This window comes from Pseudomonas sp. CGJS7 (assembly GCF_036961695.1).
In genome coordinates this window covers 1-56,459 of sequence record NZ_JBAMDI010000064.1, presented here as the reverse complement: position 1 = coordinate 56,459, position 56,459 = coordinate 1, and the positions used below count along the sequence as shown (strand labels likewise).

51 protein-coding genes (1 of these 51 running past the window's edge) are annotated in these 56,459 nt (G+C 67.0%); 31 read left to right on the top strand and 20 right to left on the bottom strand.

What is annotated here, in order from left to right; genetic code table 11:
* The 4 genes from V7787_RS30735 to V7787_RS30720 all read left to right on the top strand — a co-directional run.
* A protein-coding gene (locus V7787_RS30735) for a hypothetical protein (RefSeq protein ID WP_336091201.1) crosses the window boundary here: on the top strand, positions 1 to 886 show its 3' portion. It extends 224 nt beyond the left edge of the window; only the last 886 of its 1,110 coding nucleotides appear in the window; the start codon falls outside the window, past its left edge; its stop codon occupies positions 884 to 886.
* Between the two features lie 1,132 nt (positions 887 to 2,018).
* Positions 2,019 to 3,221, top strand: a complete 1,203-nt coding sequence (locus V7787_RS30730) for an MFS transporter (protein ID WP_336091199.1) — start codon at positions 2,019 to 2,021, stop codon at positions 3,219 to 3,221.
* 37 nt (positions 3,222 to 3,258) lie between these two features.
* Positions 3,259 to 4,062 (top strand): 2,5-didehydrogluconate reductase DkgB, encoded by an 804-nt coding sequence (gene dkgB, locus V7787_RS30725; protein ID WP_336091198.1) that lies wholly within the window; start codon positions 3,259 to 3,261, stop codon positions 4,060 to 4,062.
* A gap of 122 nt (positions 4,063 to 4,184) precedes the next feature.
* Entirely contained in the window at positions 4,185 to 5,285 is a 1,101-nt protein-coding gene (locus V7787_RS30720) for an alkene reductase (protein WP_336091196.1), read from the top strand.
* An 18-nt stretch (positions 5,286 to 5,303) separates the two neighbouring features.
* Here V7787_RS30720 and mnmE read toward each other — a convergent pair whose 3' ends face one another.
* The 4 genes from mnmE to rpmH all read right to left on the bottom strand — a co-directional run bounded on the left by mnmE (position 5,304) and on the right by rpmH (position 9,481).
* On the bottom strand, positions 5,304 to 6,671 hold the full coding sequence (mnmE, locus tag V7787_RS30715) for a tRNA uridine-5-carboxymethylaminomethyl(34) synthesis GTPase MnmE (RefSeq protein ID WP_336091194.1): 1,368 nt from the start codon (positions 6,669 to 6,671) through the stop codon (positions 5,304 to 5,306).
* 423 nt (positions 6,672 to 7,094) lie between these two features.
* A complete protein-coding gene (gene yidC, locus V7787_RS30710; RefSeq protein ID WP_336091192.1) occupies positions 7,095 to 8,822 on the bottom strand; it encodes a membrane protein insertase YidC in 1,728 nt (575 codons plus the stop codon).
* Between the two features lie 15 nt (positions 8,823 to 8,837).
* The gene (rnpA, locus tag V7787_RS30705) at positions 8,838 to 9,278 is read right to left on the bottom strand and encodes a ribonuclease P protein component (RefSeq protein ID WP_336091190.1); all 441 of its coding nucleotides are present in this window, start codon (positions 9,276 to 9,278) and stop codon (positions 8,838 to 8,840) included.
* A 62-nt stretch (positions 9,279 to 9,340) separates the two neighbouring features.
* Entirely contained in the window at positions 9,341 to 9,481 is a 141-nt protein-coding gene (gene rpmH, locus V7787_RS30700; RefSeq protein WP_027083663.1) for a 50S ribosomal protein L34, read from the bottom strand.
* Positions 9,482 to 9,804: 323 nt separating this feature from the next.
* Here rpmH and dnaA point away from each other — a divergent pair, with 323 nt between their 5' ends.
* From dnaA to V7787_RS30640, 12 genes are all read left to right on the top strand, one after another.
* Positions 9,805 to 11,142 (top strand): chromosomal replication initiator protein DnaA, encoded by a 1,338-nt coding sequence (gene dnaA / locus V7787_RS30695; protein WP_336091182.1) that lies wholly within the window; start codon positions 9,805 to 9,807, stop codon positions 11,140 to 11,142.
* 644 nt (positions 11,143 to 11,786) lie between these two features.
* Positions 11,787 to 12,887 carry a DNA polymerase III subunit beta gene (dnaN, locus tag V7787_RS30690; RefSeq protein WP_336091180.1) on the top strand — a complete coding sequence of 367 codons (1,101 nt, stop codon included), beginning with the start codon at positions 11,787 to 11,789 and terminating at the stop codon, positions 12,885 to 12,887.
* Between the two features lie 348 nt (positions 12,888 to 13,235).
* Positions 13,236 to 14,321, top strand: a complete 1,086-nt coding sequence (recF, locus tag V7787_RS30685) for a DNA replication/repair protein RecF (RefSeq protein WP_336091178.1) — start codon at positions 13,236 to 13,238, stop codon at positions 14,319 to 14,321.
* Positions 14,322 to 14,773: 452 nt separating this feature from the next.
* Positions 14,774 to 17,242 carry a DNA topoisomerase (ATP-hydrolyzing) subunit B gene (gyrB, locus tag V7787_RS30680; protein WP_336091177.1) on the top strand — a complete coding sequence of 823 codons (2,469 nt, stop codon included), beginning with the start codon at positions 14,774 to 14,776 and terminating at the stop codon, positions 17,240 to 17,242.
* A gap of 184 nt (positions 17,243 to 17,426) precedes the next feature.
* A complete protein-coding gene (locus V7787_RS30675; RefSeq protein ID WP_336091176.1) occupies positions 17,427 to 18,083 on the top strand; it encodes a CPBP family intramembrane glutamic endopeptidase in 657 nt (218 codons plus the stop codon).
* A gap of 76 nt (positions 18,084 to 18,159) precedes the next feature.
* Positions 18,160 to 18,963 (top strand): M48 family metallopeptidase, encoded by an 804-nt coding sequence (locus V7787_RS30670; protein WP_336091174.1) that lies wholly within the window; start codon positions 18,160 to 18,162, stop codon positions 18,961 to 18,963.
* A 136-nt stretch (positions 18,964 to 19,099) separates the two neighbouring features.
* Positions 19,100 to 20,323 (top strand): tetratricopeptide repeat protein, encoded by a 1,224-nt coding sequence (locus tag V7787_RS30665; protein ID WP_336091173.1) that lies wholly within the window; start codon positions 19,100 to 19,102, stop codon positions 20,321 to 20,323.
* Positions 20,324 to 20,469: 146 nt separating this feature from the next.
* The gene (locus tag V7787_RS30660) at positions 20,470 to 21,147 is read left to right on the top strand and encodes an energy transducer TonB (RefSeq protein ID WP_336091171.1); all 678 of its coding nucleotides are present in this window, start codon (positions 20,470 to 20,472) and stop codon (positions 21,145 to 21,147) included.
* 90 nt (positions 21,148 to 21,237) lie between these two features.
* Positions 21,238 to 21,987 (top strand): MotA/TolQ/ExbB proton channel family protein, encoded by a 750-nt coding sequence (locus V7787_RS30655; RefSeq protein ID WP_336091170.1) that lies wholly within the window; start codon positions 21,238 to 21,240, stop codon positions 21,985 to 21,987.
* A gap of 42 nt (positions 21,988 to 22,029) precedes the next feature.
* On the top strand, positions 22,030 to 22,446 hold the full coding sequence (locus tag V7787_RS30650; RefSeq protein ID WP_336091169.1) for an ExbD/TolR family protein: 417 nt from the start codon (positions 22,030 to 22,032) through the stop codon (positions 22,444 to 22,446).
* 15 nt (positions 22,447 to 22,461) lie between these two features.
* The gene (locus tag V7787_RS30645) at positions 22,462 to 22,875 is read left to right on the top strand and encodes an ExbD/TolR family protein (RefSeq protein ID WP_336091168.1); all 414 of its coding nucleotides are present in this window, start codon (positions 22,462 to 22,464) and stop codon (positions 22,873 to 22,875) included.
* Between the two features lie 252 nt (positions 22,876 to 23,127).
* Positions 23,128 to 23,541, top strand: coding sequence for an ExbD/TolR family protein (locus tag V7787_RS30640; RefSeq protein WP_442965340.1), 414 nt, complete (start codon positions 23,128 to 23,130; stop codon positions 23,539 to 23,541).
* A 530-nt stretch (positions 23,542 to 24,071) separates the two neighbouring features.
* Here V7787_RS30640 and V7787_RS30635 read toward each other — a convergent pair.
* The 3 genes from V7787_RS30635 to cls all read right to left on the bottom strand — a co-directional run bounded on the left by V7787_RS30635 (position 24,072) and on the right by cls (position 27,110).
* Positions 24,072 to 24,827, bottom strand: coding sequence for a pyridoxine 5'-phosphate synthase (locus V7787_RS30635; RefSeq protein WP_336091165.1), 756 nt, complete (start codon positions 24,825 to 24,827; stop codon positions 24,072 to 24,074).
* A 106-nt stretch (positions 24,828 to 24,933) separates the two neighbouring features.
* Complete coding sequence (locus V7787_RS30630; RefSeq protein ID WP_336091164.1) at positions 24,934 to 25,194, bottom strand: hypothetical protein; 261 nt, start codon at positions 25,192 to 25,194, stop codon at positions 24,934 to 24,936.
* A 479-nt stretch (positions 25,195 to 25,673) separates the two neighbouring features.
* Positions 25,674 to 27,110, bottom strand: a complete 1,437-nt coding sequence (gene cls / locus V7787_RS30625; protein ID WP_336091163.1) for a cardiolipin synthase — start codon at positions 27,108 to 27,110, stop codon at positions 25,674 to 25,676.
* A 160-nt stretch (positions 27,111 to 27,270) separates the two neighbouring features.
* Between cls and V7787_RS30620 the strand changes: the two genes are divergently transcribed.
* Both V7787_RS30620 and V7787_RS30615 read left to right on the top strand, forming a co-directional pair.
* Complete coding sequence (locus tag V7787_RS30620) at positions 27,271 to 27,813, top strand: cysteine hydrolase family protein (RefSeq protein ID WP_336091161.1); 543 nt, start codon at positions 27,271 to 27,273, stop codon at positions 27,811 to 27,813.
* Between the two features lie 84 nt (positions 27,814 to 27,897).
* Positions 27,898 to 28,671 carry an SIMPL domain-containing protein gene (locus V7787_RS30615; RefSeq protein WP_336091159.1) on the top strand — a complete coding sequence of 258 codons (774 nt, stop codon included), beginning with the start codon at positions 27,898 to 27,900 and terminating at the stop codon, positions 28,669 to 28,671.
* A 183-nt stretch (positions 28,672 to 28,854) separates the two neighbouring features.
* On the opposite strand, the gene V7787_RS30610 is transcribed toward V7787_RS30615, so the two are convergent.
* Positions 28,855 to 29,943: a PA0069 family radical SAM protein gene (locus tag V7787_RS30610; RefSeq protein WP_336091158.1), complete on the bottom strand. Its 1,089-nt coding sequence runs from the start codon at positions 29,941 to 29,943 to the stop codon at positions 28,855 to 28,857.
* 225 nt (positions 29,944 to 30,168) lie between these two features.
* Here V7787_RS30610 and bglX point away from each other — a divergent pair, with 225 nt between their 5' ends.
* A complete protein-coding gene (bglX, locus tag V7787_RS30605) occupies positions 30,169 to 32,358 on the top strand; it encodes a beta-glucosidase BglX (RefSeq protein ID WP_336091157.1) in 2,190 nt (729 codons plus the stop codon).
* Positions 32,359 to 32,409: 51 nt separating this feature from the next.
* Here the strand turns inward: bglX and V7787_RS30600 are convergent, their stop codons facing one another.
* Positions 32,410 to 33,996: an MFS transporter gene (locus tag V7787_RS30600; RefSeq protein WP_336091156.1), complete on the bottom strand. Its 1,587-nt coding sequence runs from the start codon at positions 33,994 to 33,996 to the stop codon at positions 32,410 to 32,412.
* 129 nt (positions 33,997 to 34,125) lie between these two features.
* Between V7787_RS30600 and V7787_RS30595 the strand changes: the two genes are divergently transcribed.
* On the top strand, positions 34,126 to 35,028 hold the full coding sequence (locus tag V7787_RS30595; RefSeq protein ID WP_336091154.1) for a LysR family transcriptional regulator: 903 nt from the start codon (positions 34,126 to 34,128) through the stop codon (positions 35,026 to 35,028).
* A gap of 13 nt (positions 35,029 to 35,041) precedes the next feature.
* Here the strand turns inward: V7787_RS30595 and V7787_RS30590 are convergent, their stop codons facing one another.
* The 7 genes from V7787_RS30590 to V7787_RS30560 form a co-directional block, all read right to left on the bottom strand.
* On the bottom strand, positions 35,042 to 35,353 hold the full coding sequence (locus tag V7787_RS30590; RefSeq protein ID WP_336091153.1) for a hypothetical protein: 312 nt from the start codon (positions 35,351 to 35,353) through the stop codon (positions 35,042 to 35,044).
* Positions 35,354 to 35,691: 338 nt separating this feature from the next.
* Entirely contained in the window at positions 35,692 to 37,599 is a 1,908-nt protein-coding gene (locus V7787_RS30585) for a M4 family metallopeptidase (RefSeq protein WP_336091151.1), read from the bottom strand.
* A gap of 254 nt (positions 37,600 to 37,853) precedes the next feature.
* A complete protein-coding gene (locus V7787_RS30580; protein ID WP_336091149.1) occupies positions 37,854 to 38,372 on the bottom strand; it encodes a hypothetical protein in 519 nt (172 codons plus the stop codon).
* Positions 38,373 to 38,512: 140 nt separating this feature from the next.
* Positions 38,513 to 39,046, bottom strand: coding sequence for a hypothetical protein (locus V7787_RS30575; RefSeq protein WP_336091148.1), 534 nt, complete (start codon positions 39,044 to 39,046; stop codon positions 38,513 to 38,515).
* 88 nt (positions 39,047 to 39,134) lie between these two features.
* Positions 39,135 to 39,677, bottom strand: a complete 543-nt coding sequence (locus V7787_RS30570; protein ID WP_336091147.1) for a hypothetical protein — start codon at positions 39,675 to 39,677, stop codon at positions 39,135 to 39,137.
* 296 nt (positions 39,678 to 39,973) lie between these two features.
* Positions 39,974 to 40,192: a hypothetical protein gene (locus V7787_RS30565; protein WP_336091145.1), complete on the bottom strand. Its 219-nt coding sequence runs from the start codon at positions 40,190 to 40,192 to the stop codon at positions 39,974 to 39,976.
* Between the two features lie 703 nt (positions 40,193 to 40,895).
* On the bottom strand, positions 40,896 to 42,692 hold the full coding sequence (locus V7787_RS30560) for an SLC13 family permease (protein ID WP_336091144.1): 1,797 nt from the start codon (positions 42,690 to 42,692) through the stop codon (positions 40,896 to 40,898).
* 145 nt (positions 42,693 to 42,837) lie between these two features.
* Between V7787_RS30560 and V7787_RS30555 the strand changes: the two genes are divergently transcribed.
* Positions 42,838 to 43,983, top strand: a complete 1,146-nt coding sequence (locus V7787_RS30555) for a sensor histidine kinase (protein WP_336091143.1) — start codon at positions 42,838 to 42,840, stop codon at positions 43,981 to 43,983.
* Positions 43,976 to 44,410, top strand: a complete 435-nt coding sequence (locus V7787_RS30550) for a response regulator (RefSeq protein ID WP_057941066.1) — start codon at positions 43,976 to 43,978, stop codon at positions 44,408 to 44,410. Before V7787_RS30555 ends, V7787_RS30550 begins: the two co-directional genes overlap by 8 nt.
* Positions 44,411 to 44,836: 426 nt before the next feature.
* On the opposite strand, the gene V7787_RS30545 is transcribed toward V7787_RS30550, so the two are convergent.
* Positions 44,837 to 45,571: a 2OG-Fe(II) oxygenase gene (locus tag V7787_RS30545; RefSeq protein ID WP_336091140.1), complete on the bottom strand. Its 735-nt coding sequence runs from the start codon at positions 45,569 to 45,571 to the stop codon at positions 44,837 to 44,839.
* A 395-nt stretch (positions 45,572 to 45,966) separates the two neighbouring features.
* Here V7787_RS30545 and V7787_RS30540 point away from each other — a divergent pair, with 395 nt between their 5' ends.
* The 8 genes from V7787_RS30540 to V7787_RS30505 all read left to right on the top strand — a co-directional run bounded on the left by V7787_RS30540 (position 45,967) and on the right by V7787_RS30505 (position 52,406).
* The gene (locus tag V7787_RS30540; protein ID WP_336091138.1) at positions 45,967 to 46,497 is read left to right on the top strand and encodes a hypothetical protein; all 531 of its coding nucleotides are present in this window, start codon (positions 45,967 to 45,969) and stop codon (positions 46,495 to 46,497) included.
* The gene (locus tag V7787_RS30535) at positions 46,494 to 47,126 is read left to right on the top strand and encodes a hypothetical protein (RefSeq protein WP_336091137.1); all 633 of its coding nucleotides are present in this window, start codon (positions 46,494 to 46,496) and stop codon (positions 47,124 to 47,126) included. Before V7787_RS30540 ends, V7787_RS30535 begins: the two co-directional genes overlap by 4 nt.
* A 56-nt stretch (positions 47,127 to 47,182) precedes the next feature.
* Positions 47,183 to 47,950, top strand: coding sequence for a hypothetical protein (locus V7787_RS30530; protein ID WP_336091136.1), 768 nt, complete (start codon positions 47,183 to 47,185; stop codon positions 47,948 to 47,950).
* 79 nt (positions 47,951 to 48,029) lie between these two features.
* Positions 48,030 to 48,845: a hypothetical protein gene (locus V7787_RS30525; protein WP_336091135.1), complete on the top strand. Its 816-nt coding sequence runs from the start codon at positions 48,030 to 48,032 to the stop codon at positions 48,843 to 48,845.
* An 81-nt stretch (positions 48,846 to 48,926) separates the two neighbouring features.
* Positions 48,927 to 49,667, top strand: a complete 741-nt coding sequence (locus V7787_RS30520) for a C39 family peptidase (protein WP_336091134.1) — start codon at positions 48,927 to 48,929, stop codon at positions 49,665 to 49,667.
* Positions 49,668 to 49,710: 43 nt separating this feature from the next.
* Positions 49,711 to 50,466 (top strand): hypothetical protein, encoded by a 756-nt coding sequence (locus tag V7787_RS30515; protein ID WP_336091132.1) that lies wholly within the window; start codon positions 49,711 to 49,713, stop codon positions 50,464 to 50,466.
* Positions 50,467 to 50,496: 30 nt separating this feature from the next.
* Positions 50,497 to 51,819, top strand: coding sequence for a transporter (locus tag V7787_RS30510; protein ID WP_336091131.1), 1,323 nt, complete (start codon positions 50,497 to 50,499; stop codon positions 51,817 to 51,819).
* Between the two features lie 47 nt (positions 51,820 to 51,866).
* Positions 51,867 to 52,406: a hypothetical protein gene (locus V7787_RS30505; protein ID WP_336091130.1), complete on the top strand. Its 540-nt coding sequence runs from the start codon at positions 51,867 to 51,869 to the stop codon at positions 52,404 to 52,406.
* 11 nt (positions 52,407 to 52,417) lie between these two features.
* Here the strand turns inward: V7787_RS30505 and V7787_RS30500 are convergent, their stop codons facing one another.
* The 3 genes from V7787_RS30500 to V7787_RS30490 form a co-directional block, all read right to left on the bottom strand.
* Positions 52,418 to 53,881, bottom strand: coding sequence for a sigma-54 dependent transcriptional regulator (locus V7787_RS30500; RefSeq protein WP_336091128.1), 1,464 nt, complete (start codon positions 53,879 to 53,881; stop codon positions 52,418 to 52,420).
* 283 nt (positions 53,882 to 54,164) lie between these two features.
* Positions 54,165 to 55,220 carry a class 1 fructose-bisphosphatase gene (locus tag V7787_RS30495; protein ID WP_336091127.1) on the bottom strand — a complete coding sequence of 352 codons (1,056 nt, stop codon included), beginning with the start codon at positions 55,218 to 55,220 and terminating at the stop codon, positions 54,165 to 54,167.
* Between the two features lie 178 nt (positions 55,221 to 55,398).
* The gene (locus V7787_RS30490; RefSeq protein ID WP_336091125.1) at positions 55,399 to 55,887 is read right to left on the bottom strand and encodes a hypothetical protein; all 489 of its coding nucleotides are present in this window, start codon (positions 55,885 to 55,887) and stop codon (positions 55,399 to 55,401) included.
* A gap of 166 nt (positions 55,888 to 56,053) precedes the next feature.
* On the opposite strand from V7787_RS30490, the gene V7787_RS30485 reads away from it, so the two are divergent.
* Positions 56,054 to 56,459, top strand: a 406-nt coding sequence (locus tag V7787_RS30485) for a hypothetical protein (protein WP_336091123.1), incomplete at its 3' end; no start/stop codon positions are given.

Sequence of the window (56,459 nt, the reverse complement as noted above, 5' to 3'; positions counted from 1 at the left end):
CGAAGTGCAATGCCAGAGCTGCAAGGCGATCTCGGTGTTCGTCGACGGCAAGGTCGCGCAGCGCTGCGAATTCTGCGGTTCGCCGTCGATCATCGATCACCAGTCGCTGGGCGATGCGATCACCCCGCAAAGCCTGCTGCCGTTCAAGATCAGCGACGGCCAGGTCCGCGACGCGATCCGCAAGTGGTACGGCACCCGCTGGTTCGCGCCCAACCGTCTCAAGAACGCGGCGCTGACCGACACGCTCAAGGGCGTGTACCTGCCGTACTGGACCTTCGACGCGCACGTTTCGGCCGAGTGGACGGCGCAGGCCGGTTACCACTATTACGAAACCGAGAGCTACACCGAGAACGGCCAACGCCGAACCCGGCAAGTGCAGCGCACGCGCTGGGAAGACGCGTCGGGTTCGTTGCGGCATTTCTTCGACGACGAACTGGTTCCCGGCACGGTCGGGGTGCACGCGCAGTTGTTGCAACAGATCGGCGCGTTTCCGACCACCACCGATTTGAAGGCGTACTCGCCCGAGTTCGTGCGCGGGTGGCTGGTGGAACGTTATCAAGTCGATCTGCGCCAGGCCGCGCAACGCGGCGAGGCGTCGATGCAGGAGCAGACGCGGGCGCTGTGTTCGGCGGAAGTGCCGGGCGATACCCAGCGCAATCTGCAGGTGCGGGCGAGCTTTCGCGGCCGCACGTTCAAGCACATTCTGGTGCCGGTGTGGTTGGTGAGCTACACCTATGGCTCGCGCAGTTTTCAGGTGTTGGCCAATGGGTACACCGGGCAGATCGCGGGCGAGCGGCCTTACAGCTGGGTGAAGATTTTCTTCGCGGTGTTGGCGGGGTTGATTGCGTTGCTGGTGGTGTTCGGGTTGTTCGGCGGTAGTCGCTGAGGCTGCGTTGGCGTCGTTGGGGTAACGGCGCGTCCCGACTTTCTTGTTGCTGTATTCGGATGGATGCGGCTTTCGAATTCGATATCACAACGGCAACCCACGTTGCCGTTGCGATCCTCGTTGCCGTCGCCATCGCCTGCCCTTCTCCCGCTTGCGGGAGAAGGTGCCCGAAGGGCGGATGAGGGCGCTGTTGCCGTTGCTGTTGTCGTTGCTGGTGCTTTGGCTAGGCGGCGCAACTGACTCGCGATAGCAAAAGGACACCCGGAGGGCGGCGCACAAGGACGTGCGCCGGGTTCCGTCGTGGGCAGGATGCCCACTACGGAACCTGCCTGCGCAAGCACCGCACTCGTGGCTCTTGACTCGAAACAGGGAGAGCATTTTTCTTTGGTGACTTTCTTTTGTTGCTCTGGACAAAAGAAAGTTACCCGCCGCTTTAGTGGCGGAAGCATTTGACCTTGCTTGTCATCACAAGCTTCAAAGCTTTTAAGAGCCTCAGAGCAAAGATCAAGATCAAGTGCTTCCGCCACTAAAGCGGCGGGTAACTTTCTTTTGTCCAAAGCGACAAAAGAAAGTCACCAAAGAAAACGCTTTTCCCTGTTTCGAGTCAAAAGCCACGAGTGCGTAGCTTGCGCAGGCAGGTTCCGTAGCGGGCATCCTGCCCGCGACGGAACCCGGCGCACGTCCTTGTGCGCCGCCCTCCGGGTGTCCTATCGCTATCGCGAGTCAGTTGCGCCGCCGGGCCAAAGCAACGGCAACAACAACGGCAACAGCAACAGCAACAGCGCCCTCATCCGCCCTTCGGGCACCTTCTCAGCCTTGCACTCCCTTCGGTCGCCGCAAGCGGGAGAAGGGAAGGCAACGGCAAGACCGGCAGTTGCGAGGCGTTGGGGCTCGCGTCAGCCTTGGACAACTTTCGGTGTTTGTTTCCGGAAAACGCAATCTGAAAGCGTTGTTTCATCGGGAGCCAAAACGCTTGTCCACAAGCCTTTCGGCGGCCAAACCCGTAAATCCAGAGCTGCAGCTTCCGCCAATCAACTATTGATCCAAAGTCAAAAGTAATTCACCAAAAACCCCATTTTTCGACAACAACCTCTGGCCGACACTGCGCATCCCCATCCACCGGATGCCCCCCATGCCCCTCGCCCTGTTGGCCCTGACCCTCGGCGCCTTCGCCATCGGCACCACCGAGTTCGTCATCGTCGGCCTGATCCCCACCATCGCCGCCGACCTCGGCGTCGACCTGCCCTCGGCCGGACTGCTGGTCAGCCTGTACGCCCTCGCCGTCGCCATCGGCGCCCCGCTGCTGACCGCACTGACCGCGCGCGTGCCGCGCAAAACCCTGCTGGTCGCGCTGATGGCGCTGTTCACCGCCGGCAACCTGCTGGCCTGGCTCGCGCCGGGTTACGCCACCCTGATCCTCGCTCGCATCCTCACCGGCCTGGCCCACGGCGTGTTCTTCTCGGTCGGCTCGATCATCGCCACCAGCCTGGTGCCGAAAGAAAAAGCCGCCAGCGCCATCGCCACCATGTTCAGCGGCATGACCGTGGCCTTCGTCACCGGTATTCCGATGGGCACCTTCATCGGCCAACACTTCGGCTGGCGCACCACGTTTGTCGTCGTCGCCGCGTTCGGGCTGATCGCGATGCTCGGCAGCCTGATGTTCGTGCCGAAGAAGATCGCCCACACCGCGCCGGCGCCGCTGCTCAAGCAAGCCTCGGTGCTGCTGCAACCGCGTTTGCTGCTGGTGTATGCGATGACCGCGGTCGGCTACGGCGGCTCGCTGATCGCGTTCACCTACCTCGCGCCGATCCTGCAGGACATCGCCGGGTTCGGCCCGAACATGGTCGGCCTGGTGTTGCTCGCCTACGGCGTCTCGGTGGCGATCGGCAATGTGTGGGGCGGCAAGCTCGCCGACAAGCAGGGCCCGGTCAAAGCGCTCAAGCTCATTTTCCTTCTGCTGGCCGCGGTGTTGCTGCTGCTGACTTTCACCGCGCCGCATCAGTGGCTGGTGGTGTTGACCGCGCTGGCCTGGGGCGCGGTCGCGTTCGGCAACGTGCCGGGGTTGCAGGTGTATGTGGTCAAGCAGGCCGAACGCTATTCGCCGCAGGCGGTCGATGTCGCCGCCGGTTTCAACATCGCCGCGTTCAATCTCGGCGTCGCCGGCGGCGCCTGGGCCGGCGGTTGGGTGGTCGCTCATCTGGGTCTGCAACACACGCCGTGGATTGCCGCGTTGGTAGTGTTCGGCGCATTCGGCCTGACCGCGCTCAGCGGCCGGCTCGACCGTCGCGACGGCGTGCCCGAGCGCGTCAGCGGCGCGGTCGTCGCGGCGCACTGATCTGTTTCTTTCGCTCATCCATTCACGAGGTTTCGCCATGAACATTCCCGCCTTCGGTCTCGGCACCTACCGTCTCAAGGGCCAGACCGTGATCGATTCGGTCCGCAACGGCCTGGACGTCGGTTACCGCGTCATCGACACCGCGCAGATCTACGGCAACGAGGCCGAAGTCGGCCAAGCCATCGCCGACAGCGGTGTGGCGCGCGATGAGTTGTTCCTCACCACCAAGATCTGGGTCGACAATCTGTCCCAGGACAAGCTGATCCCGAGCCTGCGCGAGAGCCTGGGCAAGCTGCGCACCGATCGGGTCGATCTGACCTTGATCCATTGGCCGTCGCCGAACGATGCAGTGCCGGTGGATGAGTTCATGCGCGCCTTGCTGCAAGCCAAGCGCGAAGGCTTGACCCGCGCCATCGGCATTTCCAACTTCAACATCGATCTGACCCAGCGCGCGATCGACGCGGTCGGCGCGGCAGAGATCGCGACCAATCAAGTCGAACTGCATCCGTATCTGCAGAACCGCAAGCTCGCGCAATTCTCGCAAGCCAACGGCATCCACCTGACCTCGTACATGACCCTGGCCTACGGCAAGGTGCTGGCCGATCCGGCCATCGTCGAGATCGCGCGCAAGCACGACGCCACGCCCGCGCAAGTCGCGTTGGCTTGGGCGATGCAGTTGGGCTATGCGGTGATTCCGTCCTCGACCAAGCGCGAGAATCTGGCCAGCAATCTGTTGGCGACCTCGCTGCGTCTGGACAACGACGACCTGGCCCGCATCGCCACCCTCGATCGCGGCGAGCGCCTGACCGACCCGGACGGCCTGGCGCCGGCCTGGGATTGAATCCCGCCCCGGCCCGCGCCGGCGATTCTTGCGCACAAGGCAAAGCTCATTCGCCGCGCCACGTATTTTTCGCCGAGCGCGCGCCGCCCACACTGCCCGCATACGACTTGCAGAGAACCGACATGCTGTTCACCCCACACCGCCTGGGCGGACTCGCCCTGCCCAACCGCATCGTCATGCCGCCGATGACCCGCTCGCGCGCCGCCCACGGCGAGGTCGCCACCGAACTGATGGCGCACTACTACGCCCAACGCACCAGCGCCGGGCTGATCGTCAGCGAAGGCACCCAGATCAGCCGGCAAGGCCAGGGCTATGCCTGGACGCCGGGCATCTACACCCGCGAACAGATCGCCGGCTGGCGCCAGGTCACCGACGCGGTGCATGCCGCGGGCGGACGCATGTTCGCGCAGCTGTGGCATGTCGGCCGGGTCTCGCACGTCGCCTTGCAGGCCGATGGCGCCGCACCGGTGTCGTCGTCGGCGCTGACCGCCGAAGGCGTGAAGGTGTTCGTCGATGTCGAGAATCGCGGTCCGCAAAGCGGCGTGGGCGAGATGGTCCAGCACTCGCCGCCGCGCGCGCTGCGCGTCGAGGAAATCGCCGCCATCGTCGAGGACTACGCGCAAGCCGCGCGCAACGCGCTCGAAGCCGGCTTCGACGGCGTCGAACTGCACGGCGCCAACGGCTACCTGATCAATCAGTTCATCGACTCGCAGGCCAACGCGCGCGACGACGAATACGGTGGCAGTCTGTCCAACCGTCTGCGCTTTCTGGGCGAAGTCGCGCAAGCGGTGTACGCCGTCGTCGGCCCCGGCCGCCTCGGCGTGCGTCTGGCGCCGCTGACCACCTTGCAAGGCGCGGTCGACGACACGCCGCAGGCGACGTATCTGGCCGCGGCGAAGCTGCTCGACGACATCGGCGCGGCATACATCCACATCGCCGAAGCCGATTGGGACGACGCGCCGGACATGCCCGACGCGTTCCGCGAAGCCTTGCGCATCGTCTATCGCGGCACGCTGATTTATTCGGGCCGTTACACCCGCGAACGCGCCGAACACGCGCTGCAAAGCGGCTGGGCCGACTTGATCGGTTTCGGCCGGCCGTTCATCGCCAACCCGGATCTGCCGCATCGCTTGCAGCACGGCCTGCCGCTTAATCCGGGCGATCGCGCGCGTTACTTCGGCGGCGACGAACGCGGCTACACCGACTACCCGCGCGCGGCCTGAGCCAGCGCGCGCATCGGCTTATTTGCCGATGCAGAAGCTCGAAAAGATATGCCCGAGCAGATCGTCGGCGCGCACCCGCCCGGTGATTTCGCCCAGCGCTTCGTGGGTTTGACGCAGCGCTTCGGCGGCCAGGTCCAGCATCTCGTGATCCAGTTGCGCGCGGGCGTCGTCGAGTTCGTCGCGCGCGCGCAGCAACGCATCGACATGACGCGCGCGCGCGGTGAAGGCGCCTTCGGCCGCGTCGGCGGCGTCGCCCTGGGCCAGCGTGCGCAGACGCGCGTGCAGGGTCGGCAAACCGGCGCCGGTTTGCGCAGACACGAAGACCCGGTCTTCGCCGCCGATATCGGCCGGGCCGGGCGAGTCGTAATCGGATTCGAGCAAGTCGATCTTGTTGTAGACGAACAGACGCGCCGGCACTTCGGCGATGGCGTCGGCAACCGAGGCCGCGCCGCCGTGCGGGTCGCGCGCGTCCAGCACCACGATCGCCAGATCGGCGCGGGTCAGTTCGCCGCGCGCGCGGCGCATGCCTTCGCGTTCGATCGAATCGCCGCCTTCGCGCAGGCCGGCGGTGTCGACCAGGGTCAGCTCGACGCCGTCCAGGCGCACGGTCTCGTGCAGCAGATCGCGGGTGGTGCCGGCGATGTCGGTGACGATGGCGCGGTCGCTGCCGGCCAGGGCGTTCAACAACGAGCTCTTGCCGGCGTTGGGCGGGCCGACGATTACCGCGTGCAAGCCATCGCGCAGGCGGCGGCCGCGTTCGGCGGCGGCGAGCAAGTCGTCGAGCGCGGTCGAAGCGGCGGCGAAGCGCGCGCGCAGCGCGGCGCCGCCCAAGGTGTCGATGGGTTCGTCGGCGAAATCGATCGCCGCTTCCACGTGCACGCGGATCGCCAGCACGTCGCCGGCCAAGGCATCGACGCGGCGCGAGAACTCGCCGTCGAGGGCGCGGCGCGCGGCGCGGGCGGCGCGCGCATCGCCGGCGGCGATCAGATCGGCGACGGCTTCGGCTTGGGCCAGATCCAGCCGGCCTTCGAGAAACGCGCGTTCGCTGAACTCGCCGGGCCGGGCGCGGCGCGCGCCCAGGGCGCAGGCGCGCGCGAGCAGTTCTTCCAGCAACGCCGGGCCGCCGTGCGCTTGCAGTTCGACCACGTCTTCGCCGGTGTAGCTGGCGGGCGCGGCGAAGTACAACGCGATGCCGTCGTCGAGGGTGGCGCCGGTTTCGTCGCGGAAGCGCACGTAATGGGCGTGGCGCGGGCGCAGCTCGCGCGCGGCGATGGTTTGCGCGATCTCGCGCGAACGCGGGCCGGACAAACGCACGATGCCGACGCCGCCGGCGCCCGGGGCGGTGGCGATGGCGGCGATGGTGTCGCGGGCGGCGGTTGGGGTCATGGGGGGATGATAAGGGCGGTGGGCGAAGGGGATGTGTTTCGGTTTTGGGCTGGCGCGGAGGTCGCCTCGCCGCTTACATCAACGAAACCGAGCATCGAGGAGACTTCAGCGCGATCTCACCAACACGTCATTCCCGCGAAAGCGGGAATCCAGGGCCAAGAGCCTTTAGCGCGCTCTTTCCAATCCGTCATTCCCGCGAAAGCGGGAATCCAGGGCGTTTCGTGCAAGAACGCTTGAAGTCGCTGGATTCCCGCTTCCGCGGGAATGACGACCTTGGCGGGATGACGCTGAAGTCTCTGGATTCCCGCCTTCGCGGGAATGACGAGCAAAAAGCGCAACGCTTCTCCCATCCGACACTCCGACCCCACAAACACAAAGCCCGCCTTACGGCGGGCCTCGCGACACCACGGATCGAACCAGACCTCAGTCCTTGTCCTTCCCGCCGCCCGCCGGTTCCTCGGCGTAGCGCTTGGTGGTCAGCCACTGCTGCAGCAGGCCCAGGCCGCCGTTGGCGACTTGGTACAACACCAGACCCGCCGGCAGGAACGCCAGGATCACGCCGAAGATCAGCGGCATGAACTGCATCATCTTGGCCTGCGCCGGGTCCATGCCGGTCATCGGGGTGAGCTTCTGGGTGGTCCACATCACCGCGATGTTGAGCAGCGGCAACACGAAGAACGGGTCGCGCGCGGTCAGGTCGTGGATCCACAGCATCCACGGCGCATGCCGCAGCTCCACCGATTCGGCCAGCATCCAGTACAAGGTCATGAAGATGATCATCTGCGGCAGCAACGGCAGACAGCCGCCGACCGGATTGATCTTCTCCTTCTTGTACAGCTCCATCAGCGCCATCTGGAACTTCTGCTTGTCCTCGCCGTAGCGCTCCTTGAGCTGAGCCACGCGCGGCTGGAACTTGCGCATCTTCGCCGCCGACTTGTACTGCGCGGCCGACAACGGATACAGCGCCAGCTTCAGCAACACCACCAGGCCGACGATCGCCCAGCCCCAGTTGCCGAACAGGTTGTGCAGTTTTTCGAGCAGCCAGAACAGGCCGTTGGCCAAGGTCGCGAAGATGCTGTAGCTGCTGAAGTCGACCGCGCGGTCCAGGCCCGGCACGTTCTGCGCTTCGATCGCCTTGACCAGCTTCGGGCCGACCCACAGGCGCGCTTCGGTGCTGGCCTTGGCGCCGGGGGCGACGTTGACGCCCGGGCCGAGGTCGCGGATCAGGAACTGCGGCGCGGCGCCGGCGTTGAGTTGTTCCAGCGAGAATTGGCCCTGGTCCTTGTCGCCCGGAATCCAGGCGGCGAAGAAGTGGTGCTGCAGCATCGCGATCCAGCCGCCGACGACTTGCTTGTCCAGCTTGCCGTCGTTAATGAATTTCTCGAACTTGCGCTTCTCGTACTTGTCGTTCGGGCTGTACCACGCCGCGCCCTGGAAGCTGTACTGCTCCGGGCTGAAGGGGCCCTTGTGGGTCAGCTCGCGCGGGACGCGGCTGAGCTGGCGGTAGATGAAGCCCTGCCACGGCGCGGCGCTGGCGTTGCTGACTTCGTCGCGCACCTTGATCGCGTAGTCGCCGCGGCCGAAGGTGTAGGTGCGGGTGATGCTCACGCCGTTGGGGCCGGTCCACACGAACGGCACGGCGATCTCGCGCGCGTCCTTGGCGATGCTCAACTCGCGCGCGTCGCCGGCGTAGCGGAAGCCCGACTCGTGGGTCGGCGCGGCATTGCCCTGGCTGACCCAGCCGCTCTGGGCGACGAAGTACAAAGTGGAGTCGTGCGCCAGCAGCCGCATCGGCGGGCTGTTGGGTTCGGAGGTGACCGGGTAGCGCAGCAGATCGGCTTCGCTGATCTCGCCGCCGCGCAGGATCACCTTGAGTACGTCGGTGGTGACCACGACCGGCGCGTCGGCGCCGGCGGCCGGCGCGGTGGTGACGGTCGAGCCGGCGGCGGGTGCAGGCGGCGTCGCCGCAGTGGGCACGCCGGGGACCGCGGCATTGGGCGCAATTGCGCCGGCGACCGGCACGCTGCTGGCCGGAGCGACCGCGCTCGGCGGCGGGACCGGCGGCGCGGATTTCTCCTTGCCCCACTCCATCCACAACAAGGTCGCCACCATCAGCCAGGCGAGGATCAGAAAAGCACGGGTCTGGTTCATGGGCAGCAGGCAGGCTCAGCCGGGACCGGGGTCCGGCGTGGTGTCGGAAGAAGGGGAAGCGGCCGGCATTGTGCCGGGCGCCGCAGTTGCGGGCAATGCGAGCGCCGCCGCGCGGACGCCGGCACGCTTGAGCAGACTGTGGAAGGCGGCGCGGAGTTCCTCGCCGCTGCAAGCCGATGCGCCGGGCCGGGCGACCAGGACATAGTCCCCGCCGGCCAGTTCGCCGCGCAGGTGGCGGAAGTCGTCGCGCAGCACGCGCTTGATGCGGTTGCGGCCGACCGCGTGCGGATCGACCTTACGCGAGACCGCCAGCCCCAGCCGCGGCGCGATGGCGTCGTCGGGCTGGAAATGCAAAGCAAGCACGGGCAGCGCCACGCGCCGTCCATGCTTGAAGATGCGATCGAAGTCGGAACGCGCGCGTACCCGCGCGGTGCGCGGGAAGCGGTTCGAATTCATTGCAGGCGCTCGGCCGCGGCACGCCGGATCGGAACGATCGCGACAGGCGGCCGGCAACGCGATTAGGCGGTCAGGCGCTTGCGGCCCTTGGCGCGGCGACGGGCGAGAATCTTGCGGCCGTCGGCGGTCGCCATGCGGGCACGGAAACCGTGGTCGCGCTTGCGCTTGAGGTTGCTGGGCTGGTAGGTGCGCTTGGTCGCCATGATCGGCTCGGCTGTAGCTTGCGTAGAGGACCGCGGATTCTACGGGCTCCCCCAAGTCCGGGTCAAGTCTTTGTTTCCCCTGAGCTTTGCAATCCGCGACCGGCGCCACCGAAGCGGCCGCTCCAGCCTGTGCATGAACCTGTGGATTAGTCCTGTTCCGGACTCGACCTCGATGGTAGTCTGACCGACCCCCTGGCCTCCTTCGTCGCGATGTCCGCATCGTGCGTTGGGCCGCTTTCGTCCGCTGCCCGGGCGACCCGCTGCGCCCGGCCGGCCCCCGCTCCACGCATATTGCGCCACGCATAAAAGAAGACACGCTACAGATGGAAGCCTGGCCCCGCTGCCTCGAACGCCTCGAAGCCGAATTCCCGGTCGAAGACGTCCACACCTGGTTGAAGCCGCTGCAAGCCACGCAGCGCGACACCAAGACGGTGCTGTACGCGCCCAACGCCTTCGTGGTCGAACACGTGCGCGAGCGTTACCTGGCCCGGATCCGCGAACTGCTCTCGTACTTCGCCGGCAGCGACGATGTCAGCCTGGAAGTCGGCTCGCTCCCGCGCACCGCGCCGTTGCCGTTGCGCGAGCCGGAAATCGTGGTCGCCGCCGCGCGCCCGGCGGCCGCGCCGCCGGAACCGTTCCAGGGCAATCTGGACACTCATTACACCTTCGACAACTTCGTCGAAGGCCGCAGCAATCAGCTCGGCCGCGCCGCCGCCTTGCAGGCCGCGCAAAAGCCCGGCGAACGCGCGCACAACCCACTGCTGTTGTACGGCGGCACCGGCCTTGGCAAGACCCATTTGATGTTCGCCGCCGGCAACGCCATGCGCGAGGCCAATCCGGCCATGCGGGTGATGTACCTGCGTTCGGAACAGTTCTTCAGCGCGATGATGAAGGCGCTGCAGGACAAGACCATGGACCAGTTCAAGCGCCAGTTCCAACGCGTGGACGCGCTGCTGATCGACGACATCCAGTTCTTCGCTGGCAAGGACCGCACCCAGGAAGAGTTCTTCCACACCTTCAATGCGCTGTTCGACGGCAAGCAGCAGATCATCCTGACCTGCGACCGCTACCCGCGCGAGGTCGAGGGCCTGGAGCCGCGGCTGAAGTCGCGCCTGGCCTGGGGCCTGTCGGTGGCGATCGAGCCGCCGGACTTCGAAACCCGCGCCCAGATCGTGATTTCCAAGGCCAAGGAGCGCGGCGCCGCGATTCCGGAGGAAGTCGCCTTCCTGCTGGCCAAGAAGATGCGCAGCAACGTGCGCGATCTGGAAGGCGCGCTCAACACCCTGACCGCCCGCGCCAACTTCACCGGCCGCGCGGTCACCGTCGAATTCGCCCAGGAAACCCTGCGCGATCTGCTGCGCGCGCAGCAGCACGCGATCGGCATCCCCAACATCCAGAAGACCGTGGCAGACTACTACGGCCTCCAGATCAAGGACTTGTTGTCGAAACGGCGCACCCGTTCGCTCGCCCGTCCGCGCCAGATGGCTATGGCGTTGACCAAGGAACTGACCGAACACTCGTTGCCGGAGATCGGCGATGCCTTCGCCGGTCGCGACCACACGACCGTTCTGCATGCTTGCCGTCAGATCCGCACCTTGATGGAAACCGACGGCAAACTGCGGGAAGACTGGGACAAGTTGATTCGTAAGCTGAGCGAGTAAACGATCGTTCCGCGGCCGCGGCGACGCGGGCCGCAGGCGGTCGGGAAGCAACCGATCCGAAGGTTTCGCCGTTTCGATTCAGCGCTGCGGCCGTCGCGGCCAGCGCGCAGGTCGAAACGCGATCCCGAGGCGGGCCGATCCAGGCCTGCGACGGGTTCGGCTCACCCGGTCCTGTCGCTGTTCGGGGCCGAGGTAGCGGGTAGCTTCGATCGCAGGCCCGATCCGTGCTTCAACCGCGCTTGCGCGCCGCGCTCATCGGTATCGAGATCGCAAGGCAGGCAGCGGCGGGAATCGGGACGGGGCATGCGGGTTCTGGGCTTGGCTACGGTCGCCGACAGCGGTTTGCCTGGCGACGACACTAAGGTAATCCCTAAGTTACTGATGTCAAAGGCATAACTTAGGGGATGAGATTCGCACAAGCTGTGGATAATTTACCGGCCGCCGTCTGGCGCTGAATTTATCCACAGGTTTCACCCGGTCTTTAAGCCGGGTTCTACCCGCTTTTGAAGTACCGAATTTCGCTTACGGATCAATGGCTTAAGCCAGTTTTCCAGCGATTTTCGCCGCTCCACCGCCACTAAGCTTTTGATTTATACATCTCTTTAGTAATTGGGCTTGCGCCCACAGACGGCCAAGGGGTCCGCATGCGTTTCAGTCTGCAACGCGAAGTCTTTCTCAAGCCGTTGGCCCAAGTGGTCAATGTCGTCGAACGTCGGCAGACCTTGCCGGTCCTCGCCAACCTGCTGGTACAGGTCACTAACGGGCAGCTGTCGCTGACCGGTACCGATCTGGAAGTCGAAATGATTTCCCGGGTGGCCGTGGACGATGCGAAGGACGGCGAAACCACGATCCCGGCGCGCAAGCTGTTCGAGATCGTTCGCGCCCTGCCCGACGGCAGCAAGGTCACGGTCAGTCAGACGGCCGAGAAGATCACCGTCCAGGCCGGCCGTTCGCGCTTCACCCTGGCCAGCTTGCCGGCCAACGACTTCCCGTCGATCGACGAAGTCGAAGCCACCGAGCGGGTGCGGGTGCCGGAAGCGGCGCTGAAGGAACTGATCGAACGCACCGCGTTCGCGATGGCCCAGCAGGACGTGCGCTATTACCTCAACGGTCTGCTGTTCGACCTGCGCGAAACCAGCCTGCGTTGCGTGGCCACCGACGGCCACCGCCTGGCCCTGTGCGAAGCGCCGTACGAAGGCAGCGCCCAGACCAAGCGCCAGATCATCGTGCCGCGCAAGGGCGTGCAGGAACTGCAGCGCCTGCTGGAAGGCGGCGATCGCGAAGTCGAGCTGGAAATGGGCCGCGGCCACATCCGGATCAAGCGCGACGATGTCACCTTCACCAGCAAGCTGATCGACGGCCGCTTCCCCGATTACGAGGCGGTGATTCCGATCGGTGCCGACAAGGAAGTGCGGATCGAGCGCGAAGTGCTGCGCGCTTCGCTGCAGCGCGCGGCGATTCTGTCGAACGAGAAGTACCGCGGCGTGCGCATCGAGGTTTCGCCGGGCCAGCTCAAGATCAGCGCGCACAACCCGGAACAGGAAGAGGCGCAGGAAGAAGTCGAAGCCGACACCAAGGTCGACGACCTGGCGGTGGGCTTCAACGTCAACTATCTGCTCGATGCCTTGACCGCGTTGCGCGATGAGCATGTGGTGTTGGCGCTGCGCGATGCGAATTCCTCGGCGCTGGTGCGTGAGGCTTCGAACGAGCGTTGCCGGCATGTGGTGATGCCGCTGCGGCTGTAACTGGCGGGTCCGCCGGATCGGAAGATTCGGTTCCACGTGGAACATGAAGCGCCCGGCTCTCCAGCCGGGCGTTTTCGTTGGTTCTGCCGGCGTCGGGTGTCGATACGCCAGGCATAAGCGACGGGTATAGCCCCTCTCCCGCTTGCGGGAGAGGGGTTGGGGTGAGGGCAACCCAGGTCGCGACGCTATCCGGCAACTCCGCGCGCCCTCATCCGGTCCTTCGGACCACCTTCTCAGCCTTGCACACCCTTCGGGCGCCGCAAGCGGGAGAAGGGCCTCGGTCATCTCTTCCGTTCCCGCCACGACGCAAGCCCCATCCCGCCCCACCCAATCTGCGATCATTTCCCCATGCACGTAACCCGCCTGGACGCCCGCGGTCTCCGCCGGTTCGCCGAAGTGAGCTTGTTGCCGGCGCCCGGGATCAATCTGATCACCGGCGAGAACGGCGCGGGCAAAACCAGCCTGCTCGAAGCCCTGCATCTGATGGCCTACGGCCGCAGCTTCCGCGGCCGCGTCCGCGATGGACTCGTCCGCTCCGGCGATCCGGCCCTGGAAGTCTTCGTCGAATGGCAGGAAGCCAAGCGCGACCAGCGCCGCAAGGCCGGTTTGCGCCACAGCGGCCAGGAGTGGACCGGCCGATTGGACGGATCGGCGGTCTCCCAGCTTGGGGAGCTATGCGCGGCTTTGGCCGTGGTCAGCTTCGAACCGGGCAGCCACTCGCTCATCACCGGAGCGGCGGAAATCCGCAGGCGCTACCTCGATTGGGGATTGTTCCACGTGGAACAGGACTTCACCCCGCTGTGGCGGCGTTACACCCGGGCACTGAAGCAACGCAACGCCCTGCTCAAGGCGCGGGCGCGGGACGGGCAGCTGGATGCCTGGGATCGGGAGCTGGCCGACTCCGGCGAACCCCTGACCCGGCGGCGTCAGCAGTATCTGGACGAACTGCAGCCGCGATTTGCCGCGTTGGCGGCCGATCTGGCCCCCGCTTTGGGCGAAGTCCGGCTGGATTACGCTCCCGGCTGGCGCCGCGATGACTTCCCGTTAGCGGATGCGCTGCTGTTGGCCCGGGATCGGGACCAACTGGCGGGGTACACCTCGGTCGGCCCGCACCGCGCGGACTGGAAGATCGGGTTCGGCGCGATTCCCGGCCGCGATGCGCTGTCGCGTGGGCAGGCCAAGCTGACCGCGCTGTCGGCCTTGCTCGCCCAGGCCGAGCACCATGCGGCGATCCGCGGCGAGTGGCCGGTGGTGGCTTTGGACGATCTGGCCTCGGAGCTGGACCGCAATCATCAGCTGCGGGTGCTGGAGCGATTGTTGGCGTCGCGGGCTCAGGTGTTCATCACCGGGACCGAGGCGCCGCCGGCGTTGGCGGGGATGCAGGTGGAGCTGGCTAGGTTCCACGTGGAACATGGGATGTTGAGTCAGCAGTAAGCCCCTGGGGATCCATGGGGCTTGCGATGTTTGTGTGGTGGCGCGGTCGCGGCTCGCGCCGCTCCTACAGGTAGTCTTCGGCCAGATCCAGGGCGCTGGGAGCTGCATGCATCGTGATGGTGCCCATGGGACCGCGATGTTTTGCCCGCAGCTAAGCCGATAGCGGGTGTTCCACGTGAAACATCGCGCCCAACCGCTGATTCGGGTTTAAAACCGCCCGATCCAGCCCCATCTCCTAGGCTCGCAAAGGCGCTCAGCCGGCCGTTACCCCCGCCTCGGCCGCCCGGGCCGCTCCCGGGCGCCCGCGAGCCGCCTCACGGCGGCCTCAGGCCACGTGAAGGGCCACGTAGGGCCGCCCTCTCCCGCCTGCTATACTTGCAATCACTTATTTATGTGTCTCGACGCGCCCGGCGGCCCCGCCGGATACCGCGTCGTCGGAGCCTTTCGACGCAATGACCAACGCCGAGCACGACCCCTCGCAAGACCCCTCGTCCGAATCGGCGCCGCTGCCGCAGACCTACGACTCCAGCAAGATCACCGTCTTGCGCGGTCTGGAGGCCGTGCGCAAGCGTCCCGGTATGTACATCGGCGACGTGCACGACGGCACCGGCCTGCACCACATGGTCTTCGAAGTGGTCGACAACGCGATCGACGAGGCCCTCGCCGGCCACGCCGACGACGTGATCGTGACCTTGCACGAGGACGGTTCGGCCTCGTGCTACGACAACGGCCGCGGCATCCCGGTCGACATCCACAAGGAAGAAGGCGTCTCGGCGGCCGAGGTGATCCTCACCGTGCTGCACGCCGGCGGCAAGTTCGACGACAACAGCTACAAGGTTTCCGGCGGTCTGCACGGCGTCGGCGTGTCGGTGGTCAACGCGCTGTCGGAAAAGCTCTGGCTCGACATCTGGCGCGACGGCCACCACCACCAGCAGGAATACGCGCTGGGCGAGCCGGTGTATCCGCTCAAGCAGCTGGAAGCCTCGCAAAAGCGCGGCACCCTGCTGCGCTTCAAGCCGGCGGTGGAGATCTTCACCGACGTCGAATTCCATTACGACATCCTGGCCAAGCGCCTGCGCGAGCTGTCGTTCCTCAACTCGGGCGTCAAGATCACCCTGGTCGATGAGCGCGGCGAAGGCCGCCGCGACGTGTTCCAGTACGAGGGCGGCATCCGCTCGTTCGTCGAGCATCTGGCCCAGGTCAAGACCCCGCTGCACCCGAACGTGATCTCGGTGTCGGGCGAGCAGAACGGCATCACCGTGGACGTGGCGTTGCAGTGGACCGATTCCTACCAGGAAACGATGTTCTGCTTCACCAACAACATCCCGCAGAAAGACGGCGGCACCCACCTGATCGGTTTCCGCGCCGCGCTGACCCGCACCCTGGCCAGCTACATCGAAAAGAGCGGCGCGGCCAAGCAGTCCAAGATCGCCCTGTCGGGCGAGGACATGCGCGAAGGCATGATCGCGGTGCTGTCGGTGAAGGTGCCCGATCCCAGCTTTTCCTCGCAAACCAAGGAAAAACTGGTCAGTTCCGAGGTCCGTCCGGTAGTTGAGAGCACGTTCGGTGCACGTTTGGAGGAGTTCCTCCAAGAACACCCCAACGAAGCCCGCGCCATCACCGGCAAGATCATCGAAGCGGCGACCGCGCGCGAAGCCGCGCGCAAGGCCCGCGACCTGACCCGCCGCAAGGGCGCGCTCGACATCGCCGGCCTGCCCGGCAAGCTCGCCGACTGCCAGGAGAAAGATCCGGCCAAGTCCGAACTGTTCATCGTCGAGGGCGACTCCGCAGGCGGCTCAGCCAAGCAAGGCCGCAACCGCAAGACCCAGGCGATCCTGCCGCTCAAGGGCAAGATCCTCAACGTCGAACGCGCGCGTTTCGACCGCATGCTCGGCAGCGCCGAAGTCGGCACCTTGATCACCGCGCTGGGCACCGGCATCGGCAAGGACGAATACAACCCCGACAAGCTGCGCTACCACCGCATCATTCTGATGACCGACGCCGACGTCGACGGCTCGCACATCCGCACCTTGTTGCTGACCTTCTTCTACCGGCAGATGCCGGAGCTGATCGAGCGCGGCCACGTCTACATCGGCCTGCCGCCGCTGTACAAGATCAAGCAGGGCAAGAACGAGATCTATCTGAAGGACGACGCGGCGCTGGACCAGTACCTGGCCAACAACGCGGTCGAAGGCGCGGCGCTGATTCCGGCCGCCGGCGAGCCGCCGATCGAAGGCGCGGCGTTGGAGAAACTGCTGCTGGCCTATGCCGGCGCCAAGGAAACCATCGCCCGCAACGCGCACCGTTACGATCCCAACGTGTTGCAGACGCTGATCGATTTCACCCGTCTGGACACCGCGCATCTGCTCAAGAACATCGATGAGCGCCACGAACTCGATGCGCTGGAAAAACGCCTCAACGAAACCGGTCTGGGCAAGCCGCGCTACAGCTTGCAACTGCACCCGGCCAACGAAACCCGTCAGGCCGCGCTGTTGGTGACCCGCAGCCACATGGGCCAGCAACTGACCCAAGTGCTGCCGCTGTCGGCGTTCGAAGGCGGCGAGCTGCGCTCGTTGCGCGAGGCCGCCGAGCTGCTGCACGGCCTGATCCGCGAGGGCGCGCAGATCCTGCGCGGCAATCGCGCCCAGGCGGTGACCAGCTTCGCCCAGGCGCAGGCGTGGTTGCTGGAAGAGGCCAAGAAGGGCCGCGCGATCCAGCGCTTCAAGGGCCTGGGCGAAATGAATCCCGAGCAGTTGTGGGACACCACGGTCAACCCAGAAACCCGTCGCCTGCTGCAGGTGCGGATCGAGGATGCGGTGGCCGCCGATCAGATCTTCAGCACCTTGATGGGCGACATCGTCGAACCGCGTCGCGAGTTCATCGAGGACAACGCGCTGAAGGTGGCCAATCTCGACGTCTGAGTCCCCTTCGGGGGATCGCCCGCCCGGATCGAGCGAACTCGGTCCGGGTGCCGGCATCCGATCGCGCGGCACGCGCACTGCGTCCGCCGCGCCAGCGCCGACGCCTCCGGTTTCCGCCTTCGCCGCGGTCGCCGGTTTCTTCATCGACCTGCTGCTTTCGCTGGCCTTGCTGGCCGGATTGTCGATGGCCGGCATCGCCGCGTGGACCTTCGCGCAAACCTTGCGCGGCGTCGCGTCCGCGCAAACCGCGCCGGATTTGCCGATTACGGTCGCGATCAGCCTGGTTGCGACCGCGATCAGCGCGCTGATCGTCTACTACTTTCGTCGAAGTGCGAACGCGGTCGAGCGGCGCGCATCGTGGCGCGCGCTGTGGCATCCGGCCAGCTTCGGCTGGATCGCCACGGCGATCCTGGCCTGCACTTTTTTCAGCGCTTCGATCAGCAAGTTCGCGCAACACGCGGGCATCGATCTGACTCCGACCAATCAGGCGTTCGCCCAGATCATCGCCAGCCATCCGATCGCGGTGGTGGTGTTCGCGGTGCTGATCGCGCCGGCCTACGAAGAGCTGTTGTTCCGCCGGGTCCTGTTCGGGCGGCTGTGGGCCGCCGGCCGGCCCTGGCTCGGGCTGGCGCTGAGTTCGCTGGCTTTCGCCTTGGTCCACGAACCGCCCGGCCTGGGCGCCAGCCGCGGCTGGGGCATGCTGCTGCTGTGGTCGGTGTACGCGGTCATGGGCGGGCTGTTCGCCTGGATTTACCGCCGCACCGGCAGCCTGTGGACCGCCTATCTGGCCCATGCCGGCAACAATCTGGTCGCCTGCGCGGCGCTGATGGCCGGGCCCTGAGCGCGGCGCCGGCAATTGACGATTCGTTAATCCACGCGGCGCTACAAGGTTGGCAACGCTACGGGGAAAGCCTGCGATGAAACGCCTTCTGCTCGGACTGTCGATCGCCACGGTCGTCGCCGCCTGCGCCACTACCACCTCGCCCACCGGGCGCACCCAGCGCATCGGCGGGATCTCGCAGGCGCAACTCGACCAGATGGGCGCCCAGGCCTTCGCCGAGGCCAAAAGCAAGCAACGGGTCAGCAACGATTCGCGCCAGAACGCCTACGTGCGCTGCGTGGTCGGCTCGATCACCCGCGAGCTGCCGCAGGCCTGGCAGGCCAACTGGGAAGTGGCGGTATTCGTCGACGATTCGCCCAACGCCTTTGCCCTTCCTGGCGGAAAGGTTGGCGTGAACACGGGAATATTCACCGTCGCCAAGAACCAGGACCAGCTCGCGGCGGTGATCGCGCACGAGATCGGCCACGTGGTTTCGCGCCATCACGACGAGCGCATCACCCGCCAGATGAGCAGCCAGGTCGCGCTGAACGTGCTCGGCAGCCTGATGGGCGCGCGCTACGGCGAAGGCGCCGCCAGCGCCACCAGCCAGCTGGGCGGCGCGGCGCTGCAGACCGCGTTCCTGCTGCCGGGCTCGCGTACCCAGGAAAGCGAGGCGGACGTGGTCGGACAGCGGCTGATGGCCCAGGCCGGATACGACCCGCGCCAGGCGGTGAACCTGTGGCAGAACATGATGTCCGCGGGCGGCTCGCGGCCGCCGCAATGGCTGTCCACCCACCCCGATCCGGCGGCCCGGATCCAGGAGCTCGGCGCCCGCGCCGGGGCGCTGATGCCGACCTACGAACAGGCCCGCGCCGGCGGCCGTACGCCGAAGTGTGGATAACATCGACTGTGAAAAGGGTGTGCAGACCCGTATCGCGCCGCCCCAGGTTTCTGTTAGGTTGGCGGCCCCTTGGCCTTGCGCCGTTCCCGCCGCAAGGCCCCTGGTCTGCGGCCGCTGAGCCCTTAGAGGTGAGTCCATGAACAAGCAACCCACCCGCCATAGCACCCTGCTCGCAGCCGCCATCGGCGCTGTGCTGGTGTTCGGCGCCGTCACCCAGGTCAACGCCCAGGGCGGTGCCCAGGCCGCGGCCGACCGCGCCGCCGAGCGCCGCGCCGCCAAGAACAACAAGGGTTCGGCCAAGCAGGTCGAGCAGTACCCCAACGCGACGCGCACCTCGCCGGAGGCCAAGGCTTCGTCCAAGGGCGGCTCCAAGCTGCAGAAGATGATGGACGCCTTCGACAAGGAGAAGACCGCCGACGCCCGCGCCCAGGCCGACGCGATCATCGCCGACAGCGCCTTGAACGCCTACGAGCGTTCCTTCGCCGCCCAGATCGGTTTCCAGGTCGCCTACGACGCCGACGACAACAAGGCCGCGATGGAGTACCTGAAGAAGGCCATCGACATCGGCGGCCTGGACAACAACAGCCACTTCGACCGCATGTTCGTGCTGGCCCAGCTGCAACTGCAGGAAGACCAGTACGCCGAATCGCTGGCGACCATGGAGCGCTTCCTCAGCGAGTCCAAGAGCACCAAGCCCGAACACCTGATCGTCAAGGGCAACGCGCTGTACCGTCTGGAGCGTTTCCCGGAGGCCGCCAAGGTCATCAAGGAAGCGATCGACGCGACGCCGGAACCCAAGGCCGAGTGGCAGCAGCTGCTGATGGCCAGCTACGTCGAGAACAACCAGGGCGCCGAAGCGGCCAAGGTCGCCGAAGCCATCGCCGCCAAGTCGCCCAACGACAAGCGCGCGCAGATGAACGTCGCCGCGGTCTACTCGCAGTCCGACATGCTCGACAAGGCCGCCACGGTGCTGGAGAAAGTCCGCGCCGCCGGCCAGTTCAACGAAGACAAGGACTACCGCCAGCTGTACTCCACTTACTTGAATCTCGACGGTAAGGAGAAGCAGGCGGCGGGCGTGATCACCGAAGGCCTGGAGAAGGGCATCCTCAAGCCGGACTACCAGGCCTACGTGGCCCTGGCCCAGTCCTATTACTTCTCCGATCAAAGCGCCAAGTCGATCGACGCCTACAAGAAAGCGGCTCCGCTCGCACCGGACGGTGAGACGTACCTGAATCTCGCCCGCGTACTGTGGCAGGAAGACCGCATCCCCGAGGCCAAGGAAGCCGCCCAGCAGGCGATCGCGAAGGGTGTTAAGAAACCCGACGACGCCAAGAAGATTCTTGCGCTGAAAGGCAAGTAATTTCAGCGTTAAGAGACTAACCGCGCTTGGAACCTGTGACGCGGTTTGGTATATGCTAGGAGGTTCCCGCGACTGGAAACGGTTGCAGGAACCGAACGATGGCCCGAGGCGCTCTGGCGTCCGGAAACACCTCCCGAGCTGACGGCATGACGCAAGACCTCGAACTCCAAGTTAGGAATGATGACGACCGCGAAGGTTTGAACTGGGCACGTATTGCCGGTATCTCCTGCGCGATCGCCGTGCATGCCGCGGCGCTCCTGCTGTTGCTGGCCCCGATGACCCCGCCTGCGCAACAGCAAGATCAGGAGGAGACGGTGATGGTGAACATCATCAAGCCGCCGCCGCCGCCCCCGCCGCCGCCGCCGCCGCCGCCGGAACCGCCCAAGGAGATCAAGCAGCCTCCCAAGGAGCTGTCTCCGCCGCGTCCGACTCCGACGCCGCCGCCGCCGGAACAGCCGCCGATCGAGAACCTCGATCCGAGCCCGATCGATCCGCCCGCTCCGCCGCCGGCTCCGCCGTCGCCGCCGAGCACGGCCAGCGATATCGGTTCGGGCGTGGATCCGTCCTCGCGCCGTCTGAACCCGCCCAAATACCCGCCGACCGAAGCCCGTCAGGGCGTGGGCGGTACCGTAGTCCTCGTGATCAGCATCGACGCCCAAGGCAACGTGCTGGACGTGCAGGTCGAAAAGTCCAGCCGTAACCGGAACCTGGATCGAGCGGCCATGGATGCCGCGCGCAAGTGGCGCTTCAACCCCGAGATACGCAACGGCCAACCGATCGCCAGCCGCGTTCGAGTGCCCGTCGATTTCGTCCCGCCGACCTGATCGGGTTCGGCGTGACAGTGGTCCGCCTCGTGCTCAAAGTTACTCCGTAAGACCTTTCTTTCCTTTCCACGACATTCAAAGGTAAGCGTCATGCTGCAGCAAACCACCACCGCCGCCGCCGGAGGCTCCAACGCTGAAGCGCTTCAGCAGATGAGCTTCTCGCATCTGTTGCAGAACTTCGACCTCGTCGGCTGGATCGTGTTCATCACGCTCACGCTGATGTCGGTTCTGTCGGTCTATTGGATCGTCATCAATTTCGTCAAGAATCTGCGTCTGCGCGGTTCGTCCGACCGCGTCGTCAGCACGTTCTGGGAAACCCCGAACGCGCAGGACGCGATCCGCTACATGGAAGAACAGTCGCGTAGCGAGCCGTTCTCCAAGATCGCCCTGGACGCCGCTCAGGCCGCCGCTCACCACCAGCGCCACGAAGGTTCGCGCCTGGTCGAGTCGCTGAACCGTTCCGAGTTCGTCGATCGCGCCCTGCGTCAGGCCGTGACCCGCGAAAGCTCGCGTCTGGAAGCCGGTCTGACCGTGCTCGCCACCGTCGGCTCGACCGCGCCGTTCGTCGGCCTGCTCGGCACCGTGTGGGGCATCTACCACGCCCTGCTGCGCCTGGGCGCCAGCGGCGAGTCCTCGATTCAGGCCGTCGCCGGCCCGGTCGGCGAGGCGCTGATCATGACCGCCATCGGTCTGTTCGTCGCGATCCCGGCGGTGCTTGCGTACAACTTCTTCGTCCGCCTGAACCGCGTCACGAACAACAAGTTCGACACCTTCGCGCACGATCTGCACGACTTCTTCGCTACCGGCTCGCGCGTCGGCGAAGTGTCGAACAAGCGCTGATCTAGTACACGCCTTCACTTCTAGCGTAGTTGGAGTTCGGACATGGCCTTCAGTACAGGCAACGACAACGGCCCGATGGCTACCATCAACGTCACGCCCCTGGTGGACGTGATGCTGGTGCTGTTGATCATCTTCATGATCACCGCACCGCTGATGACCCATAAGGTCGAAATCAAACTGCCCGAAGCCACTCTCGCCAAAGTGGAACCGGATGCGACGAAGACGCCGCCGATCACGCTGGCGATCCAGGAAAGCGGCTCGATCTATTGGAACGACGAGCCGGTGACCCTGGACCAGCTGGAAAGCCGTCTGTCGGTCGAAGCGCAGAAGACGCCGCAGCCGCAGATCAACGTCCGCGGCGATCGCACCACGAAGTACAAGGTCGTGAACACCGTGGTCACCCTTGCGCAGCGTCAAGGCATGCGCAAGGTCGGCTTCGTCGCGATCAAAGAACGTTAATCGGAGACCGTAGACATGGCTTTCAGCAGTAACTCCGATAGCGGTGCGATCTCCGACATCAACGTGACCCCGCTGGTCGACGTGCTGTTGGTGCTGTTGATCATCTTCATGGTCACCGCGCCCACGGTGTCTTACCCGATCGACGTCAACCTGCCGCAACCGACGTTGAACCCGCCGCCCGTAACGCAGGAACCGCCGCCGCCGATCACGCTGCGGATCGATGCCACGGGCCAGGTGTTCTGGAACAACAACCCCACGCCGCTTACGGCGATCCCGGGGATGATGAAGGAAACGGTTCAACGCGATCCCACCAATCAACCTCTGCTAGAAATCGACACCAACGAAGACGCCGAATACGGCATCCTCGCCAAGGTGCTGGCTTACGCCAAAAACGCAGACATGAAAAAGATCGGTTTCGTCCAGAAGTAATCCTGCCCGGAACCGACGCTTACCGTCGTGAGAACGCCGCCCTCCCGGGCGGCGTTTTTTTTTGCGTCGCCGGAGCGCCAGTGATCGGTGCGAACGCGGATGCCGGCCCGCGCGCAGCCAGGCGAACGCGAGGCCTGGCCGTCGTCCGGAACCGAGTCGCGGCCGCGGTCGGTCGGTGGGGGTTCGCAACCGCTTGCCTGCAAGACCGTGACGGGCTTAACGTAAAAGCGGGCAACCCGCCCAAGGAAGGAGATGCTTATGGCCGGCTCCGCGTATTCCGATTCCACCTACTCCGCCAACTCCACGGTGGCCGAGATCAATGTCACCCCGTTGGTCGACGTGATGCTGGTCTTGCTGATCATCTTCATGGTGACCGCGCCGGCGTTGACCGGAAACCTCAATCTCACCCTGCCCTATCCGGGGCCGGATACGAAAGACAAACCGTTGCCGAAGTCGCAGCTGATGGTCCAGCAGGACGGCAGTTTCGATCTCGACGGCCAATCGCTGAGCGCTGCCGAATTGCCGGCCGCGTTGAAGTCGATCGTGCAGGCCGAGCCGAATACGATCGTCGAAGTCGCTGCGAACGCGGACGCCGACTATCAAGGGTTCGCTCATGCCTTGTCGGCCGCGAAGGAAAGCGGCGTGCGGAATATTTCGACGCGTTGATTCGGCGGGGATTCGCTTGGCGCTTCGGTTCAATGGCCGAACCGGTCGAGCCAGTCGGGGAGCGAGTTGAAATCGCGCTGTCGGCCAAGTGGCTTGCAAACAAAGAGACCGCCTTCGGGCGGTCTTTTTGTTGCTCGCCACCCAAACTCCCAATCGCCACTCTTAAAGCCGTCATTCCCGCGAAGGCGGGAATCCAGGGCCTTTCGCGCGAGAGGCTTGAAGTCGATGACGCCGATGCCTACGACAGCGCGGGGGCTGGCCGGCCCTAACCTCTAATCGCCTTTCTCAAAGCCGCCATTCCCGCGAACGCGGAAATCCAGGGCTTTTCGAGCGAGAGGCTTGAAGTCGATGACGCCGTTGTTTACGACAGCGCGGGGGCGCCCCTCGCTTAGGCAGATTCCAGATCCAGAGGCTTCAAAGGTTTTCGCTCGAAAGGCCCTGGATTCCCGCGTTCGCGGGAATGACGGTTTGGGAGATCACGAGAGAAGCGGTAGAGAAAGAGGAGAACGCTGAGCGCGCGACCGAACGCCTCAACCCGCCCCGGCAATCGCCCGCAAATAACCCCGCACCGTCGCATCCAACCCGTCGTACAAGGCCTCGCTGATCAAGGCATGGCCGATCGACACCTCAAGCACATTCGGCACCCCGCGCAAGAACGCGCCGAGGTTGGCCTGGCTGAGATCGTGACCGGCATTGACGCCCAAACCCGCCGCTTGCGCGCGGCGGGCGGCGTCGGCGAACAGCGCCAAGGCCTGCTGCGTGCGGCCTGCGGCGAAGGCTTCCGCATACGGCCCGGTGTAGAGCTCGACCCGCTGCGCGCCCAACTCGGCCGCGCGTTCGATGCCTTCGCGGTCGGCGTCGGCGAAGACGCTGACCCGGCAGCCCAGCTCGCGCAATTCGGCGATGCGCGGTTGCAGGCGCTGGGCGTCGCGTTCGAAGTCGAAGCCGTGATCGGAGGTCAGCTGATCGTCGCCGTCGGGCACCAGCGTGACCTGCGCCGGCTGCGCCAGTCGGCACAGCTCCAGCAGCCCGGGATAACCGGCGCGCGGCGGCGCGAACGGGTTGCCTTCGATGTTGAATTCGACGCCGCGCGCGTGGGCGAATTCGGCCAGCGCCAGCACGTCGTAGTCGCGGATATGGCGAGCGTCGGGGCGCGGGTGCACGGTGATGCCGTGCGCGCCGGCGTCCAGGCAGGCGCGCGCGGCGCGCAGCACATCGGGTTCGGCGCCGCCGCGCGAGTTGCGCAGCACGGCGATCTTGTTGACGTTGACACTGAGGACAGTCATGGCGAAAGCCTAACGCGCCGCGCGCGCGACGGCGAGTGCGCGGTTTGGCCGCGCGCGTGGCGAGTGTGCTCGAACGAGGCGATGCGCTGTCGCGCGCCGCGGCGGATCAGCGCTGCGGCGGTTCGGACTGGCTGGCGGCGAGCTTGCGCGCTTCGGCCTGCTCGCGCAGGCGGCGCAGTTCGGCCGGATCGATGATGTAGGAGACGTCGCGGCTGGAATTGTCCAACCGCCGCGCCAGCAGGCTCATGACCCCGGCGATCAGCAGGCCGAGCGCGGCCAGCAGGCCGACGGCCATCAACGGGGTCGAGGTGGTCTTCAGTGCCAGCGCGAATGAGGCGATGGCCAGCAGCAGGTAAACCCAGGGCATTGCGGCGTGCTCCATGACGAATTCGACATCCCCTCTCCGGCCGGTTCCGCGCCATGCGGACCCCGCACCGTGGGCCTCGGCGGGCCCGGGTCGAGTGTAGCGCGGGCCGGTGGCGCGGACAGCTAGGGCCGGCCCTGGTTGCGACCGCCGGCACATCGGCGCGGGTCGGCGGTGGGGCTGAACCGAGGGCTTGGTGGCCAGGGCGATGGCGGTGCGCCGCTAGGTCACTCGGTTTCCGTCTTGCTTGTGGACTTATTGCCTGGTGCAGCGGCACGGCGCCAAAGGCGGCGTCTTCCCCACCCCGTTATTCTCCACCCCGTCATTCCGGCGAAAGCCGGAACCCATTTTGACTTTGCTGTTGCCGTTCCCGCGTGTGAGCGAAGAAAAGCAAGATCAAAATGGGTTCCGGCTTTCGCCGGAATGACGGGTGGGGAGGGGACGGCGGCTAGCTGGGATTAAGCAGCGACTGCCGCAATAGCTCAAAGCAACGGCGACACCAACCGCGCCAACGCCTCCGGCAACCGCGTGCGCCACAGCGAACGCGAGCGGTCGCCGCGCACGCGCGGGGCGCGCGAGCATTCCTGTTCGATCAACGCGGCCAGCTCGCCGGCCAAGGTGGCGTTGTAGAACATCACCGAGATCTCGAAATTCAGCCGGAAGCTGCGGTGATCGAAATTGGCGCTGCCAATGATCGCCATTTCGTCGTCGCACAGCAGCGCCTTGGTGTGCAGCATGCGCGGGCCGTACTCGTGGATCTTCACCCCGGCTTCGAGCAGTTCGTCGAAGTACGAGCGCGCCGCGTAGGTGACCAGGCGGCTGTCGCTGAGCTTGGGCACCAGCAGACGCACGTCCAACCCGCCGAGCGCCGCCGAAGTCAGCGCCATGCGCGCGGCTTCGCCGGGGACGAAGTACGGGGTGACCAGCCACACCCGCCGGCGCGCGGCGTGGATGGCGCCGACGTGGACGCGGTGGATCGCTTCCCAACCCGAGTCCGGGCCCGAGCTGACCACCTGCGCGGCGATCGTGCCCGGCTGCGGCGCCAGATGGATCTGTTTGATCGGCGGCTGGCCGGTGGCGTAGCACCAGTCTTCGATGAACACCAATTCCAGCTCGCGCACCACGTCGCCTTGCAGACGCAGGTGCAGATCGCGGTAGGCGTCCGCACGCAGGCGTTCGTCTTCCTCATCGGTGATGTTGATGCCGCCGGTGTAGCCGATCTTGCCGTCGATCACCACGATCTTGCGGTGGGTGCGCAGGTTCAACCACGGCCGCCGCCAGAACCAGCGCAGCTTCATCGGATGGAACCACGCCACTTCCGCGCCCGCGTCCAGCAACGGCTGCACGAAGCGGTTGGAGGTGGAACCCGAACCGACCGCGTCGAGCAGCATCCGCACCTTGACCCCGGCGCGGGCGCGTTCGATCAGCGCGTCGCGCAAGGCGGTGCCGGTGCGGTCGGGTTGGTAGATGTAGTACTCCAGGTGGATGTGCTCGCGCGCCTGGGCGATGTCGGCCAGCAGCGAGGAATACTTGGCGCCGCCGTCGATCAGCAGTTGGGCCGCGGTCGCGGTGGTCGGCGGCAGGCCGGTGGTGGCCTGGCCGAGCCGGGCCAGCTCGATCGCCTCCTGCGACGGTGTCAGCCCGGGCGGCGGCGGCGGCAGCGCGGCGCGCGCGCGCACCCGGCGCAGGCGCTGGCGATGGATGCGCTGCGGGCCGAAGAAGTAATAGATGAAGAAGCCGATGTACGGCAGCGCCGCCAGGCTGACGAGCCAGCTGATGGTCGCTACCGGTTCGCGCTTCTGCAGCACGATCCACAGGCCCAGCCAGATCAGATAGAACATCCACCCCGCCGTCAGGTACAGGCTCAGATGGGGGATGCGGATCAGATCCTGCCACAGCTGGGACAGCGATTCGGGCACGTCGGGACTCCAGAGGCGGGCGCCGCGACGGCACCGCGACCGGCTAAGGCTAGCCCGCCGGCGCGCGCGCGCAAAGCGCGCGATCGGTCGGCTTCGGCGGCCTGCGCGGCGGCGGCGGTCAGCGCTTAGGATAGCCGCACCCGGAACGAGGACGGACGGCATGGCGGCGGCTTTGTTGGTGATCGATGTGCAACGCGCTTTGTTCGAAACCGATCCGCCGCCGGCGCAGGCCGCGGCGACGATCGAGCGCATCAACGCGCTGGCCGAACGCGCGCGCGCCGCCCAGGTCGCGGTCATCTTCGTGCAACACGAGGCCGGCGCCGATTCGCCGATGCCGCACGGCGGCGAGGGCTGGGCGCTGGACCCGCGCTTGCAGGTGCGCGAGGGCGACGGCTTCGCGCGCAAGACCACGCCCGACTCGTTCTTCCGCACCGACCTGCACGCGCGGCTGGGCGAGCTGGGCGTGGACCGGTTGCTGATCTGCGGCTACGCCAGCGAATTCTGCGTCGACACCAGCGTGCGTGGCGCCTTGGCCTTGGGCTATCCGGTGACCCTGATCGCCGACGGCCACACCACCCACGACAAACCGCATGCCGATGCGGCGTGGATCCGCGCGCACCACAACGCGACCTTGACGAATGTGCGCAGCTTCGGTCCGAGGGTCTATGCGCTGAACGCGGAGGATGTCGACTTCGCGCATTGAGCCCCGGGCGCGAACGCGCCGAAACAGCCTGCTTCGAAACAGCCGTGCCCCATCACCCGACCCCATCCATCAGGAGCCCGCGCCATGCACGCACCTTCGTTGTTGCTGTTCGTTTCGCTGCTCGTGTCGTCCCTGCCCGCCGCGGCCCAGTACCCGACGGCGCCGACGCCGGGGCAACGCAGCGTCAGCGTATCCGGGTCGGCCGAGGTCAAGGTCGCGCCGGACGAAATCCTGCTCAACGTCGGCGTGGAAACCCGCCATCCGCGCCTGGACGAAGCCAAGAAGCTCAACGACGAAAGCGTGCGCGCGGCGCTGGCCTTGCTCAAGCGCGACGGCGTGCCCGACAAGGACGTGCAGACCGATTACATCAGCATCGAACCGCGTTACGAGTACGAGAGCGACAACCGCGCCGCGTTGACCCAGGCGCGCGCGGTGCCGTTGGTTTATGTGGTGCGCAAGAGCATCGGCATTCGGCTGACGCGTGTGAATGAGTTCGAGAACGTCTTGTCGGGCTTGCTCGCCAATGGCGTGCAATACATCCACGGCATCGAGTTCCGGACGTCGCAGTTGCGCAAGCACCGCGATGCCGCGCGCGCGCTGGCGGTGCAGGCGGCGAAGGAGAAGGCCGATGCGCTGACTCAGGCGATGGGGGTCAAGCGCGGCGCGGTGCAGTCGATTTCCGAATCGTATTCGGGCGGCTGGTGGCGCGGCGGCGGCGGTTGGGGCGCGGGCGGTGGGCAGATGATGCAGAACGTGATGCAGAACGCGGGTGGCGGCGAGGCTTCGGAAGGCGGGGCGTTGTCGGTGGGGCAGATCAGCGTTAATGCGTCGGTGAATGCGACGTTTGCGATCGAGTAGCTGGATTAGGGACTAGAAGCAGTGAGCGCGTAATTATCCCCTCTCCCGCTTGCGGGAGAGGGCTAGGGTGAGGGGATGAGCGCCGAAGGCGCGAATGCTTTTGCCTTGCGCAGCGGACTAAGAGCGGCCCTCACCCCAACCCTCTCCCGCAAGCGGGAGAGGGAGCAAAAGCAAGCGGGAGAGCTAAAACAACTCGCCTTGCCTGGACGACTCCACCGGCGCCTTGAAATGCGCCGTACTCAACGCCGGCAACCGCCCAAATCCCAACCGCGCATGCGCCTTGCGAAACCGCAGCGCCAACAAATCCGCGAACGGCCCCTGCCCGCGCATGCGCTGACCGAACCCGCTCTGATAATCCTTACCGCCGTGCATCTGCTGCATCAGGCTCATCACATGCGCGGCGCGATCGGGATAGTGCAGTTGCAGCCACTCGCGCCAGATCTGCTTGAGCTCGTGCGGCAGACGCAGCAACACATACCCCGCCGCGCCCGCGCCGGCCTCGCGCGCGGCTTCAAGAATGTGTTCAAGGTCCGCGTCGGTAATCATCGGAATCACCGGCGCCACCAACACCCCGACCGGCACGCCGGCCTCATGCAAGGCGGCGATGGTCTTCAGCCGCGTATGCGGCGCCGCCGCGCGCGGTTCGAGTTTCGCGGACAGGCGATTGTCCAGGCTGGTGACCGATAGATACACGCTCACCAACTGCCGCTCGGCCATGCGCGCGAGCAGATCGATGTCGCGCGCGATTAACGCGCTCTTGGTGACGAAACTCACCGGATGCCCGCATTCGGCCAGCAATTCCAGAATGTTGCGGGTCAACCGATAACGCTTTTCGATCGGCTGATAGCCATCGGTGTTGATCCCTAGCGCGATCGGCGCAGGCACATAGCCGGGCTTGGCCAGTTCCTCGCGCAGGCGCTCCACCGCGTTGGTCTTGGCGAACAAACGGGTCTCGAAATCCAGCCCCGGCGACAGATCCAGATAGGCATGGCTGGGCCGGGCGAAGCAGTACACGCAGCCGTGCTCGCAGCCGCGGTACGGATTGAGCGACTGCGAAAAACCGATGTCCGGCGACTTGTTGCGGCTGATGACCGTGCGCGCGCGCTCCTCCTGCACCGTGGTCGCCGGCCGCGGCGCGTTGTCGCCGAGGTCTTCGTACACCGAACCCCAACCGTCGTCCTCGCCGATGGCGATGCGGCGTTCGAAGCGACCGGGCACGCGCGAGGCGGCGCCGCGGCCTTTGATCGGAACCTGGGCTTTGTATGCGTCCATCGCCGCAGGCTACGACCGCGCTGTCTCATCTTCTCAGACGCGCCGAGGGCGTCGGCGTTGGATCGATGGCCGACCCAGCTCAGGACCGGGCGCACACGCGCTTCGCATCGACGCATCAGACCGATGGGTTATGGCCGTATGCTGCCGCAGCGCGTAAGTTGACAGCCATGTAATCGGTTACATACCATAAACAAACGATAATTTCACGTACAGGTGCAGCAGGTAATGTCCGATCGCGTTGATATCGATGCACTGCTCGGCCGGATGACGCTGCAGGAAAAAATCGGCCAGCTCTCGGTGTTGGCCGATTCGATCCGACCGTTCGCGTTCGACGTGAATCCCGACTCGTTTCAGTGGGGCCCCGAGCGCACCCGCGAGATGATCCGGGCCGGCGAAGTCGGCGCCTTGTTCAACGGCGTCGGCGCGGCCGAAGGGCGCGAGTTGCAGCGGATCGCGGTCGAACAGAGCCGGCTGGGCATCCCGCTGTTGCTCGGCGCCGATGTGATCCACGGCATGCGCACGGTGTTCCCGATCCCGCTCGGCGAAGCGGCCAGTTTCGAGCCGGAACTGGCGCGGCGCACGGCGCGCGCGGCGGCGGTGGAGGCCACCCGCGAAGGCTTGCATTGGACCTTCGCGCCGGTGGTCGACGTCGCCCGCGATCAGCGTTGGGGCCGGGTCGCCGAGACCACCGGCGAAGACACGTTCCTGGCCGCGCAGTTCGCCGCGGCGCGGGTGCGCGGGTTTCAGGGCGAGGACCTGACCGCGGACGATTCGCTGCTGGCCACGCTCAAGCATTTCGCCGCCTACGGCGCGGTCAGCGCAGGGCTGGACTACAACACCGTCGACCTGTCGCCGCAGACCTTGCACGAGGTGCATCTGCCGCCGTTCAAGGCGGCCATCGATGCCGGCGCGTTGACGGTGATGAGTTCGTTCAACGACATCAACGGCGTGCCGGCCACGGCCAATCGCGATTTGCTCACCGGCATCCTGCGCGAGCAATGGGGCTTCGAAGGCTTCGTGGTTTCCGACTACACCTCCGATTTCGAATTGATCGCGCACGGTTACGCCGCCGACGAAAAGCACGCTGCGCAACTGAGCCTCAACGCCGGTCTGGACATGAGCATGCAGAGCGGCGTGTTCATGGATCATCTGGCCGCGCTGGTCGGCGAAGGCGCGGTGAGCCTGGCGACCTTGGACGCTGCGGTGCGGCGCATCCTCGAGGTCAAGGCGCGGATGGGCATGTTCGACAATCCCTATCGCTCGCTGGTGGTGCCGGCCGAAGGCCCGGCGCCGTATCTGGCCGAGCACGACGCCTTGGCCCGCGATGCGGCGCGGCGTTCGGTGGTGTTGCTCAAGAACTCGGGCGAATTGTTGCCGCTGCGCAAGTCGGGGCAACGCATCGCCTTGATCGGGCCGTTCGCGCGCGATCGCGAAAACCTCGCCGGTTGCTGGAACATCTTCGGCGACAGCACGCGTGAGATCGATCTGGAAACCGGTCTGCGCGCCGCGCTCGCCGATCCGGATTCGTTGCAGGTGGTCGAAGGCTGCGGAATCGAAGACGCCATCGAAGGCGGCATCGACGCGGCGGTGGCCGCCGCGCGCGGCAGCGACGCGGTGTTGCTGGCGCTGGGCGAGCCGACGCGTTTTACCGGCGAGGCGCAGTCGCGCACCCAGATCGTGTTGCCGGCGGCGCAGCAGGCCTTGGCCGAGGCGGTGATCGCCAGCGGCACGCCGGTGATCGTGCTGTTGCGCAACGGCCGCGCGCTGGCGCTGAGCCCGGCGTTGCAGGCGGCCGATGCGATCGCGGTGACCTGGTTCCTCGGCACTCAGACCGGACACGCGGTCGCCGACTTGGTCTTCGGCGATCACAGCCCGAGCGCGCGTTTGCCGATCAGCTTCCCGCACGAGTCGGGGCAGCAGCCGTATTACTACAACCATCCCTCCTCCGGCCGGCCGTATCAGCCGGGCGGGTTCGAAGCCTTCCGCACGCGTTGGCGCGAAACCGCCAACACCGCGTTGTATCCGTTCGGCCACGGGCTGACCTACACCCGTTTCGAATACGGCGAAGTCGAGTTGAGCGTGGCGCGTTTGCGCTGGGATGAGACCTTGCTGGTGCGCGCGCGCATCAGCAACGTCGGCGCGCGCGCCGGCGAGGAAGTGGTGCAGTTGTACCTGCACGACCGCGTCGCCAGCCGGGTGCGGCCGCTGCGCGAGCTCAAGGGCTTCGAAAAAGTCGCGCTGGCGCCGGGCGAAAGCCGGGTGGTGGAGTTCCGCCTGAGCCGTGAGGATCTGCAGTTCCGCGGCGTCGACAATCGCGCGCTGACCGAGCCGGGCGTGTTCGATGTGTGGGTGGCGCCGTCGGCGACCGCGGGCGCGTCGGTGCCGTTCGAGTTGTTGGCGGCGGGCGTCGACTGAGGTCTTCGATCCGACCGGCCGCGGCGGGTTAGACGCGCCGCGACCTCGCGCTCAGCACGCCGCTTTATCGGCGGCGATGGCAGGTTCGGCCATCGCCGCCGCGTCGGTCGCGGCGAACTCGCGCGCATGCGCATCGGCATCGCCGAGCAAGGCATACACCACCCAGGCGATGGCCGCGGTCAGTCCGGCCAGGCCGTACATCAACCACGCGAAGGCCTGGTCGTAGCGGCGCACCAGCGCGGCCGCGTCCAGGCCCGGCAGCAGCGCTGCGGCATGGGCGAGGTCGCCGGTGGCCATGCGCTGCGCCGCCTGCGCCAGCGCGCCGGCATCGCCGCCGCCGTGCAGACGCAATTGCAGCAAGCCGGCCAGCGCCGCGGCCACCAGCGCCAGCGCGATGCCCTCGCCCGACACCCGGCTGGCGCCGAACACGCCGGCGGCCATGCCGGCGCGCTCCTTGGGCACCACGCTGATCGCCAGACCGTCCATCAAGCCCCACGGCACCGCCGAGCCGGCGCCGATCAACAGCATCGGCGCGATCAAGCCGCTTACCGAACCGGCCGAGGCTTCCACGCCCAGCCACACCAGTCCGAGCGCGGCCAGCAGCAATCCCGCCGCGCACAGGCGCCCGGCGGAGATGCGGTGATTGAGCAGCGCGGCCAGCAGCGGCACCACCAGCATCGGCGCCGACAGCGCGATCATCATCAGCCCGGCGTCGAGCGCGCTCAGGCCGTGGATGCCGATCAAGCGCACCGGCAGCACGATGATCAGCGCCAGATAACAAAAGCCGGTGCCGATCGGCAGCAGTTGCGCGCCGACGAAGCGCGGGTACTTGAGCAGGCTCAGATCCAGCATCGGCCGCGCGGCGCGATTCTCCACCCGCACGAACACCGCCAGCATCAGCGCCGCGCCGACCAGCGCGGCGATCACCCAGCCATCGCCCCAGCCGCGTTCGGGCGCTTGCAGCACGCCGACGGTCAGCAGCGCCAGCATCGCGGTCGAACTCAGGCTGCCGCGCCAGTCCAGCCCGGCCGCGTCGGGATCGCGCGACTCGCGCATGCGCGGCACGCCGAACACGGTCGCGAGCAAGGCGATCGCCAGACTCGACAGGAACACCGAACGCCAGCCCTGGGTCTGCACCAGCCAACCGGCCAGACTCGGCCCGAACGCCAGGCCCAGCCCGAACGCGGTGCCGAGCAGGCTGAAGGCGCGGATCCGCGCCGGCCCATGGAACTCCTGCGACAAGGCGGCGTTGCCGCCGGCCAGCGCCAGCGCGGCGGCGACGCCCTGGGCGATGCGCAGGCCGTTGAGCACGGCCAGATTCGGCGCCAGCGCCAACAGCAACGACACCACCGCGTAGGCGACGATGCCGATCGAAAACACCCGCTTGCGGCCGTAGGTGTCGGCCAGGGTGCCGGCGGCCATCAGGCAACTGCCGAAGGCGAGCATGAAAGCGTTGGTCATCCAGTTCAGCGCCACCGGGCTGCCGCCGAGTTCGGCGGAGATGGCCGGGATCGCCACCGGCGGCGCGGTGAAGCTCAGCGGCAGCACCAGCCCGGCCAGGCAGACCGCGCCGAGGATCAGGAAACGGTCGTAACGGCCGGGCGCGGCGGCGGCGGTGGGGGAGTCGGAGAGCGGCATGGGGGCGCCAGGAATCGGGCGGACCAGCTTAGTTGCGCCGCAATCGGCGAAAAATAACCATCCGGTTCGTGCTTTACGGAGCGATTGGCCATAATCCAGGCCGATCCCAAGGCCGAGAATGGCGCCGCTATGGACAAGTTAGGCAGCCTGTTGGCGTTCGTGCGCACCGCCCAGTCGCGCAGCTTCGTCGCCGCCGGGCGTCAGATCGGGGTGTCGGCCTCGGCGGTCGGCAAGAGCGTGGCCAAGCTGGAACAGCAGCTCGGCGTGCGCCTGCTTCAGCGCAACACCCGCAACGTGCGCCTGACCGAGGAGGGCCGCCAGTTCTACGAGCGCTGCAAGCCGTTGCTGGACGAGCTGGAAGAAGCCGAGGCCATGCTCACCCACGCCATGCAGGCGCCGCGCGGGCGGCTGCGGGTCAGCCTGCCGACCAATGGCTACAAGTTCCTGGTGCCGGTGCTCGGCGAGTTCCGCCGGCGTTATCCCGAGGTCGAGCTGGATCTGGATTTCAACGACCAGATGGTCGACGTGATCGAAGGCGGTTTCGATGCGGTGATCCGCAGCGGCGACATGCCCGACTCGCGCCTGCGCGCGCGCCGGCTGGGGCCGTTCTGTTTCATGTTGTGCGCCTCGCCGGAGTACCTGGCGCGGCGCGGCGAGCCGCGGGTGCCGGCGGATCTGGAAGCGCACGAGTGCATCCACTTCCGCTTCGCCAACAGCGGCAAGCTGCAGGAATGGTCGCTGCGGCTGGAGCCGGGCGAAAGCCCGCCGCATCTGCCGGCGGCGCTGGTGTGCAACAACAGCGAGGCGGCGGTGCAGGCCGCGGTGCATGGGTTGGGGATCGTGTATTCGGTGGATTTTCTGGTCCGCGACCATCTGGCCGCCGATCGCTTGCGCCGGGTGTTGCCGGGGTTCGAGACCCAGCGCGGGCAGTTCTGGGCGTTGTGGCCGGCGCACAAGCATGTGTCGCCGAAGTTGCGGGTGTTTCTGGATTTCGTCGACGAGCATTTGTTCGTGCATAAGCCGATCGCGTGAGTGCGGGCGCCGCTTATCGCGGATCGGTAGGGGCCCAGAACGCGAGGCCTTCCAAGGCGCGCTCCACTTCGGTCAGGTCGTCCTCGCCGCGGGTTTGATCGAATGCGCCGGACAGGACGGATCGGATCTTGGCCAGGCGTTGGGTGACCTGGGCCTGGTCGATGAAGCGGGTGGTTTCCGCGCAGTAGTCCTGGTGTTTTTCCGGAAGGTCGGCGGCGTAGTGCGAGCCGATTTTGTGCAGGGAGATCAGGATGTATTCGAGATCGCGCAGGACCGGCAGCAGTTGGTCGCGGTCGATGCTTAGTGGCTGGTTGGTGCTGACCATTTGAGCGTTCCGATGTAAAGCCGTTGGCGAAATCGCTTCATACGGGCCGGTCGGAGCAAAGTCAAAATGGATTCCGGCTTTCGCCGGAATGACGGGGGGAGGGTTGCGCGGTTGTGTGGGTGTCTGGGTGCGCGGCGGGCTATGCGGAAATCTCGCCGTCGCAGTCGCCGTGGTGGTCGGCGACGCTGCGCGGCGACGGATAAAGAACGGCCCCCGCCGCATCGCTGCAACGGGGGCCGCAACAACCTACAACGGCTACCAAAACAGAGTCCGGGTACGACTCAGTGTTCGTTGCCGGAGCGAGCGCGCGTACGCCCGATCCGACGATCTTGCGCGGATCAGTTCTTGCAACGCGCCGCGTTCGAGCCTTCCGGCAAGCCCACCGACACCGCTTCCCAGGCGCAGGCGACGGTCTTGACCGCGCTGGCCTTGAGCAGGCCGCGGTCGACCAGGTCTTGCGCCGCGGTCTGGGTGGCCACGCGCGCATCGGGGTAGCTGGCCTGCGAGGTCAGGTACAGGGTGTTGGCGCGGTACCAGATCTGACCGGCGACGGTCGGGGTCAGGCCTTTCAGGCCGGTGGCGCCGTTGCAGACCAGATCGGCCGGCAGCAAGGTCTTGCGGTGCGACTTCGGCACCTTCTGGCCTTCGGCCAACAGGTAGAAGAAGTGGTTGCCCACGCCGGAGGTGTAGTGCGGGTCTTCTTCGGTGAAGCCGCCGGCCGGGTAGCAGTCGAAGGAACCGTTGCCGTCTTCGTCCTTGTCCAGGCTCGGCTTGAACATGAAGCGCAGCGGCACGCCGCTGAGCATGACGTTCTCGCCGATCAGGTAATCCGGCGGATCCTTCGGGCTGTTGTCGAAGAACTCGACCAGGGTGCCGTGGATGTCGGAGGTGGTTTCGTTCAAGCCGCCGGCGTCGCCGGAATACATCAGGCCCGAAGTCGCCTGGGTCACGCCGTGCGACATCTCGTGGCCGGCCACGTCGATGGCCACCACCGGGTTGGACACGCCGTAGTCGCCGTTGCCGTAGACCATGCGCTTGGCGTCGCCGTCCCAGAACGCGTTGGTGCCGCCGACGTCGAAGATGCCGAAATAGCTGAAGGTGACGTTGACGAAGCTCTGCACGCCGAGGCCGTCGCCGAAGATGCCGACGCGGTCGTAGAACTTCTTGTAGTAGTCCCAGGTCTTGGACACACCGTAATGCGCTTCCACGCCGGTGCGCTCGATGTTGGTCATCTGCTCGTTGCCCCAGAGGTTGTCGGCATCGAACATCGGCGGCGCGGTGAAGTCGCCGCCGCCGAAGATCAGGTCGACCACCGTGCCGCCGGTGTTGTGCACGCTGCCGCCGCCGCGCTTGTCGTCGCGCAGCAGATAGCCCGCGCCGCGGCCGTCGCTTTCTTCGGCGCCGACCTTGCTGGTGGAGATCGCGACCTTGCCGCGGGTGATGGTGAAGCCCTGGCCTTCGGCCGCTTCGGCGGTGTAGATGCGGCTGTCGCGGCCGAGGTAGTTGCCGTTGTCGGCGTCGACGTAGATCAAGTCGTGGACCGGACGCTCGGCCTTGTTGAGGCCGCGGAAGCTGACTTCATACGCCAGCTTGGGCTGGTTGTCCTTGGCGAAATACACCATCCGCGATTTGGGCGCGTCGAGGAAACGGCCGTTGAAATGCACGCCGGCGTCGGCGATGGCCTGCACCTGCGACAACTTCGGCGCGGCCGCGACGCCGTCGCCGAGCTTGAGGTCCAGGGTCTTGCTGATCGAGCTGAGCAAACCGCCCTTGGCGTGGGTGACCAGATCGCCGCCGATCACCGGCAGGCCCTGGTAATCGCGCTGGAAGCGCACGTGTTCGCTGCCGTCGGCTTCGACCACCACATCGCGCGGGCGATAGGTTTCGGCGGCCATCGCCTTGGCGTCGGCGCCGGCCAGGCCGTGCGCGCCGGCGGCTTGCGCCTTGCTGGCTTGCAACAGTTCGCGCGCGCGCTGCACCGCCGGATGGCGTTCCAGCTGGGCCGCGGCGGTGGCGCCGGACACGGCGCTGGCATCGGCGAACGGATTGGCGGCGGTGGCGTGCGCGGTGGCGCGCGCGGTCGAAGCCGCATTGGCGTGGGTGCTGGCGACGGCGCTGGCGGCCGGCTTGCTTTGCGCGATGGCGCTATCGCCGGCGTCGCGCTGGGCGACGACCAGGGCGGTGGCGGTGGTGCCGGTGATCGCGAGCAGGATCGATGCGGTCAGCACGCGTTGTTTCATGGACATGCGATGTTCTCCGAGTCATGCAAAGCAAAAATAGGAAATAACGCAAATGCACCGTTCCGCGATCGATGTCGCGGAATCGGCGTTACTGCACAACGGCAGGGGCTTGCATTGCCTGGGGTCGCGTTCGACGACGAGTCAGAACGCGACCTATCCAGCGTTTCCCCATTGATGCGAACGCGCTCGGATACGCGTCACCCCACCTTTTCTGTGTATTGATGGTGGCTCTCGTTTAGGAACTGCGATGCGCGTCGGACTTAGTTCACCGGCGCGTCGAGATCGATCACCTCGTCGGAAGCCTCGACCCGGAACGGCGGCGTGAAGCGCTCTTTGAGATCCACCACGAGCCTGGCGATGCGGAACGGATCGTGATTCAGGGTTCGCAAGCAGGTGTCGCCGGAACTGTAGAAGGACCGCATCGTCATCAGCCGGGACGGCCCATCGGGAACGTAGACGTACTCTGCCGACACCGCCACGGTCAGTATCCCGGCGGTTCCATCCATGTACGGTTGTCCGACGCAGTTGTTCGATTCGAAATACACCAGCCCCCTCTTGCTGAAGTTCGTGGTCGAGGCGACCAGGGTGATGCGTTGATTGCCGACCCGGAACGGAACCCGGGCGGTGCCGTTGTCGCCGTTCGGCATGTCGAGGATCGGTCCCACCACTTGGCCGTTGTTGTCGACCAACACGAACGGTTCGATGGCGGCCGCGGGCGCGACGGCCAACAACAGCGGCAGGGTGAGTAAACCCAGTCGCGAAAGCGAAGCGCGGAACATGGCGCTGTCTCCTGAAAAGAGGAAGATCGATTGCGGTTGCGGGTTTGCGCGATCCGCGCATGCCGTACCCAAACCACGGCGGCGGACACCGGCGAGTTCGCATCGCCGGCTTTTTCGAAGACGACGCTTGTGGTCCGGACTCAATTCGCCGGTACGTCCAGATCGATCACCTCATCGGACGCCTGGATCCGGAACGGCGGAGTGAAACGCGTGCTCAGGCCGACCAGATCCCTGGCCGGCAGATACGGGTCGTGGTCGGGCGTGGGCAGCCGCGTGCAGCCGCCTGAGAGCGTGCTGGAGAACGAGCGCACGCTGACGAGTCGGGCGGGTCCGTCGGGAACCAGCGCCCGGTCGCGGGTGTATTCGATGTCGGTCAGCAAGCCGCCGGACGCGAGCATGTACGGTTGGCTGGAACAGGTGTCGGCCTCGAAGTAGACCGTACCGCTTCCGGTCAGCCCGCCCGGCGCCATCACCAGGGTGATGCGTTGATTGCCCACGCGGAACGGGATGCGGGCCATGTGGCTGTCGCCGTGAGGCATGTCGAGGATGGGGCCGACGGTCTTGCCGTTGCTGTCGACCAGCACGAACGGTTCGATGGCGGCGGCCGATGAGGCGACGGCGCACAGCAGCGGTACGGCCAGCAGGCCGAGCCGCGAAGCGAAAGTCAAAGACATGGCAATGTCTCCTGGATGGAAGAGCCGGCGATCGCGATGGCGCGGATGCGCATCGGCGCGCGCGCCGGAACGCTCGGCGACGCGGGCGCTACGGCACGTTCAGATCGGTCAGTTCCAACGCGGCGGAGATCCGGAACGGGCGAGTGAAACGCGTATCCAGATCGACGACATGCCGGGCGACGCGGAACAGCCGGGTCTGGGTCTGTATCGGCTCGCACACTCCGGTCTGGAAGGTGAGCATCGAACGCACGGTGTGGTTGCGGGCGCTGCCGTCGGGCACGTAGAGCGAATGCCGGTCGCCGCCGACCATGGCATCGGACAGCAAACCGCCGACACCGGCGACGGTGTTGTTGGCGTAGGGCTGGCCGGTGCAGTCGCTGGATTCGAAAAAGAGATAGCCTTTTTTGTCGAAGCCGCTCGGAGACAAGGTCAACATGATCCGGTGAGCGCTGACCCGGAACGGGATGCGGGCGCGGCCGTTGTCGCCGTCGACCATATCGAGGATCGGGCCGACGACTTTGCTGTTCTTGTCGATCACCACGAACGATTGGCGGGCGTGCGCGGGCAGGGCGAGGGTCAACAGCAGCGGTACGGCGAGCAGGCCGAGCCGCGGAAGCGATGCGCAGGACATGGGGATGTCTCCTGGATAGGGGGAAAGCGATCGCCGTCGCGGATCTGCCGCGACTCCCCCTGTCAGCGCGTTCGCGCGCAATCGATACCACGACGGCCGCGTGCGGTGTGGCGCGGCGCGGACGTTTTTTTCGAAAGCGCTTACGCGTATGCGGATCGCGCGCACGCGGGCGCGATCGCGCCGGTTCGGTTTTGTGATCGCGTGCGGTTCTTCGCGGCTGAGGATGCGGGCCGCGCCAGCTCATCGCGCAGCGAAGAAAGACTGGCGTCTCGCGCGACGCATCGCCGCGGCCGCGCTCAGCGCTGCGGCGCGGGCATGATGTGCGAGAGGTAGATCCGGCGGTCTTCGAAAATGCGGATCGCCACGGCGACGCCGAGCTGCACCGACAGATGGAAGGCTTCGGCCTTGGCCGCGGCCGAAGCGTCGGCCGGATTTTCGAAACGCTCATCGGCGACATCGCACGACAGGGTGCGGCCGAGGTAGGTGGATTCGTTGAGTTGCACGGTGTAGCGCATGTTTGCGGTCGACCATCGAAGACGCGGAATGCCCCGGCCCAGCTGGACCGCTTGCTCAAGGCGGCGACTCATTGGTGGGCTGAGCGGCGTCCGTTGTCGGCGCATGAGTCGTGCTTCCGGGGCGTGGATAAGGTGGCTCAGTGGCGTGGGATTTACTCTCAGGGGATCACAGTGCGTGGTGTAGGAAATTTCTGAGCAACCGCAAGAGATTGATAACGCGTTAGTCCCGAAGCCAGTCAACCTCAACCTGTTGCCCTTCTCCCGCCTGCGGGAAAAGGTGGCCCGAAGGGCCGGATGAGGGCGTGCGAAATGAGGGCGTGCGAATGTCAGTTACGTCGTAAGCGTGGATGCGCGCGCCCTCACCCCAACCCTCTCCCGCAAGCGGGAGAGGGGGCAATAGCCGAAGCGTCGTGCAACCCCACCGGCATGAACAAACCCTGTAGCCCACACCCAGCCAAGACTTTCGACGGATTCGCCCACCCCCGCATCGGCCTAGCTTGAAGCCCGCCGCGGCGCAGCGGCCCCGACAAGGATCGAGCATGTTCGCCACCGCCAGGACGACGGCCACGCCCCCACCGGCGCGCGAACGCTGCGCGCCACCGCACCCGTTGGCGCTGTGGGCCGCGCTATACCTGTCGATCGCCTGCGCCGCCGCGCCGGCCACGACCATGCCCGGCACCCTGCCGGCCATGCCGCTGGCGCATCAGGCGCCCGGCCAGAACGGCCCGCCCAGCCACAGCCAGCGCGACATCCAGGCGCTGACCAAGGCGATCAGCACGGTCAAGGGCAAGCCGATCCGCAGGAAGTCGCTGAAGCGGTACTGGCCCGGCCCGAGGATGAGAAGGTTGCCGTGGTGACCGATCGGGGTCAGGAACGCCACCACCGCGCCCAAGGCGGTGCAGACCACGAACGGCGTCGCCGGCAGGCCCAGCGACTGCGCCAGTGAGATCGCGATCGGCCCCAGCAGCACCGTGGTCGCCGCGTCGGACAGAATCTGGGTCAGCAACGCGGCGACGGTGAACATCACCAGCAAGATCGCCAGCGGCGGCCAGCCGGCGATCACGTGCAGCATGCCCTGCGCCAGCAATTGCGCGGTGCCGGTCTGCTCCATCGCCACACCCAGCGGAATCACCCCGGCGATCATCACGAAGATCCGCACGTCGATCTCGCGATAGGCCTGTTCCACGTCCACGCAGCGGGTGGCCACCATCGCCACCGCGCCGAGCAGGAACGCCAGCGGCGCCGGCAGCCATTCGGTCGCCGCGGCCAACACGGTCATGCCCAGAATGCCCAACGCCAGCGGCGCGCGGATGCGCCGGCGCGCTTCGCCGGCGAACGGCACCAGCATCAGGAAGCCGTGGTGCGCGGCCAGTTCGGCGAATCGCGCCGGCCGGCCCCACAGCACCAGCAGATCGCCTTCGCGCAGGCGCGCATCCGACAAGCGCGGCGCGACCGCGCCCTGGCGCCGCCACAACCCGGCGATCACTGCATGGAACTGGCGGGCGAAATCCAGCTCGCGCACGCTGCGGCCGATGAATTCCGAACCCGGCGCGACCACCGCCTGAACCAACTGCGCGTCGCCGTCGCCGTCGGCGTGTTCGCCGAAACGCTTGATCGCGTTCAGATCCAGACCGGCGTCGTCGTGCAACGACGCCAGCGCGTCGGCCGAGGCCTCCACCAGCAGGATGTCGCCGCTGATCAACGGGCTGGCCGGGCCCAGATCCTGGCGGCGCTGGCCGTCGCGCAGCCAGCCGGTCAGCACGAAGCGGTCGCCCAGCGCCTTCTGCAATTCGGCCAGCGGGCGGGTGCTCCAGCGCGAGCCTTCCACGATCAGCAACTCGGTGCGGTAACGGTCCAGACGCAGATAGCCGTCGTCGCCGTGCTCGCCGCCGCGCTTGGGCAGGATCCAGCGCATCGCCAACATGTACAGCACGCCGACCAACACCAGCGCCAGGCCGATCGGGGTGATCGAGAAAATGCCCAGGCCCGGCGCGCCGGTGCGTTCGATCAGATTGTCGGCGAGCAGGAACGCCGGCGCGCTGACCAGGGTCAGGGTGGTGCCCAGCGAGGCCGCGAACGACATCGGCATCAGCAGGCGCGAGGCCGACAAGCCGCGCGATTTGGCGAACCGGGTCAGGATCGGCAGCATCATCGCCGTGACCATGACGTGGTGAGTGAACGAGGACAGCGCCGCCACCGCCGGCATGGTCACCGCGATCGCGCGGCCCTCGCTGTGCCCGGCGGCATGCCCGATCCACTGGCCCAGGCGCTCGGTGATGCCGGTCGCGGCCAGGCCGCCGGAGATCACGAACACCGCCGCGACGATGATCGCCGGCTCGCTGGCGAAGCCCGACAGCGCCTGCTTGGCGTCCAGCACCCCGGTCAGCACCAGCGCCAGCAGGGTCAGCATCGCGGTCACGTCGACCCGCAAGCGCTCGCTGACGAACAGATACAGCGCTGCGCCCAGGATCAGCAAAAAGGCGATCTGTGAGAAGTCCATGCCCGGCATTGTGCGCGAGCGGGCCGTGTCCGGGCCGTGTGCAGCGTCCACCGCGCCGTCACGACGGGATTGGCTACACTCAGCGGCCCCCTCGGGCTCCCGCCGCGCCTACCGCTTCTTCGAGATGACCCTGCCGCAGACTTCGATGCCCGCCGATCAAGCCGGAGACGACCGTTTCCGTCTGGCGATGGCGGCATCCAACATCGGCATGGCGATCGTCTCGCTGGAAGGCGTATGGCTGGAGGTCAATCCGGCGTTCTGCGCGATGCTGGGGTATCGGGTCGACGAATTGCTGGGGCATCACTACAGCGAAGTCACCCATCCCGACGATCTGGCGATCAGCAACCACCTGGTCGCCGCGCTGGTCAGCGGCGCGCTGGCCTCGGTCGACGAACACAAGCGCTACGTGCACCGCGACGGCGCCGATGTGTGGGTGCAGCTCAACGTAGCGGTGATGCGCGACGAAGACGGCGCGCCGCAGTACTTCATCTCGCACATGCGCGACATCCGCGGCGAGCGCGAGGCCGATATGGCGATGAGCGCGCGCATGGCCGAACACGATGCCGCGCTGGACGCGTCCAACCGGCAACTGCAGTTGTTCGCCGACGCGGTCGCCCACGACCTGCGCGCGCCGCTGCGTTCGATCGAAAGTTTTTCCGCGCTGCTGGGCGAACGCGCCGGCGAGCGTCTGAACGAAACCGACCGCGACTACCTGGCGCGGATCCGCGCCGCGGCCTCGCGCATGACCGGCCTGCTGGCGGCGCTGACCGAGCTGTCGCACGTGACCCGCGCCGACATGCGCATCGCCCCGGTCGACCTGAGCCTGCTCGCCGACTGGGTCGGCGCCGAGCTGCAGGACGCCGACCCGCGCCACCGCGGCGAGGTCAGCGTCCAGCCCGGCTTGCAGGTCGAAGGCGACGAACGCCTGCTCAAGCTGATGTTGAACCAACTCATGCACAACGCCTGGAAGTTCTCCTGCGAGCGCGCCGCCGACGGCGCCCCGGTGAGCATCCAGGTCCGCGGCGAGGCGGCCGGCGGGCGCTTGCTGCTGTCGATCCAGGACCAAGGGACCGGATTCGACATGCGCTATGCTCACAAGCTGTTTGAGCCCTTCCAGCGCCTGCACGGGCCGGATCAGGGCGGCGGTCACGGCCTGGGCCTGGCGATCGCGCGGCGGGTGGTCGAGCGGCATCGCGGCCAGTTGCGCGCGCATTCGCAGCCCGGCGCGGGCAGCACGTTTACAGTCGAACTGCCCGTCGAATCGGCGGGCGAGGAAAACCGCAATGCATAAGGAAATCCTGCTGGTCGAGGACAACCCCGACGACGTCGAGCTGACCCGGCTCGCCTTCGACGAGGCCAAGATCGCCAACAGGCTGGTGGTGATGGGCGACGGCGCCGAAGCGCTGGATTACCTGTTCGCCCGCGGCCGTTACTCCGATCGCGACCCGGCCGACCTGCCCTCTATCGTGCTGTTGGACCTGAATCTGCCCAAGGTCGACGGGCGCGAGGTGTTGCAGGCGATCCGTGCCCACGAACCCACCCGGACCTTGCCGGTGGTGGTGTTGACCACCAGCACCGAGCCGTTCGATGTGGAGGCCAGCTATGCGCTGGGGGTCAACAGCTATATCCAGAAGCCGGTGGATTTCGAGCAGTTCGTGTGGGCGGTCAAGCAGGTGGGGTTGTATTGGTTGGTGTTGAACCATCCGCGCAATCCCTGATCGTTGAGGCAAGAGCAAATCCCCCCTGCCCCCCCTTTTTCAAAGGGGGGTACTTCGTTGTGGGGGCGGAATTGGTTGGGGGCGGTGGGCTCCCGGTTTCCGCAATCGAGCCTGTCAATTCGCCCCCTTTGCAAAAGGGGGCGGGCGCCCGGCGTTGAATCGTCATTGCGGTTGGGCCGACGCGCCGGGGGATTTGTCGCAGCGCCCGGCGTTCACCACGCCTGAAGCAAATCCCCCCTGCCCCCCTTTTTCAAAGGGGGGTACTTCGTTGCGGGGCGTAGTTTGGGTGGGGACCGTGGGTTCCCGTTTTGCGCATACGAGCGCGCCAATTCGCCCCCTTTGCAAAAGGGGGCCGGCGCCCGGCGCCCAATCGTCATCGCGGTTGAGCCAAAGCGCCGGGGGATTTGCCCCAACGCCCAACGCCCCTCACCCCGCCGCGTACAACCGCTCAGCCCGCTGAAACAAAATCCAGCTGGTAGCGATGTACTTATCCCCACCCTTGGGCCGATTGCCGCGGTGGGTATGGGTGAACGCCGCCGGCGCGATCAACAAATCGCCCGCGCGCGGCGCGATCTTGCGCCGCTGATACAGGAACTCGGTCTCGCCCTCTTCGAACCCGTCGTTGAGGTAGATCGTCCACAACACGTGCCGATGCAAGGTCTCGCCGTTCTGATCGCGCGGATACAACTCGCAATGCCAATACGGATAACCGCCGCGATTGGCGGTGTACCGCTGCAGATTGATCGCGCCGGGACGGAACACCGTCTGTGCCACCGGCGACAAGGCGTTGTCGTCCATCTGCGCCAGACGCTCAGCCGTGATCCGATGGCGCTTGCCGTCTTCGCCCGGCGTTTCCAGCATCAACGGCGCGATCATGGTGTGCGGATAGCGGCGCAGGTACTGCAACAAACCGCGGAATACCGCCAGGTTCAAGGTCGCCTCGACATCCTTCCAACCTTCGCGATTGGTGATGGTCAGATCGCGGCTGTCCTTCAAGTCCGGAAGCACGCCGCCGCCGACCCGGCCCGGCTCGCTGTCGCGGCTGGCGTCGAATCGGCGCACCAGCTCGGCGCATTGCTCGCGGGTCAGCGCTTGCGGGTAGACCTCGATGAAATCGTCTCCGCCGGTGGCGGCTGCAACGGTGTCGGTTGTCGATGACATGGCGGGCGATGGCGGGGTAAGAGAACGCGCGAACGGCAAGCGCGGGGAAAGCGGCCATCCTCGCACGCGCGCCGGAGGTTGCAAAAAGGCAACGCCGGATCGCGGCCGCGCCGGCCAGGGCCTGGATAGCGTCTCAGAGGCCCACGGGACGGGCTTGCGGGCATAACGGAATCTGAAGCTGAGCAGGGGACGGTGTCCGCTGGCACCGCCAAGGTGCGTTGCGCGGCCGCAACGTTTATCCCGCGCGGACCCGGCCATCCGCCCTAGGAAAGCGGAAAACATCAGCAAATTCAGCCGCTTGCGAACTTGGCACGGCTCTAGCGTGAGACCTTTCGCCCCGGTCGGCTGCCCCGACCCGGATGCCGCGAGAGTCCCCCGTCTCGGAGTTCGCCGTCATGCCCGTGCTCGTTCGTCGCTTCCCCCTCGGCCGCTGGTTCCCGCTCGCGGCGGTATGCGCCGCTGGTCTGTCCACCGGCGAATTGCGCGCGCAGTCGCCCGAACCCAGCGAGCCGGCCGATCCGAGCATCGTCATCGCCCGCACCGTGCACCCGCGGATCGCCTACCGCGCGCTGCCGGCGCAGGACAATCCGGTGCGCACCGAAGCCACCGCGTTCCCCGGCCGGGTCTTCCACGGCACCCTGGAGCGTTCGCTGGCGCCGGTGCTCGGCGATGCCGAGCTCGATCAGCACGGCTCCAGCGGACTCAGCCCGACCGCGGCGACCCAGGCGCTGACCGGCCTGCTGGTGCCCACCGCCGGCAACACCGGCGCCGGCGCAATGCTCGGTCCGTCCGCGTCCGCGCCGCCGATGGGCCCGACCGCCAGCGTCGGCGGCGCGGTGACCGCGGCCACCGCCGGCATCGGCGATCTGATCACCGGCAGCGTGATGCAGGCGCTGGCGCCGCAGAACCCCGGGAGCGGCCGATGAACGCCCGGCTGCGCGCAGTGCGGCTGGCGCCGTTGTGGTTGGCGGCGTGCTTGTTGGCCACCGCGATTTCCACCGACACCCACGCGCAAGCGCCGGGCCGCGACAGCGCCCGCATCGGCGCCGTCGGCCGCGCCAGCGACGGCCGCGCCGCGCTCAACCAGGCCGCCGGCACCGGCAACGCCCAAGCCAACCTCGCCGCGATCGCGACCGCACCCGACGGCCTGGCGCTGACCGCCACCCGCGCCCGGCAACGCGTCGACTTCGACCCGGGCGCCGCGCAACGCGCAGCCAGCACGCGAATCGAAACGCACGCCTTCGCCGACCACGCCGGATTGCTGCAGCTCAACCAGAGCGCCGGCGCCGGCAATGCGCAACTCAACGCCTTCGATCTCGCCCGCGGCGCGAGTACCGCGACGATCGCCGGCCTGGACGACAGCGCGCTGGCCAACGTCGCCGCCGACACCGCCGCGATCGCGCCGACCCAAGCCGCGCACGCACCGCGCGAAGCGCTGATCGCCGACGACGCGTTCCGCGGCGGCCAAGGCGTGCTGCAACTCAATCAGACAGCGGGGACCGGCAACGCGTCGGTCAACGCCATCGTGCTCCGACTGCCCGGGGGCGTTCCATAAAACAAGACGGCAGAACGCGTAGCGGCTTCACCCAACCACCACCAGGAGAGAGAACCATGAAAGCGCAACTGACTCTGCTTGCCCTCGCGCTCGGCGTCGCCATCGCCGCGCCCGCTTACGCCGAAGGCGACGATGCCCAGATCCACAGCGACACCCGCATCGGCAACCACATCGACGTGTCCGGAAAAGTGCGGGTGAAAGGCCATATCCGCGTCGCCTCCGAATCGGCCGCCACGGTCGATCAGGACCAGCTCACCGACGCCAACGCCTCGCTCGGCGACGGCGATCACGACGCCCGCCTCGGCGGCAACGCGCTGTCGGATGCGCAAGGCAACATCGGCGCCAACGTCGCCGCCGGCGTCGGCAACGCCCAGGCCAACGACACCGCGTTGTCGGCGGTGGACGGCGAGAAGGTGTTCGCTTCGGCGATGACCTTCAACAGCCAGGCCTCCAGCTTCAACTATGCCTACTCCAACCAGCCCGATACCTATTACGAAGCCACCCTCAACGGCGACGCGCTGTCCAACGCCCGCGGCAACATCGGCGTCAACGTCGCCGCCGGCGTCGGCAACGCGCAGAGCAATGCGATGGCCGCTTCGGTCAACAGCTCCGGCACCATCGCCAAGGCCGCGTCCGACAGCGAACAGGATGCGTGGTTGAACGAACTGGCCGCCGCCTGCGACCTGGACACCTTCGCCACCCTCGGCGGCAACGCGCTGTCCGGCGCGCAGGGCAACATCGGCGCCAACGTCGCCGCCGGCGTGGGCAACCTGCAGCACAACGGTTTGTCGATCGCCACCGCGTCCTGCGGCAGCTGCCAGTAAACGTGCGCGGCCGCGGCCCGCGCCGCGGCCGTCGCGCCGGAAAACATTCCCGCACAACCATCCGCAACGGAGAGCCCACATGAAACTCCACCGCACCGCGCTGGCGATCGCGCTGGCCTGCGCCGTCGCCTTGCCGGCATTCGCCGAGGGCGACGACGCCACCATCCAAAGCCACACCAGCATCAGCAACCAGATCGACGTATCGGGCCGGGCCAAGGTCCGCGGCAAGATCCGGGTCGCGTCCGAATCGGCCGCGACGGTCGATCAGGACCAGACCACGCTGCTCAATCAATCGCTCGGCGACGGCGACCACGACGCCCACCTGGGCGGCGACGCGCTGTCGGACGCGCAAGGCAACATCGGCGCCAACGTCGCCGCCGGCGTCGGCAATGCCCAGGCCAACGACACCGCGTTGTCGGCGGTGGACGGCGAAAAGGTGTTCGCTTCGGCGATGGTGTTCGGCAGCCAGGACAGTTACGGCAACTACGCCACCACCAACACCGATCACACCTACTACCAGGCCGCGCTCGACGGCAATGCCTTGTCCAACGCCAAGGGCAACATCGGCGTCAACGTCGCCGCCGGCGTCGGCAATGCGCAGGGCAACGGCATGGCCGCATCGGTCAACAGCTCCGGCCGTCTGGCCATCGCGACCTCCGACAGCGAACAAAGCTCGCTGGCAAATCTGCTCGACAGCGAAGGCCGCCGCATCAGCCTGGACCTGTACGCCTCGCTCGACGGCAATGCCTTGTCCGGCGCGCAAGGCAACATCGGCGTCAACGTCGCCTCCGGCGTCGGCAATCTGCAACACAACGGCTTGTCGATCGCGACCGCGTCCTGCGGCGCGTGCGCGCCGCCGCCTCCGCCGCCTCCGTGCAGCAGCTGCGGGGACTGAGCTCGACCGTCCCCATCCGCGATGGCCGCGCGTCGGCCATCGCGGACTCAACCATCGCTCCGCGCAACCGAGCCTGCCGCCATGTCGCCGATCCGTTTCGCCTTCAACGCCGTTTCCGCCGCCGCGCTGTGGACCGCGTCGCTGTGCGGCGCCGCGCAGGCGCAATCGCTGGGCGAGCGGGTGGTGGCGGTGGATGTCGGCCGGCTCACCGGCAACGGCACCTCGCCGATCGTCAAACCCATGCGCACCCTGCGCGATCTGCGTTACCGCGATCTGCTGCGCCAGCGCTACGACTTCAGTTGCGGCTCGGCCGCGTTGGCCAGTCTGTTGCATTACGGCTACGGGCTCGAAGTCGATGAGCCGGCGTTGATCAAGAAGATGATGGTCGGCGTGGATCCCAACGAAGTGGTGCGCAACGGATTTTCGATGCTGGACATGAAGCGCTACGTCGAAAGCATCGGCATGCGCGCGCACGGTTTCCGCATCGACGCCGACGCCTTGTACCGCCTGCAAATGCCGGTGATCGCGTTGCTGGATCTGAAAGGCTACCGCCACTTCGTGGTGGTCAAGGGCGCGGCCGGCGGCCGCGTGTTCGTCGCCGATCCCGCGCTCGGCCATCGGGTGATGCCGGAAGCCGATTTCGTCGACGGCTGGAACGGCATCGTCCTGGCGGTGGTCGGCGATCGACCGATGCGCGCCGATTCGTACCTGGTCGGCAACCGCGACTCGCCCGCGCTGCGCCGGCGGGTGGACGCGCTGGACCGCGCCACCGCGCCGCCGCGGGTGGTCGAGTTCGGCTTGGTGATTTCCGATTTGTTCTGACTACGCGCCGCCCGCGGCGCACGCATTGGTTTCGAGGTGTCCGATGAACCGCCCATCACTCCCCCGTGCCCTGTTCTCGGCCCTCGTGGCAGCGGCGGCCGCGCTTGAACCCGCGGCCGCCCTGCCCCCTCTGCGCGCGGATCTGGTCGATGAAGCGACCTTGGCCACGATCAGCGGCAAGTACTTCGGCGCGCAGATGCTGGTGGGTCTGCGCGTGGATGTGATCTCCAACCTCAGCACCCCGCAGCAAGGCGCGGCGATGGCCAGCGGTTCGTTGCTGGTGCTGCGCGACGGCGCGGGTTTGCGAGTGCAGGTGGACGCGCGCAGCCAGGCCGTGTCCGGCGACGCCGCCGCGGCTTCGACGCACGCCAACGCGGCCGGCGCCGACGCGGCGCAGGTGCGCGGCATCGGTCAGATCGCGCAGATCGCCGGCGACGGCAATCGCTTGTCCAATCTGGCCGCGATCGAGTTCGTCGACCGCGCCGGCATCGACCGCGACGCCGCCGGTTTCAACGGCCAAAGCCACAGCGAATCCGCCGCCGGCGCGATGCAGGCGCGGGTGACGTTTCTCGATGGCGGGATCCAGGTCGGCGTCGATGCGCCCGGCGCCGCGATGCGCCAGCACTTGAACGCCGGCGCGCAGGGCGGTATCGGCCAGCTCGGCCGCATCGCCGGCGACGGCATCGACGGCGGCAACCGCTTGCAGTTGCAGGTCGCGACCTCGGCGATCACCCCGCAACTGAGCCAGCAGCTCGGCCTGCAGCAAGCGCTGGACAGCCTGCGCGCGCTGCCGCGCTGAACCCACCTTCTTGTCACGGACGCCAAGACCATGCGCGCCGCATACGCACCCTTGCCCCTCGCTCTTGCGCTGATCCTGAGCGCGCCCGCGCGCGCCGACGACGGCGAGTCCGCCGCCGCGGCCACGCCCGAGTTCAAGTCCCTGCACCAGCACATGCTCGACATGAGCCGGCAACTGGCCGAGCAGCGCGCGCAGATCCAGAACCTGCGCGAGCAAGTCGAAGAGCTGGAACTGGCCCAGCGCGGCCGCGGCCTGTCCGGCGCGGCCGGACCGGCCGGGCAGGCCGCGCGCGATCTGGCCGAGCAAGCGCAGAAGAAAGCCGCGGCCACCGCGGCCCAGGACGAAGGCGACGCGCCGGTGCAGGTCGGCCAGACCCAGCGCGAGGAAGACGCGCAACGACGGCAACAGGAAAAGGCCTTGGTGGTGCGCGAACACGCGCCGCTGTTCGAGCGCAAGTTCACCCTCGACGCCGGTTTCAACTACAGCTACTACGACCGCCGGCAACTCGCGCTCAGCGGCTTTCTAGCCCTGGATGCGATCTTCCTGGGCAGCATCAACCTGGATCAGACCAAGGCCAGCGTCGGCACCTTCGAACTCAGCGGCCGTTACGGCCTGACCGACCGGCTCAGCATCGAGGCCACACTGCCGTACGTGTATCGCGACTCGCGCTTCGTCAGCGGCGGCGCCGGCGGCGCGTCCAGCGTGGTCAGCGAAGTGCGGATGCGCTCGCAAGGCGTCGGCGACGCCAGCGTGGCCGCGTACTACCAGTGGGTGAAGGAATCGCAGCGCTGGCCGGACATCGTCACCAGCCTGCGCGTGCGCGCGCCGACCGGGCGCGACCCGTTCGGCCTGAAACTGATCCAGCCCGACGGCGACAACAACAACCTCAACATTCCCGAAGACCTGCCGACCGGTTCGGGCGTGTGGGCGGCGACGTTCAACGTCTCGGCGCTGCGCACTTACGATCCGGTGATCCTGTTCGGCAACATCGGCTACAGCTACAACCAGCCGGCCGACTTCGACGACATCTCGCCGGTGGCCGAACAGATCTCGCCGGCGCGGGTGGCGCTGGGCAATACCGTGCAACTCAGCGGCGGCCTGGCGATCGCGCTCAACGACCGTTCGGCGGTGAGCTTCTCGGTCGCCACCGCCGTCACCGGCGCCACCCACCTGACCGCGCCGGGCGCGAGCAAACGGCGGGTGCCGGGCAGTTCCAGCAACTCCACCACCTTGAACATCGGCGCCAGCTACGTGCTGCCCTCGGGCTGGACCTTCAACGGCCAACTGGCCGCGGGGCTGACCCCGGACGCGCCGAATTTCGTGTTTTCGCTGCGCGGTTCGCGATCGTTCTGAGCGGCGGACCGCGCCGGATTTTCAGCGTCGGGCGTTGCAAGGCGCCGATGCCGGGACGCAGCTTCGATCTGCGTCCCGTTTTTTATGTGGCCTGGCTTAACGCATGCGCGCGACTCGATTGCGCGCTGCGCCGCGCCGGGACAGAATCGAACGCGGCGCCGCGGCGGATCCGATCGCGCGGCGTCCGGCTTCTTCCTGTCGAGCACGCGCGCGCACTCATGAATCTGCAATGGCGTTTATTCGTTTCCGCCAACACCGAGCCGGCCGCGCTCACGGTCGCCTCGCGCCATTTCGAGCGCGCCCAGGTGGAGACGTCGGCGCTGACGGTGGAGCCTTACGAAAAAGGCGGCTACAAGGTTCAAGCGCGCAGCGAGCACGCGACCGCGTCGTGGTCCGACAGCGTGATCGCGGCGATCGCCCTGGCCCAGCGCACCGGCCACGGCTGGAGCCTGAGCGGGCTGATCATCGATGAGCTGCGGCTGTGGAGCACCAGCGCCTCGACCGCCGGGATCGAGGCGATCGAGGTGAGTCTGCAGCGGGTCGAAACGCTGGCGTCGGAAGAACTCGGCGATACCGTGGTCGGCTGAGATCGAGCGGATCAGGTCGAGGCGACCGCGTCGTCGTCGATCTCATCCTCGCCGCCGCGCATCCCCAAGCGCTGCATCAACCGATACAACGTCACCCGCGACACGCCCAGTTCGCGCGCCGATTCGCCCAGGCGCCGGCGGTTGCGGTGCAAGGCGCGTTCGATCGCTTCGCGGGTGGCCAGATCGCGCGCTTCTTCCAGGGTGATCGGCGCGCCGTCGGCGTTGTCGTCGATGTGCAGGTCGGCGGCGGTGATGTAGCGGCCGTCGGCCATGACCACGGCCTGGCGCACGCGGTTGATCAGTTCGCGCACGTTGCCGGGCCAGGGATGGCGGTGCATGGCCTGGCGCGCGCACGGCGAGAAGCCCTTGATCCCGCGCGAGGTTTCCTGCGCATAGCGTTGCAACGCGTGGTCGGCGAGCAGGTCGATGTCGCCGCCGCGTTCGCGCAGCGGCGGCTGTTGCAGGCGCAGCACGCACAGGCGGTGGTAGAGATCGGCGCGGAAGCGGCCTTCGGCGACGGCGTGGTCGAGGTCGTGATGGGTGGCCGAGACGATGCGCACATCGACCGGGATCTGTTCGTGTCCGCCCAGGCGTTCGATCGAGCCTTGTTGCAGAAAGCGCAGCAGCGAGGCCTGGCTGTCCAGCGGCAGGTCGCCGATTTCGTCGAGGAACAAGGTGCCGCCGTTGGCCATCTCGATCCGCCCCAGCTTGCGTTGCTGGGCGCCGGTGAAGGCGCCGCGCTCGTAGCCGAACAGTTCGGACTGGACCAGGTTGTGCGGAATCGCCCCGCAGTTGATGGCGATGAACGGATAGCGGCCGCGGTGCGATTGGCGGTGCACGGCCATCGCCGCGAGTTCCTTGCCGGTGCCGGTTTCCCCGGCGATGAACACCGGCGCGTCGGTGGCGGCGGCCTTGTTGAGGCCGCGGCAGAGCGCGCGGATCGGCTCGCTCTCGCCGATCATGCCGTCCATGCCGCCGCTGTGCATGGCATCGCTGCCGCCGCCGCAGGCCAGCGCGGCCATGCCGTGGGCGTGGCCGATCACCGTGTGCAGCACGCCTTCCGGACAGGGCAGGGTCACGTAGTCGTAGCAGTAATCGCGGATCAGGCGGCGCGCGTGTTCTTCTTCGAGTTGGGCGCCGCTGATGCCGGCGATCCAGCCGGCGTTCTGCGCGGCCAGGGCCGGGCCCAGTTCGTCCAGGTCGCGCGCGTCGAAGCCTTCGCGCAGGTCGATCAGCACCGCATGCGGCAGGCGCGGACTGGCTTGCAGTTGCCGCAGCGCCGCGCGCGCGTCGGCGGCGCGGCGCAGGGTCCAGCCCAGGCTCTGCAGCGGCGCCAGGGCGTGCATGCGGCCGGCGCCGCCGGGGCTGAGGTAGATCAGTTCGCGCGCGCCGTCGCCGCGCGCGGCCGGCGTCCGCGCAGCGGATGTGTTGTTTGCGAAGCGATTCCCCAAATCGCTGCGGATGCTGCTGGCCATGATGTCGTCCCCGCTGGCGCAAACGCGCCTGCAAATACCGCAAGTAGTTCTTACTCCAACGCGGAGCGTTGCGAAAGACGGTCACCGACGGCCGGTCGGGGAGGTGGGCTGCGTTTATGCCGGCGCCGCGGCGGGGTGCAAGAAACGGGCCACGGCCCGGGGACAGGCGCTCGGGGACGAGCTTGCCTGGATCAAAACCGAGCGGTTCGGTGCCGGCGCGATGGCGCGGCGGATATGGCGGGCGACGGCCGCGCGGCGGTGAGCCGCGCGGCGCTCAGCCGATTCAGGCTTGTTCGGCGTCGAACTGGCGGTGATAGCGCACCGCGGTTTCCACTTCGGCCTTGCTGCCCAGGAACACCGGTACGCGCATGTGCAGGCCGGTGGGCTGCACTTCCAGCATGCGCTGGCGGCCGGTGCTGGCCGCGCCGCCGGCCTGTTCGACCAGGAAGCTCATCGGGTTGGCTTCGTACATCAGCCGCAGCTTGCCGCCTTGCGCGGCGCACTTGGCGTCGAGCGGGTAGCTGAAGATGCCGCCGCGGGTGAGGATGCGGTGCACGTCGGCGACCATCGAGGCGACCCAGCGCATGTTGAAGTCCTTGCCGCGCGGTCCTTCCTTGCCGGCCAGCAGATCGGCCACGTAGGCCTGCATCGGCGGCTGCCAGTGGCGCTGGTTGGACATGTTGACCGCGAATTCCTTGGTGTCTTCGGGAATGGTCATGTCGCGGGTGGTCAGCACGAAGCTGCCGACTTCGCGGTCCAGGGTGAAGGCGTGGGTGCCGTTGCCGATGGTCAGCACCAGCATGGTGCTGGGGCCGTAGGTGGTGTAACCGGCGCAGACCTGCTCGGTGCCCGGCTGCAGGAAGTCCTTGTCTTCGGCCTGGGTCACCCCGTCCGGCGCGCGCAGCACCGAGAAGATGGTGCCGACGGAAATGTTGACGTCGATGTTGCTCGAGCCGTCCAGGGGATCGAACAGCAGCAGGTAGTTGCCGCGCGGGTAGACGTCGGGGATCGGATGCGAGGTGTCCATCTCCTCCGAGGCCAGGCCGGCCAGATGGCCGCCCCAGGCGTTGGCTTCCAGCAGGATCTCGTTGCTGAGCACGTCGAGCTTCTTCTGCGCTTCGCCCTGGATGTTCATGCTTGCAGAGCCAGGGGTGCCGGCATCGCCGAGCACGCCGCCCAGGGCGCCCTTGCCGACCGCGATCGAGATGGTCTTGCAGGCGCGGGCGACCACTTCGATCAGCAGGCGCAGATCGGGATTGATGCGCCCGGCGCGCTGTTCTTCGATCAGGTAGCGGGTGAGGGAAATACCGGTGGTGCTGGGGCTGAGGACGGCGGACATGGGCTCGGGGCAGTGGCGGCGAGGGGCGCCATTGTCGCCGATGCGGAGGGCGGGGCCGAGGGTTCGGGGCGGTGGGTGTTCAGTTTTGGGGTCGGAAGCGGCTTGGAGGAGGGGCGGCGGCGTGGCGCGGTGGATTGGGAGTCCCAGTCCCGGCTTGGCTGCTGGCGCGGGTTGAAACTCAGAGCATCGTTAACGTGACCTCCCGCCGCAAATGCCGCTCGGTGACCCCGAACGCCTGCGCGACCTCGCGCTGATCGCGGCCGGCGCGCACCGCGGCGCGGATCGCGACCCGGCGCAGGCCGACGAACACGCCCCAGGCCGAGGGAATCTCGATGGTGCCCGCGGCGCTGGCGCGGTCGAGCAGGCGCCGGTGGCTGGCCGCGTCCAGGCTCACCCCCAGCCGCAACGAGCAGGCGCCGCGGCCGCGCGGCAGATACAGCCGCCGACCGCCGCGCTGGCGCACCAGCCGCAGCATCGCTTCGAAACCGCCGAGCCCGGCGACTTCCGCCGCGACCCACGGCAGCCCGGCCAGCACCGCCACGCGATGGTCTTCGCAGAAGCGGCACAGGGCGTGGAAATCGTCGGAATCCGGCGGCGGCAAACCGGCGAAGCACGGAGGCGCGGCGCGGGTATCGCCGCGCGGCGCCGAGCGAAGATCGGAAGTCATGTTGGCCAGAACGCGGCGCTGCGGCCGACGTGAACGCGCCGGCGGCGCGGCCCGACCGACGAAGCCGCGGCCGCGCCTGCGGAACCGGTCCGCATTTGCGCGCCGATCCGCGCCGGTTACAACGCCGGCGTGGGCGGCCGTCGCCGCCGCGAACAGGAGAGCTCCGATGCCCTACACCATCGTTCAAACCAACAACCCGCTGGCGATCGCCGAATGCCAATGGGCTTCGGCCAATGCCGTGCCCGTGCAGCAAGGCCAGATCCAGCCGACGGTGAAGTTCACCACCTTCACCTCGTGCATCGGCATCATCGGCGCCAGCGCCAACGGCGCGCAGGCGATCGGCATCCATCTGGTGATGGTCGACGGCAACGACAACGCGTTCACCGTCGCCGACGTGCCGACGGTGACCGCGCTGATGGCCGGGTTCGGCCAGAACGTCTGCATCGTCGGCCAGGTCGCGCTGTGGGAAGACAACGTACCGGCCGCCTACACCGCGTTGGCGCAGGCGCTGGGCAATCCGCCGACCTTCGACCGCGGCGACGGGCGTTATGCGGGCGGATTCAACAACGTCG

Bases quoted from the DNA above. Each gene is read 5' to 3' on its own strand.
- V7787_RS30525 (WP_336091135.1), top strand. From the start codon at position 48,030: ATGAAACTCCACCGCACCGCGCTGGCGATCGCGCTGGCCTGCGCCGTC.
- V7787_RS30615 (WP_336091159.1), top strand. From the start codon at position 27,898: ATGCACGCACCTTCGTTGTTGCTGTTCGTTTCGCTGCTCGTGTCGTCC.
- V7787_RS30630 (WP_336091164.1), bottom strand. From the start codon at position 25,194: ATGCCCTGGGTTTACCTGCTGCTGGCCATCGCCTCATTCGCGCTGGCA.
- V7787_RS30515 (WP_336091132.1), top strand. From the start codon at position 49,711: ATGAACCGCCCATCACTCCCCCGTGCCCTGTTCTCGGCCCTCGTGGCA.
- V7787_RS30675 (WP_336091176.1), top strand. From the start codon at position 17,427: ATGGCCGGCATCGCCGCGTGGACCTTCGCGCAAACCTTGCGCGGCGTC.
- V7787_RS30530 (WP_336091136.1), top strand. From the start codon at position 47,183: ATGAAAGCGCAACTGACTCTGCTTGCCCTCGCGCTCGGCGTCGCCATC.
- V7787_RS30580 (WP_336091149.1), bottom strand. From the start codon at position 38,372: ATGTTCCGCGCTTCGCTTTCGCGACTGGGTTTACTCACCCTGCCGCTG.
- V7787_RS30660 (WP_336091171.1), top strand. From the start codon at position 20,470: ATGACGCAAGACCTCGAACTCCAAGTTAGGAATGATGACGACCGCGAA.
- recF (WP_336091178.1), top strand. From the start codon at position 13,236: ATGCACGTAACCCGCCTGGACGCCCGCGGTCTCCGCCGGTTCGCCGAA.
- V7787_RS30495 (WP_336091127.1), bottom strand. From the start codon at position 55,220: ATGTCCGCCGTCCTCAGCCCCAGCACCACCGGTATTTCCCTCACCCGC.
- V7787_RS30645 (WP_336091168.1), top strand. From the start codon at position 22,462: ATGGCTTTCAGCAGTAACTCCGATAGCGGTGCGATCTCCGACATCAAC.
- V7787_RS30590 (WP_336091153.1), bottom strand. From the start codon at position 35,353: ATGGTCAGCACCAACCAGCCACTAAGCATCGACCGCGACCAACTGCTG.
- V7787_RS30550 (WP_057941066.1), top strand. From the start codon at position 43,976: ATGCATAAGGAAATCCTGCTGGTCGAGGACAACCCCGACGACGTCGAG.
- V7787_RS30510 (WP_336091131.1), top strand. From the start codon at position 50,497: ATGCGCGCCGCATACGCACCCTTGCCCCTCGCTCTTGCGCTGATCCTG.
- V7787_RS30555 (WP_336091143.1), top strand. From the start codon at position 42,838: ATGCCCGCCGATCAAGCCGGAGACGACCGTTTCCGTCTGGCGATGGCG.
- V7787_RS30560 (WP_336091144.1), bottom strand. From the start codon at position 42,692: ATGGACTTCTCACAGATCGCCTTTTTGCTGATCCTGGGCGCAGCGCTG.
- mnmE (WP_336091194.1), bottom strand. From the start codon at position 6,671: ATGACCCCAACCGCCGCCCGCGACACCATCGCCGCCATCGCCACCGCC.
- V7787_RS30650 (WP_336091169.1), top strand. From the start codon at position 22,030: ATGGCCTTCAGTACAGGCAACGACAACGGCCCGATGGCTACCATCAAC.
- V7787_RS30575 (WP_336091148.1), bottom strand. From the start codon at position 39,046: ATGTCTTTGACTTTCGCTTCGCGGCTCGGCCTGCTGGCCGTACCGCTG.
- V7787_RS30520 (WP_336091134.1), top strand. From the start codon at position 48,927: ATGTCGCCGATCCGTTTCGCCTTCAACGCCGTTTCCGCCGCCGCGCTG.
- V7787_RS30585 (WP_336091151.1), bottom strand. From the start codon at position 37,599: ATGTCCATGAAACAACGCGTGCTGACCGCATCGATCCTGCTCGCGATC.
- V7787_RS30640 (WP_442965340.1), top strand. From the start codon at position 23,128: ATGCTTATGGCCGGCTCCGCGTATTCCGATTCCACCTACTCCGCCAAC.
- V7787_RS30655 (WP_336091170.1), top strand. From the start codon at position 21,238: ATGCTGCAGCAAACCACCACCGCCGCCGCCGGAGGCTCCAACGCTGAA.
- V7787_RS30635 (WP_336091165.1), bottom strand. From the start codon at position 24,827: ATGACTGTCCTCAGTGTCAACGTCAACAAGATCGCCGTGCTGCGCAAC.
- gyrB (WP_336091177.1), top strand. From the start codon at position 14,774: ATGACCAACGCCGAGCACGACCCCTCGCAAGACCCCTCGTCCGAATCG.
- rnpA (WP_336091190.1), bottom strand. From the start codon at position 9,278: ATGAATTCGAACCGCTTCCCGCGCACCGCGCGGGTACGCGCGCGTTCC.
- yidC (WP_336091192.1), bottom strand. From the start codon at position 8,822: ATGAACCAGACCCGTGCTTTTCTGATCCTCGCCTGGCTGATGGTGGCG.
- V7787_RS30600 (WP_336091156.1), bottom strand. From the start codon at position 33,996: ATGCCGCTCTCCGACTCCCCCACCGCCGCCGCCGCGCCCGGCCGTTAC.
- dnaN (WP_336091180.1), top strand. From the start codon at position 11,787: ATGCGTTTCAGTCTGCAACGCGAAGTCTTTCTCAAGCCGTTGGCCCAA.
- V7787_RS30610 (WP_336091158.1), bottom strand. From the start codon at position 29,943: ATGGACGCATACAAAGCCCAGGTTCCGATCAAAGGCCGCGGCGCCGCC.
- V7787_RS30720 (WP_336091196.1), top strand. From the start codon at position 4,185: ATGCTGTTCACCCCACACCGCCTGGGCGGACTCGCCCTGCCCAACCGC.
- V7787_RS30545 (WP_336091140.1), bottom strand. From the start codon at position 45,571: ATGTCATCGACAACCGACACCGTTGCAGCCGCCACCGGCGGAGACGAT.
- V7787_RS30570 (WP_336091147.1), bottom strand. From the start codon at position 39,677: ATGTCCTGCGCATCGCTTCCGCGGCTCGGCCTGCTCGCCGTACCGCTG.
- V7787_RS30730 (WP_336091199.1), top strand. From the start codon at position 2,019: ATGCCCCTCGCCCTGTTGGCCCTGACCCTCGGCGCCTTCGCCATCGGC.
- V7787_RS30490 (WP_336091125.1), bottom strand. From the start codon at position 55,887: ATGACTTCCGATCTTCGCTCGGCGCCGCGCGGCGATACCCGCGCCGCG.
- V7787_RS30540 (WP_336091138.1), top strand. From the start codon at position 45,967: ATGCCCGTGCTCGTTCGTCGCTTCCCCCTCGGCCGCTGGTTCCCGCTC.
- dnaA (WP_336091182.1), top strand. From the start codon at position 9,805: ATGGAAGCCTGGCCCCGCTGCCTCGAACGCCTCGAAGCCGAATTCCCG.
- rpmH (WP_027083663.1), bottom strand. From the start codon at position 9,481: ATGGCGACCAAGCGCACCTACCAGCCCAGCAACCTCAAGCGCAAGCGC.
- V7787_RS30670 (WP_336091174.1), top strand. From the start codon at position 18,160: ATGAAACGCCTTCTGCTCGGACTGTCGATCGCCACGGTCGTCGCCGCC.
- dkgB (WP_336091198.1), top strand. From the start codon at position 3,259: ATGAACATTCCCGCCTTCGGTCTCGGCACCTACCGTCTCAAGGGCCAG.
- bglX (WP_336091157.1), top strand. From the start codon at position 30,169: ATGTCCGATCGCGTTGATATCGATGCACTGCTCGGCCGGATGACGCTG.
- V7787_RS30595 (WP_336091154.1), top strand. From the start codon at position 34,126: ATGGACAAGTTAGGCAGCCTGTTGGCGTTCGTGCGCACCGCCCAGTCG.
- V7787_RS30500 (WP_336091128.1), bottom strand. From the start codon at position 53,881: ATGGCCAGCAGCATCCGCAGCGATTTGGGGAATCGCTTCGCAAACAAC.
- V7787_RS30535 (WP_336091137.1), top strand. From the start codon at position 46,494: ATGAACGCCCGGCTGCGCGCAGTGCGGCTGGCGCCGTTGTGGTTGGCG.
- V7787_RS30505 (WP_336091130.1), top strand. From the start codon at position 51,867: ATGCCGGGACGCAGCTTCGATCTGCGTCCCGTTTTTTATGTGGCCTGG.
- V7787_RS30665 (WP_336091173.1), top strand. From the start codon at position 19,100: ATGAACAAGCAACCCACCCGCCATAGCACCCTGCTCGCAGCCGCCATC.
- V7787_RS30565 (WP_336091145.1), bottom strand. From the start codon at position 40,192: ATGCGCTACACCGTGCAACTCAACGAATCCACCTACCTCGGCCGCACC.
- V7787_RS30620 (WP_336091161.1), top strand. From the start codon at position 27,271: ATGGCGGCGGCTTTGTTGGTGATCGATGTGCAACGCGCTTTGTTCGAA.